50 protein-coding genes, 1 tRNA gene and 1 pseudogene (1 of these 52 only partly in view) are annotated in these 57,003 nt (G+C 72.7%); 29 read left to right on the forward strand and 23 right to left on the reverse strand.

Annotation, left to right across the window (positions count from 1 at the left end):
* A partial coding sequence (locus AB0D08_RS07895) for an aminopeptidase P family protein (protein ID WP_359886931.1) occupies positions 1-1,206 on the forward strand: 1,206 nt, incomplete at its 5' end.
* 84 nt (positions 1,207-1,290) lie between these two features.
* Here AB0D08_RS07895 and AB0D08_RS07900 read toward each other — a convergent pair.
* Positions 1,291-1,743, reverse strand: a complete 453-nt coding sequence (locus AB0D08_RS07900) for a rhodanese-like domain-containing protein (RefSeq protein WP_033823708.1) — start codon at positions 1,741-1,743, stop codon at positions 1,291-1,293.
* A gap of 133 nt (positions 1,744-1,876) precedes the next feature.
* Between AB0D08_RS07900 and AB0D08_RS07905 the strand changes: the two genes are divergently transcribed.
* A complete protein-coding gene (locus AB0D08_RS07905) occupies positions 1,877-2,914 on the forward strand; it encodes a helix-turn-helix domain-containing protein (protein WP_233289277.1) in 1,038 nt (345 codons plus the stop codon).
* 28 nt (positions 2,915-2,942) lie between these two features.
* Here AB0D08_RS07905 and AB0D08_RS07910 read toward each other — a convergent pair whose 3' ends face one another.
* Positions 2,943-3,719: a MerR family transcriptional regulator gene (locus AB0D08_RS07910; protein WP_033823709.1), complete on the reverse strand. Its 777-nt coding sequence runs from the start codon at positions 3,717-3,719 to the stop codon at positions 2,943-2,945.
* A 231-nt stretch (positions 3,720-3,950) separates the two neighbouring features.
* On the opposite strand from AB0D08_RS07910, the gene AB0D08_RS07915 reads away from it, so the two are divergent.
* Positions 3,951-4,703: an aquaporin gene (locus tag AB0D08_RS07915; protein WP_359887034.1), complete on the forward strand. Its 753-nt coding sequence runs from the start codon at positions 3,951-3,953 to the stop codon at positions 4,701-4,703.
* Between the two features lie 46 nt (positions 4,704-4,749).
* Here the strand turns inward: AB0D08_RS07915 and AB0D08_RS07920 are convergent, their stop codons facing one another.
* The 5 genes from AB0D08_RS07920 to AB0D08_RS07940 form a co-directional block, all read right to left on the reverse strand.
* A complete protein-coding gene (locus AB0D08_RS07920) occupies positions 4,750-5,166 on the reverse strand; it encodes a PPOX class F420-dependent oxidoreductase (protein WP_199520460.1) in 417 nt (138 codons plus the stop codon).
* Positions 5,167-5,241: 75 nt separating this feature from the next.
* The gene (locus AB0D08_RS07925; RefSeq protein WP_033823711.1) at positions 5,242-5,664 is read right to left on the reverse strand and encodes a MarR family transcriptional regulator; all 423 of its coding nucleotides are present in this window, start codon (positions 5,662-5,664) and stop codon (positions 5,242-5,244) included.
* 76 nt (positions 5,665-5,740) lie between these two features.
* The gene (gene trxA, locus AB0D08_RS07930; RefSeq protein WP_033823712.1) at positions 5,741-6,079 is read right to left on the reverse strand and encodes a thioredoxin; all 339 of its coding nucleotides are present in this window, start codon (positions 6,077-6,079) and stop codon (positions 5,741-5,743) included.
* A 27-nt stretch (positions 6,080-6,106) separates the two neighbouring features.
* Positions 6,107-6,547, reverse strand: a complete 441-nt coding sequence (locus AB0D08_RS07935) for a MerR family transcriptional regulator (protein WP_359886937.1) — start codon at positions 6,545-6,547, stop codon at positions 6,107-6,109.
* A 117-nt stretch (positions 6,548-6,664) separates the two neighbouring features.
* On the reverse strand, positions 6,665-7,195 hold the full coding sequence (locus AB0D08_RS07940) for a cupin domain-containing protein (RefSeq protein WP_359886940.1): 531 nt from the start codon (positions 7,193-7,195) through the stop codon (positions 6,665-6,667).
* 181 nt (positions 7,196-7,376) lie between these two features.
* On the opposite strand from AB0D08_RS07940, the gene AB0D08_RS07945 reads away from it, so the two are divergent.
* From AB0D08_RS07945 to AB0D08_RS07970, 6 genes are all read left to right on the forward strand, one after another.
* Positions 7,377-7,826, forward strand: a complete 450-nt coding sequence (locus AB0D08_RS07945; protein WP_033823714.1) for a nuclear transport factor 2 family protein — start codon at positions 7,377-7,379, stop codon at positions 7,824-7,826.
* 144 nt (positions 7,827-7,970) lie between these two features.
* Positions 7,971-8,660, forward strand: coding sequence for a hypothetical protein (locus tag AB0D08_RS07950; protein ID WP_359886942.1), 690 nt, complete (start codon positions 7,971-7,973; stop codon positions 8,658-8,660).
* Between the two features lie 224 nt (positions 8,661-8,884).
* Positions 8,885-9,778: an FAD binding domain-containing protein gene (locus AB0D08_RS07955; RefSeq protein WP_359886945.1), complete on the forward strand. Its 894-nt coding sequence runs from the start codon at positions 8,885-8,887 to the stop codon at positions 9,776-9,778.
* Positions 9,775-12,531, forward strand: a complete 2,757-nt coding sequence (locus AB0D08_RS07960; RefSeq protein WP_359886948.1) for a molybdopterin-dependent oxidoreductase — start codon at positions 9,775-9,777, stop codon at positions 12,529-12,531. Before AB0D08_RS07955 ends, AB0D08_RS07960 begins: the two co-directional genes overlap by 4 nt.
* A 763-nt stretch (positions 12,532-13,294) precedes the next feature.
* On the forward strand, positions 13,295-14,566 hold the full coding sequence (locus tag AB0D08_RS07965) for a nucleotide sugar dehydrogenase (protein WP_033817692.1): 1,272 nt from the start codon (positions 13,295-13,297) through the stop codon (positions 14,564-14,566).
* Positions 14,563-16,035: a glycosyltransferase gene (locus AB0D08_RS07970; RefSeq protein ID WP_359886951.1), complete on the forward strand. Its 1,473-nt coding sequence runs from the start codon at positions 14,563-14,565 to the stop codon at positions 16,033-16,035. Before AB0D08_RS07965 ends, AB0D08_RS07970 begins: the two co-directional genes overlap by 4 nt.
* Positions 16,036-16,118: 83 nt before the next feature.
* On the opposite strand, the gene AB0D08_RS07975 is transcribed toward AB0D08_RS07970, so the two are convergent.
* The 4 genes from AB0D08_RS07975 to AB0D08_RS07990 form a co-directional block, all read right to left on the reverse strand.
* Positions 16,119-17,651, reverse strand: a complete 1,533-nt coding sequence (locus tag AB0D08_RS07975) for a polysaccharide deacetylase family protein (RefSeq protein WP_082526142.1) — start codon at positions 17,649-17,651, stop codon at positions 16,119-16,121.
* Positions 17,652-17,856: 205 nt separating this feature from the next.
* Positions 17,857-19,278, reverse strand: coding sequence for a cellulose binding domain-containing protein (locus AB0D08_RS07980; protein WP_033817693.1), 1,422 nt, complete (start codon positions 19,276-19,278; stop codon positions 17,857-17,859).
* A 379-nt stretch (positions 19,279-19,657) separates the two neighbouring features.
* On the reverse strand, positions 19,658-20,569 hold the full coding sequence (locus tag AB0D08_RS07985) for a LamG domain-containing protein (RefSeq protein ID WP_033817694.1): 912 nt from the start codon (positions 20,567-20,569) through the stop codon (positions 19,658-19,660).
* 456 nt (positions 20,570-21,025) lie between these two features.
* Positions 21,026-21,096, reverse strand: a tRNA-Gly gene (locus AB0D08_RS07990).
* Between the two features lie 257 nt (positions 21,097-21,353).
* Here AB0D08_RS07990 and AB0D08_RS07995 point away from each other — a divergent pair.
* A complete protein-coding gene (locus AB0D08_RS07995; RefSeq protein ID WP_033817695.1) occupies positions 21,354-21,575 on the forward strand; it encodes a hypothetical protein in 222 nt (73 codons plus the stop codon).
* 48 nt (positions 21,576-21,623) lie between these two features.
* Positions 21,624-22,199 carry a dCTP deaminase gene (gene dcd / locus AB0D08_RS08000; protein ID WP_033817696.1) on the forward strand — a complete coding sequence of 192 codons (576 nt, stop codon included), beginning with the start codon at positions 21,624-21,626 and terminating at the stop codon, positions 22,197-22,199.
* Between the two features lie 123 nt (positions 22,200-22,322).
* Here dcd and AB0D08_RS08005 read toward each other — a convergent pair whose 3' ends face one another.
* The 5 genes and pseudogenes from AB0D08_RS08005 to AB0D08_RS08025 all read right to left on the reverse strand — a co-directional run bounded on the left by AB0D08_RS08005 (position 22,323) and on the right by AB0D08_RS08025 (position 29,301).
* Positions 22,323-23,225, reverse strand: a complete 903-nt coding sequence (locus AB0D08_RS08005; protein WP_359886954.1) for a metal-dependent hydrolase — start codon at positions 23,223-23,225, stop codon at positions 22,323-22,325.
* A 146-nt stretch (positions 23,226-23,371) separates the two neighbouring features.
* The gene (locus AB0D08_RS08010; protein WP_359886957.1) at positions 23,372-24,292 is read right to left on the reverse strand and encodes a YIP1 family protein; all 921 of its coding nucleotides are present in this window, start codon (positions 24,290-24,292) and stop codon (positions 23,372-23,374) included.
* 220 nt (positions 24,293-24,512) lie between these two features.
* Positions 24,513-25,586 (reverse strand): annotated as a pseudogene (locus AB0D08_RS08015) (NDP-sugar synthase); the annotation flags it as partial.
* Positions 25,587-25,788: 202 nt separating this feature from the next.
* Positions 25,789-26,940 (reverse strand): LamG domain-containing protein, encoded by a 1,152-nt coding sequence (locus tag AB0D08_RS08020; RefSeq protein WP_359886960.1) that lies wholly within the window; start codon positions 26,938-26,940, stop codon positions 25,789-25,791.
* A gap of 144 nt (positions 26,941-27,084) precedes the next feature.
* Positions 27,085-29,301 carry a (Fe-S)-binding protein gene (locus AB0D08_RS08025; protein WP_033818293.1) on the reverse strand — a complete coding sequence of 739 codons (2,217 nt, stop codon included), beginning with the start codon at positions 29,299-29,301 and terminating at the stop codon, positions 27,085-27,087.
* A 327-nt stretch (positions 29,302-29,628) separates the two neighbouring features.
* Here AB0D08_RS08025 and dnaK point away from each other — a divergent pair, with 327 nt between their 5' ends.
* The 6 genes from dnaK to AB0D08_RS08055 all read left to right on the forward strand — a co-directional run bounded on the left by dnaK (position 29,629) and on the right by AB0D08_RS08055 (position 36,170).
* Positions 29,629-31,470, forward strand: coding sequence for a molecular chaperone DnaK (gene dnaK / locus AB0D08_RS08030; protein ID WP_359886963.1), 1,842 nt, complete (start codon positions 29,629-29,631; stop codon positions 31,468-31,470).
* Positions 31,467-32,075, forward strand: a complete 609-nt coding sequence (gene grpE, locus AB0D08_RS08035) for a nucleotide exchange factor GrpE (protein WP_359886966.1) — start codon at positions 31,467-31,469, stop codon at positions 32,073-32,075. Before dnaK ends, grpE begins: the two co-directional genes overlap by 4 nt.
* Before the next feature lie 90 nt (positions 32,076-32,165).
* Positions 32,166-33,314, forward strand: a complete 1,149-nt coding sequence (gene dnaJ, locus AB0D08_RS08040) for a molecular chaperone DnaJ (protein WP_033818290.1) — start codon at positions 32,166-32,168, stop codon at positions 33,312-33,314.
* 4 nt (positions 33,315-33,318) lie between these two features.
* Entirely contained in the window at positions 33,319-33,819 is a 501-nt protein-coding gene (locus AB0D08_RS08045; RefSeq protein WP_233288916.1) for a helix-turn-helix domain-containing protein, read from the forward strand.
* A gap of 204 nt (positions 33,820-34,023) precedes the next feature.
* The gene (locus AB0D08_RS08050) at positions 34,024-35,046 is read left to right on the forward strand and encodes a helix-turn-helix domain-containing protein (protein ID WP_051811777.1); all 1,023 of its coding nucleotides are present in this window, start codon (positions 34,024-34,026) and stop codon (positions 35,044-35,046) included.
* 497 nt (positions 35,047-35,543) lie between these two features.
* Entirely contained in the window at positions 35,544-36,170 is a 627-nt protein-coding gene (locus AB0D08_RS08055; RefSeq protein WP_051811775.1) for a hypothetical protein, read from the forward strand.
* A 16-nt stretch (positions 36,171-36,186) separates the two neighbouring features.
* Here the strand turns inward: AB0D08_RS08055 and AB0D08_RS08060 are convergent, their stop codons facing one another.
* The 3 genes from AB0D08_RS08060 to AB0D08_RS08070 form a co-directional block, all read right to left on the reverse strand.
* Positions 36,187-37,164, reverse strand: coding sequence for a LuxR C-terminal-related transcriptional regulator (locus AB0D08_RS08060; protein WP_051811773.1), 978 nt, complete (start codon positions 37,162-37,164; stop codon positions 36,187-36,189).
* A 178-nt stretch (positions 37,165-37,342) separates the two neighbouring features.
* Positions 37,343-38,335: a LuxR family transcriptional regulator gene (locus AB0D08_RS08065; RefSeq protein WP_149037920.1), complete on the reverse strand. Its 993-nt coding sequence runs from the start codon at positions 38,333-38,335 to the stop codon at positions 37,343-37,345.
* 975 nt (positions 38,336-39,310) lie between these two features.
* Positions 39,311-40,453, reverse strand: a complete 1,143-nt coding sequence (locus AB0D08_RS08070) for a C4-dicarboxylate ABC transporter (RefSeq protein ID WP_359886971.1) — start codon at positions 40,451-40,453, stop codon at positions 39,311-39,313.
* A gap of 70 nt (positions 40,454-40,523) precedes the next feature.
* On the opposite strand from AB0D08_RS08070, the gene AB0D08_RS08075 reads away from it, so the two are divergent.
* Both AB0D08_RS08075 and clpB read left to right on the forward strand, forming a co-directional pair.
* A complete protein-coding gene (locus AB0D08_RS08075) occupies positions 40,524-41,483 on the forward strand; it encodes a LysR family transcriptional regulator (protein ID WP_359886974.1) in 960 nt (319 codons plus the stop codon).
* Between the two features lie 105 nt (positions 41,484-41,588).
* Complete coding sequence (gene clpB / locus AB0D08_RS08080) at positions 41,589-44,192, forward strand: ATP-dependent chaperone ClpB (RefSeq protein WP_033818287.1); 2,604 nt, start codon at positions 41,589-41,591, stop codon at positions 44,190-44,192.
* A 43-nt stretch (positions 44,193-44,235) separates the two neighbouring features.
* Here the strand turns inward: clpB and AB0D08_RS08085 are convergent, their stop codons facing one another.
* Both AB0D08_RS08085 and AB0D08_RS08090 read right to left on the reverse strand, forming a co-directional pair.
* A complete protein-coding gene (locus tag AB0D08_RS08085) occupies positions 44,236-45,129 on the reverse strand; it encodes a hypothetical protein (protein ID WP_033818286.1) in 894 nt (297 codons plus the stop codon).
* On the reverse strand, positions 45,126-45,434 hold the full coding sequence (locus AB0D08_RS08090; RefSeq protein WP_033818285.1) for a helix-turn-helix transcriptional regulator: 309 nt from the start codon (positions 45,432-45,434) through the stop codon (positions 45,126-45,128). Before AB0D08_RS08090 ends, AB0D08_RS08085 begins: the two co-directional genes overlap by 4 nt.
* Positions 45,435-45,748: 314 nt before the next feature.
* Between AB0D08_RS08090 and AB0D08_RS08095 the strand changes: the two genes are divergently transcribed.
* From AB0D08_RS08095 to pyrE, 7 genes are all read left to right on the forward strand, one after another.
* Positions 45,749-46,099, forward strand: coding sequence for a beta/gamma crystallin domain-containing protein (locus AB0D08_RS08095; RefSeq protein ID WP_033818284.1), 351 nt, complete (start codon positions 45,749-45,751; stop codon positions 46,097-46,099).
* Positions 46,100-46,262: 163 nt separating this feature from the next.
* On the forward strand, positions 46,263-46,814 hold the full coding sequence (locus AB0D08_RS08100; RefSeq protein WP_359886977.1) for a YbjN domain-containing protein: 552 nt from the start codon (positions 46,263-46,265) through the stop codon (positions 46,812-46,814).
* A 142-nt stretch (positions 46,815-46,956) separates the two neighbouring features.
* Positions 46,957-48,117, forward strand: coding sequence for a pyridoxal phosphate-dependent aminotransferase (locus tag AB0D08_RS08105; RefSeq protein ID WP_033818282.1), 1,161 nt, complete (start codon positions 46,957-46,959; stop codon positions 48,115-48,117).
* 657 nt (positions 48,118-48,774) lie between these two features.
* On the forward strand, positions 48,775-49,308 hold the full coding sequence (locus tag AB0D08_RS08110; RefSeq protein ID WP_033818281.1) for a DUF2617 family protein: 534 nt from the start codon (positions 48,775-48,777) through the stop codon (positions 49,306-49,308).
* Positions 49,309-49,477: 169 nt separating this feature from the next.
* A complete protein-coding gene (locus AB0D08_RS08115; protein ID WP_359886980.1) occupies positions 49,478-51,154 on the forward strand; it encodes a spermidine synthase in 1,677 nt (558 codons plus the stop codon).
* Between the two features lie 141 nt (positions 51,155-51,295).
* On the forward strand, positions 51,296-52,222 hold the full coding sequence (locus AB0D08_RS08120; protein WP_359886983.1) for a hypothetical protein: 927 nt from the start codon (positions 51,296-51,298) through the stop codon (positions 52,220-52,222).
* 33 nt (positions 52,223-52,255) lie between these two features.
* Positions 52,256-52,807: an orotate phosphoribosyltransferase gene (gene pyrE / locus AB0D08_RS08125; protein ID WP_359886986.1), complete on the forward strand. Its 552-nt coding sequence runs from the start codon at positions 52,256-52,258 to the stop codon at positions 52,805-52,807.
* 107 nt (positions 52,808-52,914) lie between these two features.
* On the opposite strand, the gene AB0D08_RS08130 is transcribed toward pyrE, so the two are convergent.
* Positions 52,915-53,631 carry a VTT domain-containing protein gene (locus AB0D08_RS08130; protein ID WP_033817880.1) on the reverse strand — a complete coding sequence of 239 codons (717 nt, stop codon included), beginning with the start codon at positions 53,629-53,631 and terminating at the stop codon, positions 52,915-52,917.
* A gap of 317 nt (positions 53,632-53,948) precedes the next feature.
* On the opposite strand from AB0D08_RS08130, the gene fbaA reads away from it, so the two are divergent.
* From fbaA to AB0D08_RS08145, 3 genes are all read left to right on the forward strand, one after another.
* Positions 53,949-54,971 (forward strand): class II fructose-bisphosphate aldolase, encoded by a 1,023-nt coding sequence (gene fbaA, locus AB0D08_RS08135; protein WP_033817881.1) that lies wholly within the window; start codon positions 53,949-53,951, stop codon positions 54,969-54,971.
* A gap of 87 nt (positions 54,972-55,058) precedes the next feature.
* Positions 55,059-55,472, forward strand: a complete 414-nt coding sequence (locus AB0D08_RS08140; RefSeq protein ID WP_033817882.1) for a DUF3151 domain-containing protein — start codon at positions 55,059-55,061, stop codon at positions 55,470-55,472.
* A 335-nt stretch (positions 55,473-55,807) separates the two neighbouring features.
* On the forward strand, positions 55,808-56,572 hold the full coding sequence (locus tag AB0D08_RS08145) for a DUF3152 domain-containing protein (RefSeq protein WP_149037888.1): 765 nt from the start codon (positions 55,808-55,810) through the stop codon (positions 56,570-56,572).
* A gap of 27 nt (positions 56,573-56,599) precedes the next feature.
* Here AB0D08_RS08145 and AB0D08_RS08150 read toward each other — a convergent pair whose 3' ends face one another.
* A protein-coding gene (locus AB0D08_RS08150; protein ID WP_359886990.1) for a hypothetical protein crosses the window boundary here: on the reverse strand, positions 56,600-57,003 show its 3' end. 1,234 nt of this gene lie beyond the right edge of the window; 404 of the gene's 1,638 nt are visible here — the last part of the coding sequence; its start codon lies off the right edge, out of view — the gene reads right to left on this strand; its stop codon occupies positions 56,600-56,602.

A 57,003-nucleotide genomic window follows, 5' to 3' on the forward strand; every position in this document is an offset into this window, starting at 1 on the left:
GAGTACGCGTTCCGGGCGGCCAGCGAGTACGTCCACCTCACCGGCGACCGCACCGAGGACGCCGTGCTGGTCGGCGACCCGGCCGGCGACGGCCACGAGTTCCGGCTGTACCTGCGGCCGCGGTCGAACCGCGAGAACGGCGAGTTCTGGCTGGACGGCTACGGCGAGCTGTGGGTCGGCCGCCGGCACAGCCTGGCCGAGGCCGAGCTGCTGTACGGCCTGCCCTGCCGGGACGTCCGGAAGGCCGCCGAGGAGCTGGCCGCCGACGCCCGCCCGACCCGGATCGTGCGCGGCTACGACGCCGAGCTGGAGAGCGCCCTCGGCGAGCTGCTCGACGCCGGCCGGGACGAGGAGCTCAAGGTCTTCCTGAGCGGCCTGCGGCTGGTCAAGGACGAGTGGGAGGTCGCCGAACTGCGCGCCGCCTGCACCGCGACGGTCAAGGGCTTCACCGACGTGGTCCGGGAGCTGGACCAGGCCGTGGCCACCTCGGAGCGCTGGATCGAGGGAACCTTCTGGCGCCGCGCCCGGGTCGAGGGCAACGACGTCGGCTACGGCTCGATCGCCGCCGCCGGCCCGCACGCCACCACCCTGCACTGGGTCCGCAACGACGGCGACGTGCGTCCCGGCGAGCTGCTGCTGCTGGACGCCGGCGTGGAGACCGAGCACCTCTACACCGCGGACGTCACCCGCACGCTGCCGATCAACGGCCGCTTCGACGACCTCCAGCGCAAGATCTACGACGCGGTGTACGACGCCCAGGAGGCCGGTATCGCGGCGGTCCGCCCCGGCGGCCGGTTCCGTGACTTCCACGACGCCGCGCAGCGGGTGCTCGCCGAGCGCCTGCTGGCCTGGGGTCTGCTCGACGCCTCGGTGTACGACGTGGAGAAGGTGCTGGAGCTGGGCCTGCAGCGCCGCTGGACCCTGCACGGCACCGGGCACATGCTCGGCCTGGACGTGCACGACTGCGCGCACGCCCGCCGCGAGTCCTACGTCGACGCCGAGCTGGTGCCCGGCATGGTGCTGACCGTGGAGCCCGGCCTGTACTTCCAGCTGGACGACCTGACCGTGCCCGAGGAGTACCGCGGCATCGGCGTCCGGATCGAGGACGACATCCTGGTCACCGCCGACGGCAACGAGAACCTCTCGGCCGGGCTGCCGCGCCGCGCCGAGGAGGTCGAGGCCTGGATGGCCGCGCTGAAGGGCTGATCCCCTGATTCGCTGATCCGCTGATCGCACCAGCACGGCAGCCCCCGGCCGGTCGGCCGGGGGCTGCCGCGCGCGGGAGCGGCCTCAGCAGACCAGGCCGAGGTCGGCCGGCGTCGCGGTCGCCGGGTCGACCGGGCGGCGGCCCTCGGTCGGCCAGCCCTCGCGGATCCAGTACTCCAGGCCGCCGATCATCTCCTTGACCTCGCGGCCGAGTGCCGCGAGCCGCATCGCGCCCTTGGTGGAGCCGTTGCAGGCGGGCCCCCAGCAGTAGACGACCAGCAGGCCGGACGGCAGCGCGGCGACCCGCTCCGGGGTGATCGTGTCGAGCGGCAGGCCGACCGCGCCCGGCAGGTGGGTCTTGCGGTGCGCCCCCTCGGCGCGGACGTCGACCACGGTGAAGTCCTGGAGGCCGTCGCGCATGGCGTACCAGACATCGGCCGGGTCGGCCTGGCAGCCGAGCCGGTCGGCGAAGTGGGCGAAGGCGCGCTCGGGCGCGAGGGCGGGGATCTCGGTCACTGGGGAGACAGTGGCGCTCATCTGCGGACTCCTGGCGGTCTGTTGCGGGTGCGTTCCGACAGGTCGATCCTCCGGTTCGGGCACCGGAGGCCGACAGTGGCGTGGACGACTACACTCGCCAAGATCCCGCCAGCCTTCATCCCCGGGGAGCACAGTGGCCGAGCAGCGGACCGGCGGCCCGGTGGCCGTCTCCATCGGACGGCGCCCGGAACCGGTGCACACCGTCGCCGTGTACGCCTTCCACGGCATGGCGCCGTTCGAACTGGGCGTGGTGGTCGAGGTGTTCGCACTGGCCAGGCCGGAGGTGACCGGCCTGCTGGCGGCGCCCTGGTACGACGTCAGGGTCTGCGCCGACCGGCCCGGTACGGCGCTCGACGCGGTCGGCGGCTTCACCCTGACCGCGCCACACGGGCTGGACGAACTGGCCGCCGCCGACACCGTCATCGTGCCGGGCGTCGCCAACCCGTTCGGCGGCGAGCCCTCCCCGGGCCTGGTCACCGCGCTGCGCACGGCCCACGAACGGGGCGCCCGGATCGTCTCGATCTGCTCCGGCGCGTTCGCCCTGGCCGCCGCCGGGCTGCTGGACGGCCTGTCCGCGACCACCCACTGGCGGTACGCGGAACTGCTCCAGCAGCGCTACCCGGCCGTCCGGGTCGACCCCGACGTGCTGTACGTGGACAACGGCACCATCCTGACCAGCGCGGGCAGCGCCGCCGGCATCGACCTGTGCCTGCACCTGGTGCGGCGCGACCACGGTGCGCGGGTCGCCAACACGGTGGCCCGCCGGTTCGTCGTCCCGCCGCACCGGGACGGCGGCCAGGCGCAGTTCATCGAGGCGGCGGTCAAGCCGGTCGAGGAGCAGGACGACGGCATCGCCCGCTCCATGCGGTGGGCCCTGGACCACCTCGCGGCACCGCTCACCGTGCCGCTGCTGGCCCGGGCCGCCCGGATGTCGGACCGCTCCTACCTGCGCCACTTCACCGCCCGCAACGGCACCAGCCCGATGCGCTGGGTGGTCACCCAGCGCATCGCGGCCAGCCTGCCACTGCTGGAGGCGCCGGACGGCACGGTCGAGGAGATCGCCGGTGCGGTCGGCTTCGAGAGTGCGGCGACCTTCCGGCACCACTTCGGCCGCACCATGCACACCTCCCCCACCGCCTACCGGCGCACCTTCGGACGCGGGGTCGCCTGACGCCGGTCGGCGTCCGCTCGGCCGCCGGTCAGCCGCCGGTGTGGCGGTCGGCGTTGGCGATGATGGCGTCGTGCGTCCACTGCGCGAGGCCCACCGCCACCTTCTCGTAGGTGGCGGTGAAGCGCGGATCGGCGAGGTACATCGCAGCGAGCCCGCGGTGGATCTCGTAACTGCAGTCGTAGAACCGCGCCGTGATCTGCCGTCGGTGCTCCTCGGCCAGGTCCATGGCCCGGACCGAGCCCGCCGGCACCCCCGCCCGGAAGGCCTCCGCCTGGCGCGCCATCAGCGCGTCCGTCTCCGCCTTGACGGCCTCCCAGTCGGACTTGCCGTACCCGGACGTGCGCCGCTGGGACTGCGCCCAGGCCTCGGAGCCGCCGTACTGCTGCTCGGCCTCGGCCTCCCAGCTCTCGTCGTAGTCCGGGCCGAACACCTCGAACTTCTCCTCCGGGGTCAGTCGGATTCCCATCGTCCTCGCCTCCATCGCTCGTTCGACCGCCGCGGCCAGTTCCTGGAGGTGTCCGATCCGCTCACCGATCAGCCGGTGCTGCCGGCGCAGGTGCTCGGCCGGACCGACCGAGTGGTCGTCCAGGATGGCGGCGATCTGCTCCAGGGGGAACCCGAGCTCGCGGTAGAACAGGATCTGCTGCAGCCGGTCCAGGTCCGCCTCGCCGTAGCGCCGGTACCCGGCCGGGGTGCGGCCGCCGGGGGACAGCAGGCCGATCTCGTCGTAGTGGTGCAGGGTCCGCACCGTCACCTTGGCGATCTCGGCGAGCCGTCCCACGGTGTAGCTGTCCGTCGGGGGCATCGGGGTTCCTCCCTCCTCGTGTGGCTCCAGCCTGGATCCTCACGTCGCGTGAGGGTCAAGCGGCAGCGGCGGACCCGGCGGACCCGGCGGTCCCGGCGGTCCCGGCCGGGGCACGGGTGCCGGGGCGCACGCCGTACGAGTCTCCTAGCGGAACGCGCGGAGAGTGCCCCGCTCTTCGGTGCACCGGCCAATTGTCCCCGCACACCGCCGCTGACCACGATGAACGCCATGATGACGACTCCGCTGTCCCGGCGCCTGGCCGCCGAGGCCGTCGGCACCGCGGTGCTGGCCACCGTCCTGGTCGGCTCCGGTTTCCGGGCCGTCGGCCTGAGCCGGGACGGCGGGGTGCAACTGCTCGCCAACGTGTCGGCCTCGGTGCTGGCACTGGCCCTGCTGATCGCCCTGTTCGCGCCGGTGTCCGGCGGGCACTTCAACCCGCTGGTGTCGGCCGCCGCCTGGTGGACCGGGCGGCGCAGCGGTACCGGGCCGACCGCCCGCGAGCTGGGCGCGTACGTGCTGGCGCAGCTGGCGGGCGCGGTGGCGGGGAGCGGGCTGGCGAACGTGATGTTCGGGCGGCCGTTCCTGGAGCTGTCGGGGCAGCGGCGGTCGGCCGGGCACCTGTGGCTGGCGGAGTCGGCGGCGACCGGGGTGCTGATCCTGCTGGTGTCGGGGCTGGTGCGCAGCGGGCGGGCGCGGCTGCTCCCGGTGGCGGTGGCGGCCTGGATCGGGGCGGCGTGCTGGGGGACGTCCTCGGGGAGCTTCGCCAATCCGGCGCTGACCTTCGGGCGGGCGCTGAGCGACGGGTTCACGGGGATCGCGCCGGGCTCGGTCCCGGGCTTCGTGGTGGCGCAGTCGGTGGGTGCGGTGGCCGGGCTGGCGCTGGCGGCGGCGGTGTTCGGGCGAGGACGGGAACGGGAGCAGGACCGTGAGCAGGAGCGGGAGCGGGAGCGGGACGGTGCCCGGGAGCCCGCCGTCCCGCGCTGACGGCGGGCCCGCCCGTGGCACCGGCCCGGCGGGCCGACGGCCCGGGTCAGTCCGCGACGCCGCTCTCGGCGATCACCCGGTCGATCCTCAGCCTGACCAGCAGTTCGCCCGGGACGCCGTTGCGGGCGGCGTACTGCTCGGCCAGGTGCTCGCCCATGTAGCGGGCGGCGATCCGGCCGGCCCAGGCCCGGACCTCGGCCAGGTCCTCGCTGACCGTGGCGGTGCCGCGCACCAGCACGTACGCGAACGGCGGCCGGTCGTCGTCGACGCAGATCATCGCCCGGCCGTCGCGGGTCAGGTTGCGGCCCTTGACGGTGGTGCCGCCGGTGTTGAAGACCAGCTCGTCGCCGTCCAGCAGGAACCAGACCGGGGCGAGGTGCGGGCTGCCGTCGGCGCGGGTGGTGGCGAGTTTTCCGGTGCGGGTGCCGTGGGCGAGGAACTCGCGCCACTCGGGCTCGGTCATTCGGGTCATGCGCCCCATCCTGGCCGAGCCGGCCGCCCCGGGTGGGGCAACGCTCCGGGGCGGGCGGCCGCGGGCTCAGTCGGCCTCGCCGTAGCGGACCAGGTAGCCGGCGAACATCGCCATGTCCTCGTCCGACCAGGACTCGAAGCGCTTGGTGAAGGAGCGGCGGCGCTGCTGGTACGCCTCGGCGAGCAGCTCGGTACCGGCCTCGGTGAGCCGCAGCAGCTGGCCGCGCTGGTCGTCCGGGTCCGCCTCCCGGGCCAGCAGGCCGAGCCGTTCCAGGGCGCCGACCTGGCGGCTGACGGTGGACTTGTCGAGCATGAAGTGCGAGGCCAGGTCGGCGCCCCGGCAGGTGCCCCGCTCGTTCACCAGGTCGAGCATGCTGTAGGTGACCAGCGAGAGATCGGGGTGCAGCTGGGCGGCCTTGTGGCGGGCCCGGCGGGCGAACGCGGTGAGCTCCCGCTGGATGGTCTCCAGCGCGGCGTCGCGGTCGGGCATGAGGGGTGACTCCTTCGGATCCGGATGGTGCCCACCACGGTAGGCGCCAGCCGGGGATCCGGGGAAAAACGCCGGCTCAGACCAGGTCGGCGAGGTCGCGCAGCAGCCTGGCCTTGGAGCGGGCGCCGACCAGGGTCCGGACCGGTTCGCCGGCCTTGAACAGCATCAGCGTCGGCATCGACATGACCGCGTACGCGGCCTGGGTCTGCGGGTTGGTGTCGACGTCGAGCTGGACCACCGCGAAGCGGTCGGACTCCTCCCTGGCGACCTCGGCCAGCACCGGCGCGAGCATCCGGCAGGGCGGGCACCAGTCGGCGGTGAACTCCACCAGCACCGGCCGGTCGGCCGCCAGGACCTCCTGCTCGAAGTCGCCGTCGGTGACGGTCCGCAGTTCCGTTCCCAGGTCCGTTCGCATCTCCTGATCCCCTCTCGTCTGCCGTGCTCAGTTCCGGTGCGGCCCACGCGGCGTGGACAGCTCGCACTGCGGTTCGGGCCCGCCCGGGCGGACGGCCTCCCGTTCCAGTTCGGCCCGCTCCTGTTCGGCCCGGGCGAGTTGGGCGGCGACCTGGTCGCGGACGGCCTGCAGGCGGGCGAGGCAGTCGTCCAGCTCGGCCAGCTTGCTGCGGTAGACCTCCAGCGAGGCCGGGCAGGCGTCGCCCGCGGGGTGCCCGGCCTGCAGGCACTCCACGAACGGCCGGGTCTCCTCCAGCTCGAAGCCGAAGTCCTGGAGGGTGCGGATCTGCCGCAGCAGCCGCAGGTCCTCCTCGTCGTAGGCCCGGTAGCCGTTGACCGACCGCCGCGCGGGCAGCAGTCCGCGCGACTCGTAGTACCGCAGAGTGCGCGTGGTCGTACCCGCCCGCGCCGCCAGCTCGCCGATCCGCATGCCCCCGACGGTAGACCTTGACCCGGACGTCAACGCCAGCGACCGGTCGGAGGCTCCTGGGCCGGGGGCGGGCGCCGGGGCCGCGGGGATCCGGGCGCGGGGGCCGGGTCGCGGGGGTCAGGTGCGGCGGTCCGGGCCGCCGGCGGCGGGGTCGGCGGCTTCCACGGCGAGCGGGCTGCCGGCGGGCAGGACGTAGGTCACGTACAGCACGACCGGCTCGGTGCCGAGGTTGCGGGCGTTGTGCACCTGGCGGGGTCCCGCGGGTTCGACGAAGGACTGACCGGCGGTGGTGGTCTGCACGGTGCGGTCGGCCAGGGTGCGGGTGAGCGTGCCGGACTGCACCACCGCGATCAGCTGGCCGTGGTGGTAGTGCCAGCCGGTCGAGCCGCCGGGCTGGATGGTGATCTCGCGCATCACCACATCGGTGCGGCCGGTGCTGCGGACCGCGACGGCGCCGTCGGTGGTGCCCTGGGCGAGCAGCCGCGCGGTGACCCCGGGGGCGGGGACGGCAGGTCCGGTGGAGACGGCGGGGACGGCGGGGACGGCGGCGGGAGCGGGGCCGGCGGCGGTCCTCGGCACCGCGGTGGGCCGGGCGACCGGGCCGGGCCGGTGTCCCCTGCGTGTCGCCGCGATCCTGCCGACTCCCATGGCCGTCCTCAACTGCCTCTCCGGAGAAGCCGGTTCGGCTCGACGCCGCTTCGGCCGGACACGATAGCCGACCTGACGCCGGATCGGACGTGCCCGGGAGGCAAGACACTTGCCCGAGCCTAACCGTTGCTGGATTATTCAAGGGTTAGGTGATCGCAGTCCGCCGAGGTCAGGAGCCTCCGTGTCCGAACCCGTCCGTCCCCCGCTGCCGCCGTTCACGGCGCAGACCGCCCGCGCCAAGGTCCAGGCCGCCGAGGACGCCTGGAACACCCGCGACCCGCGCCGGGTCGCACTCGCGTACACACCGGATTCCGTCTGGCGCAACCGCGACCGGTTCATCACCGGCCGGGCCGAGATCGAGTCCTTCCTCACCCACAAGTGGGAGACCGAACTCGACTACGCCCTCCGCAAGGACCTGTGGTCCTTCACCGACAACCGGATCGCCGTCCGGTTCCGCTACGAGTGGCGGGACGCCGACGGCCGGTGGTGGCGCAGCCACGGCAACGAGCTGTGGGAGTTCGCGGCGGACGGCCTGATGAGCCGCCGGGAGGCCTCGATCAACGACCTCGCCATCACCGAGGCCCAGCGCACCCTGCACGGCCCGCGCGCCGCCGGCGAGCCGTACGCCTGACCGGCCCCGGCCCGGCACCGGTACCGGCACAGGTACCGGGCGGCCGGTACCTGGCAGCCGGGGCCGTGTCCCGGTCCGCCGCGAACCGCCGGACGGGCCCGAGGCCCTCTCCCGGATGTCGGCGCCGGATGCCAGGATGGCCCCGTGCTGATCCCTGGAGAGGTCGACGGGCTGCCCGAGCCGGACGAGGGGCCGCAGGCGCTGCCCGGCTTCTGGGCCTCCTACCTGCCCCGGTACGCACTGCGGCCGGCCACAGCCGGCGGAGGCGCCCTGCCCGCGGACGCCCGCGGCGGGGGCGGGGCCGACGCCGGGCCGGAGGCCTTCGGGGTCACCCCGGCGCAGGCCGCCGAGGCCGGGGCGGCTCTCGCGGCCGCGGCGGGTCGGCCGGTCGCCCGGCTGCCGCTGGAGCACGACCACACCGTGCTGGCCGTTCCCGGCCGTGCCGGGCTCGATCTGCTCCTGGTCCATCCGGGCTGGGCCGGGCCGCGGCTGCTGGCCCGTACCGGCGCGGAGCCGGCCGGCCCCGGTCTGAGCTGGCCGGAGCTGCTGCACGCCGCCCGGCACCCGGGCGGCCAGGGCGGGGTCACCGCCCGGCACCCGCGGCTGCTGCTCCTGCTGCCCGCGCTGCGGGCCGCCGCCCTGCCGTCCGATGCCGCCGTGACGGTCGCCGCCGCGCTCGCGGCCGTCGGCACCCCCCGCGGGCTCCGGCCGGCCCTGGCCGGCCGGCTCACCGTCCCCGGCTCCGCCGTTCCCGGCGCGCCCTGCGCCGACGGCCGGGGCATCGGCACCCACCGGGGCCGCCTGCTGGCCCGGGCGCTGGGCGCAGCCGCCTGATCCGTCCCCCGCCCTCTCGGTCCCGCAGCGCCGTCCCGTACGGCGTCGGCCGTCCGGCCCGTTCCCGGGCCTCCCACCTGCCCGTTCGGTAGTCCGGGCGGCCCGGTCCCGACTGGTCGATCCTCCAGGCGAGGACCGGTGCGGCGGTGTGCGGCACCACTCGTCCGGGCAGGTGACGCGTTGCTTCAATCGCCGTATCGAGCTGTCGAGAACGGTGGGACGACGTGGATCTGAACACGGTGCAGGAGGTACGTGACGCCCGCCGTCACTACGTGTGGTTGCCGGGCGACGCCTGGCTCGGCGGCGGCACGTACCTGTTCTCCGAGCCGCAGCCCCACATCCGCCGGCTGATCGACCTGAGCCGGACCGGCTGGGAGCCACTGCGGATCACCGCCGACGACTCCCTGGAGATCGCCGCCACCTGCACGATCGCCCAGCTCTCCCGCTTCCCGAAGCCCGCCCGCTGGGCGGCGGCGCCGCTGTTCGAGCAGTGCTGCCGGGCGTTCCTGGCCTCGTGGAAGATCTGGAACATGGCCACCTTCGGCGGCAACCTGTGCAACTCGCTGCCCGCCGGGCCGATGATCTCGCTGGCCGCCGCCCTGGACGGCACCTGTCTGCTGCGCGACCAGGCCGGGTCGATGCGCACCGTCCGGGTCGCCGACTTCGTCGTCGGCGCGGGCCGCAATGTCCTGCAGCGGGGCGAGCTGCTGCGTTCGGTCACCCTGCCGGCCCGGGTGCTGGCCGGCCGGACCGCCTTCCGGCAGGCGTCGCTGTACGGGCTGGGCCGCTCGGGGGCGCTGGTGATCGGCACCCTCGACCCTGTCGACGGCTCGCTGACCATCACCGTCAGCGCCTCGACCGTGCGGCCGGTGCGGGTCTGGTTCCCGCCGTCGCCGAACGCGGCGGCCGTCCGTGAGGCGGTCGACCACGCGGTGGCACCGGACGAGTGGTTCGACGACATCCACGGGCTGCCCGCGTGGCGGCGCCACATGACGCTCCGCTACGCGGAGGAGATCCGCCGCGAACTGGCCGCGCCCGCCGGGTGCGCCCCCGCCAGCTGTGCCCACCCCCACTGTGCCCACCCCGACTCCGCACCGACCGAGGAGGCCGGACGATGAGCTACGCGATCCGCGTCAACGAGCAGGACTTCGACGCCGAGCCCCGCCCCGGCCAGTGCCTGCGCACCTATCTGCGCGAACGCGGCTGGTTCGGGGTGAAGAAGGGCTGCGACGCCGGCGACTGCGGCGCCTGCACCGTGCAGGTCGACGGCGAGCCGGTGCACAGCTGCCTGTACCCGGCCGTCCGGGCCGAGGGCCGTTCGGTGACCACCGTCGAGGGGCTGGCCAAGGACGGCGAACTGCACCCGATGCAGCAGCGGTTCCTGGACGCGCAGGGCTTCCAGTGCGGGTTCTGCACGGCCGGCTTCCTGATGACCGCCTCCGCCCTGGACGCCGAGCAGCTCACCGACCTGCCCCGGTCGCTGAAGGGCAACCTGTGCCGCTGCACCGGCTACCGCGCGATCGAGGACTCGATCCGCGGGGTCAAGCACGCCGAGGAGCCGTGCGCGGGCCAGGCGGTGGGCCGCAGCCCGGGGGCGCCGGCCGGGCCGCTGGTGGTCACCGGGACCGCCCGGTACACCTTCGACCTCGAGGTCGAGGGGCTGCTGAACATGAAGCTGCTGCGTTCGCCGCACCCGCACGCCCGGATCCTGTCCATCGACACCTCCGCCGCGCTGCGGGTGCCCGGGGTGCACGCCGTGTTCACCCACCACGACGCCCCGGACAAGCTGTACTCCTCGGCCCGGCACGAGCACCCCACCGAGGACCCGGACGACACCCGGGTGCTGGACGACGTGGTGCGCTTCGTCGGCCAGCGGGTGGCGGCCGTGGTCGCGGACAGCGAGGGCGCCGCCGAGGAGGGGTGCCGGCGGATCGTCGTCGAGTACGAGGAGCTCCCGTACGTCGTCGACCCGGAGCTGGCGATGCTGCCCGGCGCGCCGGTGATCCACCCGAAGGGCCCGGAGTCCCGGATCTTCCGCGCCGAGAACAACGTCTGCGGCGAGGTGCACGGCGAGCTGGGCAGCGTCGAGCAGGGCTTCGCCGAGGCCGACGTGGTCTACGAGGAGACCTTCCGGACGCAGCGGGTGCAGCACGCCAGCCTGGAGACGCACGGCTGCGTCGTCTACTTCGAGGAGAACGAGGAGAGCGGCGAGGAGCGGATCGTGGTGCGCTCCAGCACCCAGGTGCCGTTCCTGACCCGGCGGGCGCTGTGCGACCTGTACGACCTGCCGCCGGAGAGGGTCCGGGTGGTCGCGGGCCGGGTCGGCGGGGGCTTCGGCGGCAAGCAGGAGATGCTCACCGAGGACATCGCGGTGCTGGCGGCGCTGAAGCTGCACCGGCCGGTGAAGCTGGAGTTCACCCGTCCCGAGCAGTTCTACGGCGCGACCACCCGGCACCCGTTCACGGTCACGGTGAAGGTCGGGGCCACCAGGGACGGCATCCTGACGGCGCTGCAGTTCCGGGTGGTCGCCAACACCGGGGCGTACGGCAACCACGGGCCCGCGGTGATGTTCCACAGCGTCGGCGAGTCGATGGGCGTGTACCGGGCGCCCCACAAGAAGGTCAACGCGTACTCCGTCTACACCAACGCCGTGCCCGCCGGGGCGTTCCGCGGCTACGGGCTCGGCCAGGTCACCTTCGCCGTGGAATCGGCGATGGACGAGCTCGCCCGGCGCCTGGGCATCGATCCGCTGGTCCTGCGCGAGAAGAACGTCATCGGCCCGGGCGAGCACATGGAGGGCCCGGCGGGCGAGGAGGAGGACCTGCACATCGCCAGCTACGGCCTCGACCAGTGCCTGCAGGTGGTGCGCGACGCCCTGGCCGACGACCGCAGCGCCGAACTGGCGCCCGAGGGCTGGCTGGTGGGCCAGGGGTTCGCGATGTCCGCGATCGCCACCGGGCCGCCCGGCGGCCACTTCGCCGACGCCACGGTGAAGCTGATGGAGGACGGCACCTACGACATCGCCGTCGGCACGGCCGAGTTCGGCAACGGCACCACCACCGTGCACCAGCAGATCACCGCCGGGGCGCTCGGCACCACGGTCGACCGGATCGCCGTCCGCCAGTCCGACACCGACGTGGTCGGGCACGACACCGGCGCGTTCGGCTCGGCGGGCACGGTGGTGGCGGGCAAGGCCGTGATGAAGGCCGCCAACGCGCTCGCCGAGCAGATCCTGTCCTTCACCGCCGAGTACGCCCGCACCCAGCGCAGCCTGGTGCGGCTGCTGGCCGACGCCGTGGAGTGCGACGGCCGGACGGTATCGCTCAAGGAGATCTTCGAGGCCGCCCATAGCAAGGGCGTGCTGCTCGCCGCGGACGGGCACTGGGGCGGCACCCCGAGGTCGGTGGCGTTCAACTCGCAGTGGTTCCGGCTCGCCGTGGACCCGGACACCGGGGAGATCAGGATCCTGCGCAGCGTCCACGGCGCCGACGCCGGCCGGGTGATGAACCCGCTGCAGTGCCGCGGCCAGGTCGAGGGCGGCGTCGCCCAGGCACTCGGCGCCACCCTGTTCGAACAGGTCCTGGTGGACGGACGCGGTGAGGTCACCACGGCCGCCTTCCGCCGCTACCGGCTGCCCGCGTACGCCGACATCCCGCGCACCGAGGTGCACTTCAGCCGGACCTCGGACGCGATCGGCCCGCTGGGCGCCAAGTCGATGAGCGAGAGCCCCTTCAACCCCGTCCCGCCCGCCTTCGCCAACGCGCTGCGCGACGCGACCGGCATCCGCTTCACCGAGGCGCCGTTCCTGCGGGACAAGGTGTGGCAGGCGCTCGCCGACCACCGCGCCCGGGGCGCGTCGGACGCCGCCTGAGCCGCCTGCGGCCCGGGGAATTCCCGTGAGGTGATCCCGGCCTCCGGCCCGACCGGCGGAATTGTCCCCGGCACACCCGTGGCGCGGCTTTCGGTGAACGATCACCCGGCATCGGGAACAGCTCGCCGAGAGGGTTGGCCGGTGATCTTCCGGCCCCCGCGCCCGCGGTATTCGATCTCCCCTACCGGCCCGCGTTCCTCACCCCGGCGCGGGCCGGCCGGCTGCCCGGCCGCCGGTACCGTGGGCGGCGGTCGGTCCGCCGCGCAGCGGGAGCGGACCGGACCGCTTCCCCCCGGACGGGCCTGCCGCGGGCCTGAACGCCGGGAACCGACGGCGCCTTCGGGGCGTCCGCCTCACCGCCCTCGCCCCATCGATGCATTTCCGGCTAAATGCGGACAATAAACCCCGAGCTTTCGGTTTATGCATCAACTGCCCGCTTGGAGGACATAGCGGGCCGACCCCCAGGGGCGTGTGATGTGCATCACCATCCTCCCCACCCCCCTGCCCCGACCACCCCCACAGCACTGTGCGAACATCTTCACGGAAGTCAGGCAGTTCTCCTGGCGACCGTCTCGGGGGTGGGAAGGATCGCACCGCTGCCCGGTCCGGGAGAATGATCCACAGCCGGAGCCGGGACTTCGAGCGTGAACATCCGACATATTCCGGGGGGCGACGAAAGGCGCCGTGAGCGGAAATTCCTCCGGCGAACCGGGCAGAGCACCGTTTTATGTCTCTTGACCAGACCTTTGGAGTAGCAGGCGTCATGAAGTCCCGCAGAGAAGCCGATCTCGTGGTGATCGGCCTGGGATACGTCGGACTTCCGCTGGCCCGGGGGGCCGCGCGGGCCGGACTGCGGGTGATCGGTCTCGACCGCAGCGCCGCCGTGGTGGACGGCCTCAACACCGGGTGCTCGCACGTCGACGACATCTCCGACACCGATCTCGCGGCCATGCGCGAGCAGGGCTTCCGGGCGACCACCGACGGCTCGGTGATCGCCTCCGCCGAGACCGTGGTGATCTGCGTCCCCACCCCCCTCACCGAGCACGGCGCGCCGGACCTGCGCGCGGTGGACAGCGCCGTCGCCACGGTGGCCGGGCACCTGCAGCCCGGCACGCTGGTCGTCCTGGAGTCGACCACCTACCCCGGGACCACCGACGACGTGGTGCGCCCGGCCCTGGAGGCCGCCGGCCTGCGGGCCGGCACCGACTTCCACCTCGCCTTCTCCCCCGAGCGCATCGACCCCGGGAACCCGTCCTTCGGCCTGGAGAACACCCCGAAGGTGGTCGGCGGCTGCACCCCCGAGTGCACCAAGGCGGCCCGCGGGTTCTACGAGCGGTTCGTCAACGAGGTCGTGGAGGCCAGGAGTCCGCGCGAGGCGGAGATGGCCAAGCTCCTGGAGAACACCTACCGGCACGTCAACATCGCCCTCGTCAACGAGATGGCGATGTTCTGCCGGGAGATCGACGTCGACCTGTGGGACGCCATCCGCTGCGCGGCCACCAAGCCCTTCGGCTTCGCCCCGTTCTACCCGGGGCCCGGGGTCGGCGGCCACTGCATCCCGATCGACCCGAACTACCTCTCCTACAAGGTCAAGTCGCTGGGCATCCCGTTCAGGTTCGTCGAACTGGCCCAGGAGATCAACCAGCGGATGCCCGTCCACGTCGTGCACCGGGCCGCCGACCTGCTCAACGAGCGGGCCAAGGCGGTGCGAGGCGCCCGGGTGCTGCTGCTGGGCGTCACCTACAAGCCGGACATATCGGACCAGCGGGAGACGCCGGCCACCGCCGTCGCGCTCGAACTGCGGCGCCGCGGCGCCGACATCCGCTACTACGACCCCAACGTGGCCGACTGGGCGGTGGCCGGCGAACCGGTCGCCCGGGTGACGGACTATCTGGCGGCCTCGGCCGAGGCCGACCTGACCATCCTGCTGCAACCGCACAGCACCATCGACCTCGCCGCCCTCGCCGACCGCGCCGAGCTGCTCTTCGACACCCGCGGCAGGACCAGCGGGCACCCGAAGGCGGTACAGCTGTGAGCCGCAACCGCAACGACGACGACCGCGAGCTGCCCGCCTCCGCCGCGGCCCCGGCCCGGCGCCGCGGCGGCCGGCAGGGGCACCGCAAGAAACGGCACCTGAAGGTTTCGTACGTGGTGTTCGTGGCGCTGGCCGCGTTCATCGCCACCAAGATGGACGCCTCCTCCGTCCACCTGTACTCGCTGGCCGCGGTCGGGCTGCTGTCGGTCAAGATGTTCCTGGCACTCTTCTACCGGCCGCGGCGGGCGACGACGCCCGAGCTCCAGCGCCTGGACGAGATGTGGGTGACGGCGGTCCTGCCGATCTACAACGAGGACCCGTCCATGTTCGAGCAGGGCCTGCGCAGCCTGCTCGCCCAGAGCCGGCTGCCCAACGAGGTCCACATCATCGACGACTCCAGCGCCGACCCCGGCGGCCTCACCGTGGCCCGGCGGATGGCCCGCGAGTTCGAACTCGCCGGGGTGATCTTCAAGGTGAGCGCGCAGCCCGAGAACCGGGGCAAGCGCGAGGCCTTGGCGCGCGGGTTCCTGGACGCCCCGTACTCGGACGTCTTCCTGTGCGTCGACTCGGACACCGTGCTGACCAGGGACACCGTCCGCGAGCTGATCGTCCCGCTGGTCGACGACCGGGTGATGGCCTCGACCGGGATGGTCCTGGCGCTCAACCACGACGCCAACATCTTCACCCGCCTGCAGGACCTGCGGTACGGCAACTCGTTCCTCTTCGAGCGGGCCGCCTACTCCCAGCTGAAGTCCGTGCTGTGCTGCTGCGGCGCGCTCTCCGCCTACCGCGGCGACCTGGTCCGCAAGTACCTCCCGGACTTCCTGAACCAGCAGTTCCTGGGTAAGCCGGCGGTGTTCGGCGACGACCGGCGGATGACCAACTACTGCCTCACCGAGGGGCAGGTGGTCTTCCAGGAGACCGCCGTCGGCTACACCGCCGTCCCGGAGAAGCTCCCGCACTTCCTGCGCCAGCAGGTCCGGTGGAACAAGTCGTTCTTCCGGGAGTCGCTGTGGGCGCTGCGCAACCAGCGGATCACCCGGCCGGCGTTCTGGCTCACCGTGATGGAGATGGGCCTGTGGCTCGTCTTCGGCACCGCGATGCTCTACTCCCTGGTCATCAGTCCGGTCCTCGACCCGGTCGGGTTCATGCGCCACATCGGCGACTACCTGATGTTCATGGTCCTGATGGGCTACCTGCGCAACGTCCGCTACCTCGACTTCCCCCGGCGCAACATGGGGCTGATCAAGCGGTTCGGGATGTTCATGCTGGCGCCGGTCTACGGCGTGATCCAGCTGACGCTGCTGACGCCGCTGCGGATGTACGCCCTGGTCACCCTCAACAAGGGCAAGTGGGGCACCCGCGAGGCCGGCGTGGAGGTCACCGTGCAGTCCGGCCAGGGCGGCGACTACTCGGCCATGTGGAACGAGGACGAGGCCGAGCCGGCCATGAGCGGCAGCCGGGCCTGACCGCCCCCCGGGCGCGGTACCGGGAACGACGCGACGAGGGGCTCCCGGGCACACGCCCGGGAGCCCCTCGTTCCGTACCGGGGTCAGGAGTAGTGCTTCATCGCCTCGGAGATGGTGACCACCGGCATGCCGCGGGCGGCGATCGCCTCCATCACCTTGGTGACGCCGGCCTGGCTGATCTGGGTGCTGGCCACCGGGCTGCCGGCCACGATGTCGTGGAAGCAGAGGATCAGCCAGTCCCCGCTCTTCGCGCAGCGGTCCAGCTTGCCGCCCGGGCCGATCACCTCGGCGAGCGTCGAACCGCCCACGTTGTCACCGTCGTTGAGCCCGGTCAGAGCCTTGAGCCGGTACGGCATGGCCGGGGCGAACGACTCGATCGTCTCGTAGATGATCGACCTGGCCGTGCTGAAGTGCCGGCTGGCGATCCGGTCGACGCCGACCCCGTCCGAGGTCTCCTGGAACGCGCCGTGCGGATAGGCGAAGTTCTCGGTGCTGAAGCGGTTGGAGGTGAGCCAGTCCCGCAGCTTGCCCATGTCCTCGTCCACCTGCTGCGAGGTGAGCTGGTTGTAGCCGGAGTTGTGGGCGGCGGTGGAGTAGGCGTGCCCGGCCATCTCCCAGCCCGAGGACTCCTGCATCGTCCGCATCTGGTCGATGGTCAGGTAGTTGGCGGTGCCCGCCGCCTGCGCGATGTTGTACATCGTGCCGGGGAAGCCGTGACTGTTCATCACCGGCCGGGCGAGGTCGAAGACCGAGCTGTAGGAGTCGTCGAAGGTGATGGACACCGCGCCGCGGGGGAAGATGGTGCGGGTGTCCGGGAGGATCTCCACGGACTGCAGGTGGTAGGTGACCCGGCTGTTCGCGTCGTCGTAGGCCACGAACGACATGTCGGTGAAGCCCGAGGTGGCGGACGGCACTCCGACCGGGGAGAGGCTGAAGGACCCGGCCGTGTTGGTGACGTCGGCCCACTGCAGGTGCACCACCACCCACTCACCGGACTGGACGTAGTTCGCCGCCTTGGTGGAGTGGGTGTGGAACTGCCACTGGAAGTTGTTGGCCAGCGAGCCGGTGCCCAGGTAGAAGCCCAGCTTGTGCAGGTGGGTGGTGTCGTCGACGCGCAGCGTCAGCCTGATCATCTTGTTGGTGAGGTCCAGCTTCGGCATCCCGGTCCGGCGGACGTAGGACTGCCGGCCCGACCCGTCGGTGGTGACCCGCACCGACTGGGTGCCCTGCAGGAACAGCGAGGCGTCGTTCAGCTCGTAGCCCGCGGTGCCCGCACCGCCGGCCGACCAGCCGTGTCCGGTCTGGAACTGCTGGGACCAGGTGGCCCGGCGGCTGCTGGGGTTGTACCCGGCCGGGGTGAGGATCGGCAGGTCGGAACCGGCCTCCTTGGGCTTGCCGGTGGCCGACGCCGACGCCGCGGCGGTGCTCGCCGCCGTCGCGGGGGAGCCGGCCGCGGGGTCGTCCCCGCAGCCGGTGAGCAGGGTGCCGCCGGCCGCGAGGAGCCCGCCGGCGCCGGCCAGCCGCAGAGCCGAGCGCCTGCTCACACCGCTACCGCTCAGGAGCCCGGCGGGGGGCGTCCGGAGTCCGAACGGGCTCTGGGTCGGCTCGTGGCTCATGGTTGGCTCCTGTGTGCGATCGGACCGGCGGAAGGCGCGCGCACTCAGGCGTCCTGACCGCAGCGTTCCACCCACCCCAGCCGAGGAGCGTAGCGGAACGATTCTCCACGGCCCCTGGCGGTCCTTCTGTGTACGGTCCCCGGGTTCGAGGACCGGGTCCCCGGGTCGCGGTCCGGCCGCGGCCCGGGGACCGGGGAGTTTCGGGTCAGGACTTGGGGACGGTGTTGATGTAATTGGTGCCGCTGCTGTAGTAGTCCGCGACCGTCTTCTCGACGTCCGCCTGGGACATCGCCTGGTTGGCGTTGTAGTAGAACCAGTTGATCTTCATGTCCCAGCTGCGCTGGCCCTTGAAGGGCAGGTCCACGAACCAGGTGTTGAAGTTGACGCCCATCGTCTGGCGCGGGAAGTACTTCCCGTTGCTGCTGAACAGCTCCTTGCCGTCCAGCGAGTAGGTCGCGACGCCCTTGACGGCGGTGATCACGATGGTGTGCCAGCCCTGCAGGCTCGCGTTGTGCCGACGGGTCACCCGGTCGCCGTTCTTGGCGCTGTACCAGCTGGTGGTGTCCAGCACCGGGCCGGGCGAACCCCAGCCGCCGTTCGGCATGTACTCGTTGTCCAGCTCGCTGTAGAGCGAGTCGTTCGAGGAGATCGTGTAGAACGACTGGTTGATGTGGTCGCCGGGCTGACCGCTGCTGGGCTGGTCGCTGAAGAAGATCCGGGCGGCGTAGGTGCCCGTCAGGAAGTCGGTGTCGGCGTTGTCGACCTGGGCCTGGGTGGTGCCCTGCTTGGTCCCGTCGGTGCTGGCCCTCAGCTGCAGCGTCTGCCCGCCCTGCGCGGTGGGCTCGGCCGGGAAGCTGACGCCCGCCGCCGACCAGGTGTCGGCCACGCCCGGACCGCCCTTGCTGGTCCGGATCCGCCAGCCGTGCTTGACCAGGGCCGGGTCGGTCGCGCCGCTGTAGTGGAAGTTGTCGAACGCGATCCCGGCCGGCGCGGCCGGCTTCGGGTTCGCCGCGGCGGCCGGCTGGCCCGACGCCGCGGTGGAGTCGGCGGGCTGGTCGCCCCAGGCGAGCTTGCCGGCTATGTACGCGGTGACCAGCTTCGCGGGCTTGAAGCTGGTGTTGGCGGGCTCGAACGAGCGGTCGTCGGCCTGGTTCAGGTCCTGGTGGTCGAGACGGTAGAGCTGGAGCTGGATGCCCTTGCTGTTGACCCCGGGCTGCAGGCTGCCGGCGCCCGCCGTGAAGCTGAGCTCCAGGTAGTGGTCTGCCTTGTCCGACGGGTTGGCAAGCGCGACGATGGTGCCGTCGATGTTCGCGCAGCCGACCGCGGCCTCCACGCAGTTGAAGCCGTACGGGACGCCCCCGTCCGCGGTGAAGTAGTACCGGAGCGTCACCTCGTTGAGCGGGATCGCCTTCTTGGAGCTGTTGATGACCTCCAGCCACGGCTTGGCCACCGGGACCACGGCCGTCGGCTCGGTCCTGTGCCGGATGGTCAGATCGCTCGGATCGGGATGCGCGGCGCGCCAGGCCGGGTAGAGCGCGTTGCCGGCCGCAACGAGCACGATCACCAGGAACAGCAATTTGAGCACGTTCCAGACGCGCCGACGCGACGCGCTGCGGGCAGATCCCACGGGAGCTCCTAGCACAGGTGCGACGCGTTACCGAGGGCGCGCCTTCAAATGATGTTCAGAATTGACCGGATTCGCCTGCCATCCTAGCCAGTGCGGGCGCTGCCCCCGGGGCCGGACCGGAAATTCCGGTGTGACGTGCTCAACAGCGCACCGCGGCCAATTCCGTGACACACCGACAGTCACCGGCCCACCGCTCCCCGACCGCCTCCGTCCCGAGAATTCCGGGAACCCATGTCCTCCGGCGACGGAAATGCGCGAGGGAATCCCATCTCTCGTCAGATATCCCCGTGCAGGGAGATTCCGAGGTCAGGACCGGTATCGGCCGGACCGCCGAATCGGCGGCGTTCCGGGCGGCCGGAAGGCCGCCCGGAACGGGAGGTCAGAACCGGAACCAGGTCGCGCGCGCGGCGACGTCCGTCGAGCGGTCCTTGGCGACCTGGGCGATCCCCTCCGGGGTGAGCGCCTGGTCCCAGATCTGGACGTCCGCGATCGAACCGTCCCAGGCGTCGGCCCAGTGGGACTTGAAACGCGCCCGGCCGATCTCGATCGGGCCGTTGGTGGACAGGATCCCGGACACCGGGGTGGTCATCGCGAGGGCGCCGTTGACGTAGAGCGCGATGCTGCCGGCCTTGGCGTCGTACACACCGGTCAGCGTGGTCCACTCGCCGATCGGGACCGAGCCGGGGGCCTCCGCCAGAACGGCCTTGCCACTCTCCGCGGCGGTCTGGACCTTGAACACCCACTGGTTGTGGCCGGGCCGGAAGTCGCGTCCCAGATAGAAGGAGAAGAATCCGTCGCTGCCCTGGGACAGGATGGCCCGGGGCTGCTCCGGCGCGTTGTTGCGCACCACGGCGGAGACGGTGAAGCTCGTGCAGGTGTTGACCACGACCGAGTCCGCCTCGGCGTAGCCGTCGGCGCTGCCGCGCAGGGTCAGCGCCAGGCCGCTGTGGCCGTCGATGGTGCCGACGTGGGTGCCCGCACCGAGGCGGACGTCGTTGGCGCCCTTCGAACCCGCGGGGGAGGGCGCGATGCAGTTCGGCGCCGACGCGACGGGCTGGTCGTCGGCCGACGGCTTCTTGTCACCGGTGCCGCGCAGGACCACCGCGGTCGCCACCATGCCGGCGACCACCAGCACACCGACCACGCTCAGCACGATGCGCATCCGGCGCTTCCTGCGGGCCTCGCGCTCGGTGGCCTCGGCCATCGCCGCCCAGTCCGGAGTGCTGTCGTTCATCGCCGGCTGGAAACCCGGCGCGCCCCAGCCGTCGTTGCCGCCCTGGCCGCCGCTCACGTTTCCCCCACTTCCCCCAGCACTATCCATGGGTCGAAACTTTAGGCCACCCGGGAGGATCCGCAAGCACCGGGGGGCCGCAGATCCCGGGCCCACTCCGGCCGTCCCGCCGCAGGCGGGGGCCGCCCCGTCCCGCCTACCGGACACTGCCCAGGTCGCCGGGTGACAAAACGGCCGAAAGGGGCGCCGGTCCGCCGGTTTGCGATGACGTTCACGACGCAATCGTCCCCACGCAGACAATTCGCATTCCCGGCGCCGCCGACGTAATCGCCGCCCCCCGCCCGGAAATGGCCGCGGGAACGGATTCCCCACCCGCCGCCGGAGGCTTCCGGCCCGCACCGGAATGCCGCCGCACCGTGGTTCCGGCGGCCCGCACGCCCGCCCCGTCGGCCCCGACTCCGGCCGGCCCCGGACAACGCGAAAGCCCCAGGCCGTTGACCTGGGGCTCTCACTCCGAGCGGGCGACGAGAATCGAACTCGCGCTATAAGCTTGGGAAGCTCATGTTCTACCATTAAACTACGCCCGCATTGACGAGCCGTCAGTGACCGCTCGATCGATCACCACTGTACCCCATCCGCGGAGCCATCCGGGCGTCCGGCATGAACGCGGCGCCGGGCCGGTGCGGCGGGCCCTGCCGGGGCGTAGCGTGTGGGCCGCCCGGTCGAGGTGGAGGGCGGCGAGCCGCTGTGCGTGATGTCCGGAACATCCCCTAATGTGACGCTGTCGCCGGGGCGCACGCAGCGCCGGGCGCAGGGTGTCCGGGCAAGACTGGGAAGGGGACCGATGGATCAGCGCACCGTCGTTCGTTGTGCCGAGGGGCATCTGTTCAGCACCACCACGTTCCCGATGCAGAACCTCGGTGCCGGCCGGCTCGGCCCGGGGAGACTGATCCGCTGTCCGCAGTGCGGGCGGCTGCGCAGCTCGGTACCGGCCGATCCGGGTGAGCTGTCGGCGCCGCAGCTGGCGCGGGCGCTGCGGCTGGAGGCGGCCGAGTTCCTGGCCTGAGCGGGCGCGATTGGTCGGGCGCCCGCAGGTGCACGTAACCTCGGTGGCGTGCTGCTCTCTGACAAGGACATTCGTACCGAGATCGACAAGGGTCGGGTCGTGATCGACCCCTTCGACCCCTCGATGGTCCAGCCGTCGAGTATCGACGTCCGGCTCGACCGCTTCTTCCGGGTGTTCGAGAACCACCGGTACCCCCACATCGACCCCTCGGAGGAGCAGCCGGACCTGACCCGGCTGGTCGAGCCGGAGGGGGACGAGGCGTTCATCCTGCACCCGGGCGAGTTCGTGCTGGCGGCGACGTACGAGCGCCTCACGCTGCCGGACGACGTGGCCTCCCGGCTGGAGGGCAAGTCCAGCCTGGGCCGGCTCGGTCTGCTGACGCACTCCACGGCCGGGTTCATCGACCCCGGCTTCAACGGGCACGTCACCCTGGAGCTGTCGAACGTCGCGACGCTGCCGATCAAGCTCTACCCGGGTATGAAGATCGGGCAGCTCTGCCTGTTCCGGCTGTCCTCGCCGGCCGAGTTCCCGTACGGCTCCGAGCGGTACGGCTCGCGCTACCAGGGTCAGCGCGGCCCGACGGCCTCGCGTTCGCACCTGAACTTCCACCGCACCGACATCTGAGCGGCGCGGACCGGCCGCGCGGACGCGGCGACGACGACGAGGGGCGGCCGGGTGACCGGCCGCCCCTCGTCGTGTTCCCCCCGTCGTGCTCCCCCGCCCCTGTCGGCCCCTGCCGTACGGGGTTCAGGCGCGCTTGGGGCGGGTCACCGCGACCAGTTCACTGCCGTCCTCGGACAGGGTCAACTCGGTGCGCAGCTCGGCGAGTTCGCCGAGGTGGTGGAGGTGGGTACCGCCGCAGAAGATCTCGGCGGTGCCGGCCGGGAGTTCGCACTGCCAGCGGCGGCGGGCGGTCAGCTCGGGCCCGGGGACCTCGATGCGGACCTGCGCGTCGGCCGCGACCCAGGCGGCGAGCCGCTGGTTGACGGCTTCGGTGACGGCCGGCAGGGCGTCGGCGAGGGCGGGGAGGTCGTCGGCCGCCTCGGTGGTGAAGCCCTTCTTGCGCAGCGACTTGCCCAGCCGGTAGGTGTCGGTGCTGGCTTCGGTGTCCATCACCGAGCTCGCCATGGCGAGGCTGTCGAAGTCGGGGTTGCCGAAGGCGTCGCTGCGGCCCGGGTCCTTGCGCCAGCGGGCGGCGAGGGCCTCGTTGAGGGCGAGGGCGAGCAGGTGGCAGCCGCTGTGCGCGGCGGACAGCAGGCCGCGGCGGTGGGCGTCGACGCTCAGCTGGGCGGTGCGGCCGGCCGCGGCGGCGAGGGCGTCGGCCGAGGACTGCGGCAGCACGTGCAGGACCAGCCAGGACCAGTCCTCGTCGCCGCGGCGCACCGGGATGTCGGCGCCCACCAGGACCTCGCCGCCGTCCGGGCCGACGGCGCCGGTCAGGCAGTCCACCACCGGGTGCTCGACGCCGTCCACGGTCAGCGAGCCGTAGTCGGCGGGCTGGTCGGGCCAGGTGTGGTCGAGCGGGTGGAAGGGCGTGGCCGCGGTGATCACGGCGGTGCGCCCGTCGGGGAGCCGGTGCACGGCGAGGATCTCCGACTCGCCGTGCACCGTCCCGGCCGGGAAGCTGACGTGCGTGGTGGGGAGGGTCATTCGATGGCTCCGGTCGCGGTGGGGCCGGCGGTCGCGGACGTGACGGCACGGGCGGAAGCGGGCAAAGCCAACAGCCTATAGCCCGCGGTGCGCGGGGCCCGGTCACCGTCCGACCGCCGGGGTGCCCGGGCGTCGGTCGGTACGGCTCAGCCCAGGGTGGGCAGCTTGATCAGGACCAGCAGCGCGAGCAACTGGAGGGCCGCCGCCCCGGCGGCCTTGCCCCAGGGCAGGTCGTGGACCCGCCGGACCATCGTGGTCAGCAGGACCGCGCAGAGCAGCCAGGTGGCCCAGCCCACGGCCTGGACCACCATGTTGTCGGCGGGCAGGAACAGGGCCAGCAGCAGCCTCGGCGCGTCCGTGGTCCAGCCGATCAGCACGGCCAGGCCCACGGTGGACTGCCAGGGCCCGTCGCCGCCGAACTGGCGGGCGAGGGCGTAGGTGACCGCGCCGAGCACGGCGCCGGCCAGGGTGAAGCCGACGGCCGCGCCGGCGATGGCCCACACCGCGACGGAGAAGGTCGAGTTGACCACCTCGTTGTGGGTGGAGCCCATGCCGAGGACGGCGAGCACGCCGTAGATCAGCGAGACGCACAGCGCGGGCAGCCAGACCTGGTGGTCGCGCATCCGGGCGAAGGTGCGGGCGGGCTCGCGGTAGATCCCGGCGAGCAGGGGCCGCCAGGCGAGCCTGGGTCCGGTCGGCGGCGGGGTGCTGCGGCCGCCGGCCCGGTAGACCGCGACGTTGTCCTGGCCGCCGTAGCCGTCGGGCCCGGTGCCGTAGCCGTCCGGCCCGGCCGGGTACCCGGCGGGGGCGCCGTACGGGTCGTAGGGGCCGTAGGGGTCGTCGCCGACCGCGAAGGCGCGGGTGTGTCCGGGCTGGTCCGCCGCGTACGGGTCGCCCGTGCCGGCCGGGTGGGCGTCGGGCTGCGGGTAGGCCTCCTGGGCCGCGGTGAAGTACTCCGGCTGCCCGGTCGGGCCGCTCCCCTGGTGCGGGGACGCCGGGCCGCCCGGTGCGGGCCAGCCCTGCCGGGGGTCCCCGCCCTGCCCACTGTCGTATCGATTACCTGCCACGGGATCGACGGTACCCGTTCGTGCTGACCGGCCGTCGGGTGATCATGGCCCTGTGGGGAGATTGGGGCCGTCCTGTGACGACCCGCCGGACCGCCCGGCCCGGGCGCGGTGGCCCGGGCACGGTGCGGCGCGGTCAGCGGCTGGCGACCTCGGAGCGGGTCTGGCCGCTCCCGTGCACGGCGGCGGCCGAGACCTGGCCGGCCGGGCACCCGCCGGGGCCGGCCGTGGTGCGCACCGCGCCGACCGGCAGCAGCGTGCCGCAGGCGACCCGCAGGCCGCTGGGCAGCTCGTTGTCGGCCTCGACGATGGCGCCGTCACCGATCACGGCGCCGTCCAGCGAGGTCCGGGCGCCGACGGTGGCGTACGCGCCGACGATCGAGTCCTTGACGTACGCGTCCGGGCCGATCACTGCGCCGGCCAGGATCACGCTGCCCTCGATGATGGCGCCGGCGGCGACGCTCGCGCCCTCGGCGACCACGGTGCCGGAGCTGAGCACCGCGCCCAGGTCCACCTCCGCGCCGGGCAGCAGCAGCGCCTCGCCGGTCGGGCCGGGCACGGCCGGGGAGTCCACCTTGCCGAGCACCAGGTCGGCGGAGCCGCGGACGAAGGCGCCGGGGGTGCCGAGGTCGAGCCAGTACGAGGTGTCGACCACGCCGCGCAGCAGGGCGCCGCTCTCAAGCAGCTCGGGGAAGGTCTCGCGCTCGACGGAGACCTCCCGACCGGCGGGGATGCGGTCGATGACCGAGCGGGTGAAGACGTAGCACCCGGCGTTGATCTGGTCGGTGACGATCTGCTCGGGCGTCTCGGGCTTCTCGAGGAACTCGAGCACCCGGCCGGCCGCGTCGGTGGGGACCAGGCCGAAGGCGCGCGGGTCCTCGACCCGGGTGAGGTGCAGGGTGACGTCGGCGCCGGCGGCCAGGTGGCTGTCGCGCAGGGCGGCGATGTCGACGCCGGAGAGGATGTCACCGTTGAAGATCAGCACCGGCTCGTCCGGGCCGCAGGTCAGCCCGGAGGCGGCGTTGCGGATCGCACCGCCGGTGCCGAGCGGCTCCTTCTCGGTGAGGTAGACCAGCTCGATGCCGTACGGGCTGCCGTCCTGGAAGTGGTCCTCGAACACCTCGGCCAGGTAGGACGTGGCGAGCACGACCCGGGTGACCCCGGCGGCCGCGGCGCGGGCCAGCTGGTGCGCGATGAACGGGACGCCGGCGACGGGGAGCATCGGCTTCGGCGTGTGGGTGGTCAGCGGGCGCAAGCGAGTGCCCTTGCCACCGACCAGCATGATGGCCTCGGTCATGGACTGCGCTTCTCCAAGTTCCGGCGTGTCCGCGGCCGGGGCCCCAGGGCCGACGGCTCGCGACTGACGTGCGCTGCGCCGACCGTCCGGGGACGTTCGGCAACCCGCATGTCACGGGTCTGGCGATTACTATATTTGGCTTCTCGGTGCACCCCGCCCGCACCCCCGGAGGAGGGCTCCGGCCCCGGCCGGGCGAGCCGGGTCAGGGGAGCAGCCAGGCAGCGGTGGCTGGGACGCCGGCCGAGGTGCCGCCGGTTCCCTTCAGCTGGGCGACGGCCCCGGCGGGAAGGGCCCGGTCCCAGACCTGGACGTCGCCGATCGCCCCGTCCCAGAAGTCCGTCCAGGCGGACTTGTAGCGGACCCGGCCGATCTGGAGCGGGCCGCCGGCCTGCCAGATCCCGGTGACCGGGGTGGTGTTGGCCAGCTGGCCGTCGACGTACAGCTGGATCTTCTTGGTGGCCGCGTCGTAGACGCCGGTCAGCAGCGTCCACTGGCCGGTGGTGGCACTGCCTCGGGAGAACGCCTGGTAGGTGGTGTTGTCCTGGGCACCGGCGGCGGTCTGGACCTTGAACACCCACTGGTTGTGGCTGTCCCAGTAGTCGCGGCCGAGGTAGAAGGAGTAGTAGCTGTCGCTGCCCTGGGTGACGACGGCCCGGCCGCCGGTCGGGGCGTTGTTTCGGACCATGGCGGAGACGGTGAAGCTGCGGCCGGTGTCGACCACCGGGCCCGCGCTCTGGCCGTAGCCGTCGGCGCTGCCGTGCAGCACCAGGGTCGACCCGCTGTGGCCGTCGGTCGGCCCGACGGCGGCCGCCGGGGCGAGGGCGATGCCGTGGCCGCCAATGCGGTCGTCGAGCTGGGCGGGGGCGGCGGGCCCGCCGGGTGCCGCGGGTCCCGTGGACGGCTTCGTGGTGGCGCCCGGTGTCCGGCCGCCCGGGGTCGGTGCGGCGCCGGACGGGCCGGCCTGGTCGCCGGGGGACGCGGCGGGTGCGGCGCTCGCGGAGCCGGACGCGGAGGCGCCGGGCGGGGCGCTGCCGGTGCCGCTGCCGCCGTCCGGGGTGAGCGCGGGTGCGGAGGCCGGGGCGGCCGCGGGGTGCCGGTCCCCGCCGGGCCGGGCGGCCAGGACGGCGGTGGCCACCAGGGCGCCGACGAGCACCACGCCGAGGGCCGCACCGCCGGTCCTCAGCAGGCGGCGCCGCCGGTGTTCGCGTTCGTTGTCCTCGGCCAGCGCCGCCCAGTCGGGCGTCGCGCTGGTCACCGGCGGCAGGTAGGCCGCCTGGGCGCCGCCCGGCGCCGTGCTCCCGCCGGGGAAGCCCCCGGTACCGCCGCCATCCGGTATGCCCCCGCCATCAGTCATGGCCGAAATGCTAGGGCACCGGTCCTGCCGGGCCGCGGCCCGCCCGCCGGCGCCGGCCCAGGACGCACCGCGGCCCCGCTGCCGGACGGGGCAGGCGGGGCCGTGGTGTGACGCGGGATCAGTCTCCCGTACGGGCGGGGCGGATCACGCCTCGACGGGCTCGGGCTCGGCCGGGACGGGCTCGGCCTTGACCGACTCCAGCAGCAGCTGGGCGACGTCGACGACCTTGAGGTGCTCCTTGGCGGCGCCCTCGTTCTTCTTGCCGTTGACCGAGTCGGAGAGCATCACCAGGCAGAACGGGCAGGCGGTGGAGACGATGTCGGGGTTGAGCGACAGGGCCTCGTCCACGCGCTCGTTGTTGATGCGCTTGCCGATCCGCTCCTCCATCCACATCCGCGCGCCGCCGGCGCCGCAGCAGAAGCCGCGCTCCTTGTGGCGGTGCATCTCCTGCTGGCGCAGGCCCGGGACCTTGTCCATGATCTCGCGCGGCGGACTGTAGACCTTGTTGTGGCGGCCCAGGTAGCAGGGGTCGTGGTAGGTGATCAGGCCCTCGACCGGGTTGACCGGGACGAGCTTGCCCTCGTCGATCAGGTGCTGCAGCAGCTGGGTGTGGTGGATGACCTCGAAGTGGCCGCCCAGCTGGGGGTACTCGTTGGCGATGGTGTTGAAGCAGTGCGGGCAGGTGGCGACGATCCGCTTGACCGGGGCGTCCTCCAGCGCTGCGTTCAGCGTCTCGACGTTCTGCGCGCCGAGCATCTGGAACAGGAACTCGTTGCCCAGGCGGCGGGCGGAGTCACCGGTGCAGGACTCCTCCTTGCCGAGGATCGCGAAGTTCACGCCCGCGGTGTGCAGCAGTTCGGCGAAGGCCTTGGTGGTCTTCTTGGCCCGGTCCTCCAGCGCGCCGGCGCAGCCGACCCAGTAGAGGTACTCGACCTCGGCGGGGTCGATGTCCTCGCCGATCACCGGCACCTCGATGCCGGTCTCCTTCTTGAGCTCCTTGACCCAGTCCAGGCGGGCCTTGGTGGCCATGCCCCACGGGTTGCCCTTGTTCTCCAGGTTCTTGAGCATGGTCCCGGCCTCGGTCGGGAAGGAGCTCTCGATCATCACCTGGTAGCGGCGCATGTCGACGATGTGGTCGATGTGCTCGATGTCCACCGGGCACTGCTCGACGCAGGCGCCGCAGGTGGTGCAGGACCACAGCACGTCGGGGTCGATGACCCCGCCCTCCTCGGCGGTGCCGATGAGCGGGCGCTCGGCCTCGGCGAGGGCGGCGGCGGGCACGCCGGCCAGCTGCTCGGCGGTGGCCTTCTCCTCGCCCTCCATGTCCTTGCCGCCGCCGGCGAGCAGGTACGGCGCCTTGGCGAAGGCGTGCTCGCGCAGGCTCATGATCAGCAGCTTGGGCGAGAGCGGCTTGCCGGTGTTCCAGGCGGGGCACTGCGACTGGCAGCGGCCGCACTCGGTGCAGGTGGAGAAGTCGAGGATGCCCTTCCAGGCGAAGTGCTCGACCTGGGAGACGCCGAAGACGGCGTCGTCGGCCGGGTCCTCGAAGTCGATCGGGGCGCCGCCGCTGGTCATCGGCCGCAGCGCGCCGAGGGCGGTGGAACCGTCCTCCTCGCGCTTGAAGTAGATGTTGAAGAAGGCGAGGAAGCGGTGCCAGGCCACGCCCATCGACGGGTTGATGCCGATGGTGGTCGCCCACGCGAACGAGATCGAGATCTTCAGCATCGCGAACAGGTAGATCAGGTTCTCCAGCGTCCCGTGCGACAGGCCGCGGAAGGCCGCCACCAGCGGGTAGGAGACCAGGTACGCGGCCTCGTAGGAGTCGACGCCGGCCAGCGCCCCCTCCAGGCCGCGCAGGATCATGATGCACAGGCCGATGCCGAGGATCGTGTACTCGACGTAGAAGGCCTGCCAGGCGATCGAGCCGGCGAACCGGGACTTGCGGCCGGACCGGGACGGCAGGCTGAGCAGCCGGATCACGATCAGGACGGCGATGCCCAGGGTGGTGAAGGTGCCGACCAGCTCGGTGAAGACCTCGAACGGCAGCCAGTGGCCGATCAGCGGGATCGCCCACTCGGCGTCGAAGAGCTGGCCGAAGGCGGTGACCAGGGTGCTGACCAGGGTGAAGAAGCCGACCGCGACGAACCAGTGCGCGACGCCGACGACGCCCCAGCGGTTCATCCTGGTGTGGCCGAGGAACTCGACCGCCACAGTCTTCACGCGCTGGACGGGCTGCCCGGTGCGGGTGGCGTCCGGCTGGCCGGTCTTCACCACCTTGTAGATGTACGCGGCCGCCCTGGCGGCGAGCGCGATGCCGATCACAGTCGTGACCAGCGAGATGACGATCGCTGCTAGCTGCATCGGCTCTCCGTCTCCAGCGGCTGGTGTCCCACAGGTCTGAAACAGGGGGACGGGTAAAGGGGTCCCCCCGATTGTACTGATCGGTAACTTACCGATCCAACGGGCCGGACACTACCGCTCCTTACCACTGATCCATAAGACGCTCAAGGTATGGCGGCAGTCACTAAGGACAGGCTCACCCGTACGGCTCAGTCCCGGTCACGCCGGGCCGGTGACATAAGGGCGCAGTAAAGTTGAGCGACACGGACTCATAGCTGTTGACGCTCGAGGGGTCGTCGTGCATCCTTGAGTCCGTACAGCTCAACTTCTTCCATGGAGGTATTTACGATGGCACGCGCGGTCGGCATCGACCTCGGTACGACGAACTCCGTCGTCAGTGTTCTTGAGGGCGGTGAGCCCACGGTCATCACCAACGCCGAGGGCGCTCGGACCACGCCGTCCGTCGTCGCCTTCGCCAAGAACGGCGAGGTTCTGGTCGGCGAGGTCGCCAAGCGCCAGGCGGTCACCAACGTGGACCGCACCATCCGCTCGGTGAAGCGCCACATGGGCACCGGCTGGAAGATCAACCTGGACGGGAAGGACTTCAACCCCCAGCAGATCTCCGCCTTCATCCTGCAGAAGCTCAAGCGGGACGCCGAGGCGTACCTGGGCGAGACGGTCACCGACGCGGTGATCACCGTCCCGGCGTACTTCTCCGACTCCGAGCGCCAGGCCACCAAGGAGGCCGGTGAGATCGCGGGCCTCAACGTCCTGCGCATCGTCAACGAGCCCACCGCGGCCGCGCTCGCCTACGGCCTCGACAAGGACGACCAGACCATCCTGGTCTTCGACCTCGGCGGCGGCACCTTCGACGTCTCGCTGCTGGAGATCGGCGACGGCGTGGTCGAGGTGAAGGCCACCAACGGTGACAACCACCTCGGCGGTGACGACTGGGACCAGAAGGTCGTCGACCACCTGGTGAAGGTCTTCCACGCCGGCCACGGCGTCGACCTGTCCAAGGACAAGATGGCCCTGCAGCGTCTGCGCGAGGCCGCCGAGAAGGCCAAGATCGAGCTGTCCTCGTCCTCCGAGACCTCGATCAACCTGCCCTACATCACGGCCTCCGCCGAGGGCCCGCTGCACCTGGACGAGAAGCTCACCCGGGCCCAGTTCCAGCAGCTGACGGCCGACCTGCTGGAGCGCTGCAAGCACCCGTTCCACAACGTCATCAAGGACGCCGGCATCCAGCTGTCCGAGATCGACCACGTGGTCCTGGTCGGCGGCTCCACCCGCATGCCCGCCGTCGCCGAGCTCGTCCGCGAGCTGACCGGCGGCAAGGACGCCAACAAGGGCGTCAACCCGGACGAGGTCGTCGCCATCGGCGCGTCCCTGCAGGCCGGTGTGCTCAAGGGCGAGGTCAAGGACGTCCTGCTGCTCGACGTCACCCCGCTGTCCCTCGGCATCGAGACCAAGGGCGGCATCATGACCAAGCTGATCGAGCGCAACACCACGATCCCGACCAAGCGCTCGGAGATCTTCACCACGGCCGAGGACAACCAGCCGTCCGTGCAGATCCAGGTCTACCAGGGCGAGCGCGAGATCGCGGCGTACAACAAGAAGCTCGGCATGTTCGAGCTGACCGGCCTGCCGCCGGCGCCGCGCGGCCTGCCGCAGATCGAGGTCACCTTCGACATCGACGCCAACGGCATCATGCACGTGGCCGCGAAGGACCTCGGCACCGGCAAGGAGCAGAAGATGACCGTCACCGGCGGCTCCGCGCTGCCGAAGGACGACATCGAGCGCATGATGCGCGAGGCCGAGCAGTACGCGGAGGAGGACCACAAGCGCCGCGAGGCCGTGGAGACCCGCAACCAGGGCGAGCAGCTGGTCTACTCGACCGAGAAGTTCATCGCGGACAACACCGACAAGCTCCCGGCCGACGTCAAGACCGAGGTCGAGACCGCGATCGGCGAGCTCAAGGAAGCCCTCAAGGGCGAGGACATCACCGCGATCCGCGAGGCCACCGAGAAGGTCTCCACCACCGCGCAGAAGCTCGGCGCCGCGCTCTACGCGAACGCCGACGCCGCGGGCGGCGCCGCCGAGGCCGGCGAGGGTGCGGCCAAGGCCGATGACGACGTGGTCGACGCCGAGATCGTCGACGACGAGAAGCCCAAGGGTGGTGCCGCATGACGGAGAAGCCGCAGGGCGAGCAGCCCGGCGACGACTCCGCCGCCGCCGAGGAGGCCGTGATCAAGGCCGCCGAGGAGGCCGCCGCCGGCGGCACCTCGGAGGAACTGGCCACCGCCAAGCGGGAGCTCGCCGAGCGCACCGCCGACCTGCAGCGCCTTCAGGCCGAGTACCAGAACTACCGCAAGCGGGTCGAGCGCGACCGGCTGACGGTCCGCGAGATCGCGGTCTCCAACATCCTGGAGGCCCTGATCCCGGTCCTGGACGACATCGGCCGGGCCCGCGAGCACGGCGAGGTCACCGGCGGCTTCAAGTCGGTCTCCGACAACCTGGAGACCGTCGTGGCCAAGCTGGGCCTGCAGCAGTTCGGCAAGGAGGGCGAGGCCTTCGACCCGACGCTGCACGAGGCGCTGATGCACAGCTACTCCTCGGACGTCACCGAGGACACCTGTGTGCAGATCCTGCAGCCGGGTTACCGGATCGGCGAGCGGGTCATCCGCCCGGCGATGGTCGCGGTGGCCGAGCCCCAGCCGGGCACGCAGACCACGGCCACGCCGGATTCCGAGGACTCGGAGTCCGACAAGGCTGACGGTGCGGGCGACAACTGACAATCTGTGCGCTGCGGAGTCGTACGTCGTCGAGTACGACGGACGGCTCCGCAGCGCCGTATGGACGCACTTCGGGAGGTGGCGGCAGCCATGAGCACCAAGGACTACGTGGAGAAGGACTACTACAAGGTCCTCGGCGTGCCCAAGGACGCCAGCTCCGCGGAGATCAAGAAGACCTACCGCAAGCTCGCCCGGGAGTTCCACCCGGACGCCAACAAGGGCGACACCAAGGCGGAGGACCGCTTCAAGGACATCTCCGAGGCGTATGACGTCCTGTCGGACGACAAGCGCCGCAAGGAGTACGACGAGGCGCGGTCGCTGTTCGGCGCGGGCGGCTTCCGGGCCGGCCCGGGCGGCAACGGCAGCCAGGGCTTCGACTTCGGCGACCTGTTCACCGGCGCCGGCCAGGCGGGCGGCGGCGGGCTCGGCGACGTGTTCGGCGGGCTGTTCAACCGCGGCGGGCGGCAGGCCCAGCCGCGCCGCGGCGCCGACGTGGAGACCGAGGTCACGCTCGGCTTCGACGAGGCGGTGGACGGCGCGACCGTCCCGCTGCGGATGACCAGCCAGGCCGCCTGCCGCACCTGCAGCGGCACCGGCGCCAAGGCCGGCACCACCCCGCGGGTCTGTCCGACCTGCGTCGGCGCGGGCACCGTCAGCCGGGGCCAGGGCGCTTTCGCGCTCTCCGAGCCGTGCCGGGACTGCAAGGGCCGCGGCATGATCGTCGACGACCCGTGCACCGTCTGCCACGGCAGCGGCCGGGCCAGCTCGGCCCGCACCATGCAGGTCCGGATCCCGGCCGGGGTCCAGGACAACCAGCGGATCAGGCTCAAGGGCAAGGGCGCCCAAGGCGAGCGCGGCGGCCAGCCCGGTGACCTCTACGTCACCGTGCACGTCGACGCCCACCCGGTCTTCGGGCGCAAGGGCGACAACCTGACGGTCAGCGTGCCGGTCACCTTCCCCGAGGCGGCGCTGGGGGGCACCATCGAGGTGCCGACCCTCAAGGGCCCCTCGGTGAAGCTCAAGCTGCCCGCCGGCAGCGCCAACGGCCTCACCCTGAGGGCCCGGGGCAAGGGCGCCACCCGCAAGGACGGCACCCGCGGCGACCTGCTGGTCACCGTGGAGGTCGTGGTACCCAAGCACGTCGAGGGCGACGCGCTGACCGCACTGGAGCAGTACCGCGAGGCCACGGCCTCCGACGACCCGCGAGCCGCCCTGTTCCGGGCGGCGGAGGGAGCGTGACCGGATGATCACTCCTGACGGCCCGATCGGCCCGGGACTCGGCGAGGGCCTGCCCGGCGGCGCCCCCCGCCGGGCCCCCGGCCCCACCCACTACGTGCTGACCGAGGACACCCCGGTCTACGTGATCTCGGTGGCGGCCGAGCTCTCGGGCCTGCACCCGCAGACCCTGCGCCAGTACGACCGGCTCGGCCTGGTCTGCCCCGACCGCACGGCCGGGCGCGGCCGGCGCTACTCGGCGCGGGACATCCAGCAGCTGCGCGAGGTGCAGCGGCTGTCCCAGGACGAGGGCATCAACCTGGCGGGCATCAAGCGGATCATCGAGCTGGAGAACCAGGTCACCGCCCTGCAGTCGCGGGTCGCCGAGCTGGCCGACGCGCTGGACGGCGCCGCCAGCGCGCTCCAGCAGCGGGAGGCCGCGGTGCACGCCTCCTACCGCCGCGACCTGGTCCCGTACCAGCAGGTCCAGCAGTCCAGCGCGCTGGTGGTGTGGCGGCCCAAGCGGTAGTTCCCTGTTCCCCGCCCATCGCCGGTACCCTCCGCATGGGGGGTGCCGGCGTTCGGGCCGTGCTGGGAGAGTTGGGTCCACCGCTCGACCGGCAGGGAACTAGCGAAGTGCAAGTCCCCGACCGGCCGGTTCTGCCTATGATCCGTACTGATCCGCAGAGCTCGCCAAGCACAGGTCAGGGAACAGAGCGGAGGGGAGCTGCACATGAAGGCATTCGGGGACTCCGCCTCGATGGATCCGGCGTCGCTGCTCTCCGCCCCCGCACGCGCGCTCTACCTCTCCGCGATCCGCACCGGTGGCCGGCTGACCGCCGCCGAGCAGAGCACCGTGCAGGCGGAGGTCCAGGAGCTGCTCGACTTCGGCCTGCTGGTCCGGGACCTGGACGACCCGCCGGCGGTGATCGCCGTGGACCCCAAGCGGCTGTCGACCTCGCTCAGTGCGGCCTGGCAGCGGGAGGCTGCCCAACTCCTCGCCCGCTCGGTCGCCCTGACCGACGAGCTGCGGGAGCTCGGCGACGCGTTCAGCGAGCTGAGCGGCCAGGTCGAATCCAGCGGAAAGATCGAGTACGTCCAGGGAAAAGTCCCGATCAATCAGCGGCTGGCGATACTGGTCGACGGCTGCTCACAGGAACTCCTCACCGCGCAGCCCGGCGGAGGCCGGCGCCCGGATACCGTACGCACGGCTATCAACCGTGATCTCGGCGTACTGCGCCGAGGCGGTACCACCAGAACGATCTATCAGCCGAGCGCCCGATACTCCAGTCCCACGCTCGAGTACGTCGAGACCATGACGCAGGCCGGCAGCCACATCCGCACGCTGGACGAGCCGTTCAACATCCTGATCGTGGTGGACCGCAAGGTGGCGATCATTCCCGGCAGCAAGGACATGACACAGGCCTGCTTCGTCACCGACGAAGCAGTGATCAGCTATCTGATACAGACCTTCGACTCGCTGTGGGAACGCGCGATCCCGTTCCAGGGGAACCGCGAGGTGCCACCGCAGGTGCTCTCCAGCCTGCGCCGCCAGATCATCCGCTCGATGCTCCAGGGTGTCGGGCACCGGGTCATCGCCCGCAACCTGGGGTTGAGCGAACGTACGCTGGCCCGTCATATCGCCGAGATGCGCGAGGAATACGGCGTGGACACGCTGTTCCAGCTGGGCTGGAAGCTCGCGCAGGAGACGGACGACCCGGAAGCCGACGACGAGTCGGCCCCGGCCCTCGACTGACGGGTACTACTCCCAGACGCTGTCCTGCTCCGCCGTGACCACGGTCGGACGGTTCTTCAACTGCCAGACGCTGTCGGCGCTGGCGCTGCCCGCTCCGATGAAGAGCGCAGCGCTCACAAGGATGGCTGAGGCGATGAGGCGACGCGCGTTACGCACGAGAGCACTCCCTTCGGTACGGAGCATGAGTTACAGGAAGTATGACTATCGGAACAGGATAAATCCTGCCACCCTCCTGACCGATAGAACGACCGGGGGGTGTGTCATCTCTCTGCCAGGCAGCGAGATGACATCGAGTGCCAGTGGACGACGGACCGTAACGACAGAGACGATCAGTGCACTCTCCACATAGGTCGGCGAGGGGGAAGCACGGGGGCGCCGCCGAGTGACATGAACTCGGCAAATAATTTCCACCTCACCGATATTGATCGCGTTTTCCCGCGTCAACCACACTTCCTTATGGGGGTGCGGTCTCCGCCCCTCCTTCTCCCGGAGTCGACATGAGTGAGCCCTACCTGCGTCATCGCGCCGCCCAGACCCCCGAGGGCCGGCGCGCACGGGTCTTCCTGGCCGCGCCGCTGATGCGGCTCACCGGCCCGGCCGACAGCGTGGTGACCCTGGCCAGCCGCACCCGGCTGACGACCCTTCGGACCACGCTGCTGCGCAGCGGCGCCGCCGTGTACAGCGGGCACCACAGCGACGCCTGGACGGTGGCGGGCCGCGCGCCCGAGCCGCGGGTGCCGTCCGACTTCCGCGCGATGCAGACCGCCGACCTGATCTTCGCCTACGTCGGAGCGCCGCTGTCGGCCGGTGTCAGCCTGGAACTGGGCTGGGCGTCCGCGCTGCGCAAGCCGATCGTGCTGCTGGTCGACGAGGCGATCACCCACAACCCGCTGATCGCCACCATCGAGCAGGTCTCCCCCGTGCTGCCGCTGGTCTTCGACGACACCTGGTCGCAGGAGGCCCTGCACCACACCGTCGAGACCGCCCTCGACTGGGCCGGCATGGCGCTCTCGCTGCGCGAGGGCTTCTGGACGGCGCCCGGCGAGCAGTTCCCGATCCCGCGCCAGCCCGCGCCGAGCACCCGCCCGCACGGCTACTGGTCCCCGGAGATCGCGACCGGCTGACACCGGGCCGCCGCCGTCACTCACCTGACGCCGCCTCCGTCCCGCGCATCTGCCAGCCCAGCTGGAAGAGCGTCTCGGCGTCGTACAGCTCCCGCAGCCGGGAGATGTGCCCCGCCACGGTGCGCTCGCTCAGGCCCATCCGGCCCGCGATGCTGCGCTGCGTCAACCCCTGTGCGAGCAGCCTCCCGACCTGCTCGTGCACCGGCAGACCGTCCGCCTCCTGGTGGACGGAGCGCCACTGGACCCGCTCGGCCCGCGCCCAGTCCCGTTCGAAGACCCCGACCAGGAAACTGACCACCGCCGGATCCTCGATGAACGCGGCGCTGCGGTTGTCCGCGGCGGCCGGCAGTACCGCCACCCGGCGGTCGAAGACGATCAGCCGGGTGAACGGCTCGCTGAGCACCCGGATCCGCTCGCCCAGCTCGGTCACCCGGGCCGCGTACCGGACCGTCGCCTCGTCGAGCCGCGCACCGGGCTGGTAGATCGTCCGGCTGGAGCCGCCGTTCTCCAGGAACCCGCGGGTGCGCTCCAGCGACTGCTCCAGGTGCTCGGCCGGCCTGGCCCCGCCCGGCTGCGCAGCCAGCGTCTCCTCCCGGCACTCCGCCTCGATCTGCAGGATCCGGTGCCGGATCTGCCGGAAGTCGTCGACATGCTGCACCTCGCTGGATCGGTCCACCCGCCGCGGCGTCGCGTCGTAGGCCCGGGTCAGCTCCTCGAGGAGGGTCGGCATCTCCTCGGCCTGGACCAGCATCCGGGTACCGGCCGAGCGCAGGTCCGCGCTGATCCGCTCGCTGACCGCGCGCGGGTTGACGGCGGTGAGCGAGGCGTCGGCGTCATGGTGGATCAGCAGGCCCAGCTCCATCAGCCGCAGCACCGCGGCCGCGTGCCCGTCCGCCACGTCCCGGAACATCACCCGGCCGCCCTGCGCCAGGATCTCCTGGTAGAGCGCCCGTTCCGTCTCGGTCGGCAGCGAACCCGCCACCAGCTCGTTCACTTCGCACCACTCCGCATCCGCCGTACGGGCTGGAAGAGCGTCCGTCCGCGGCCCGGACCGGCCTCCCGGGCGGTCCGCCCGGCCACCGTCCGCCCGCGCGACCCCAGCCGACCCGCCACCGTACGCTGCACCCGTCGACGGCCGAACGGCCGCCCCACCGGTTCGTGCACGTCCCGGGTCACGGCCGGCCGCCCCCGCCCCGCATCAGCCAGCCGAGCTGGAACAGGGTCTGCGCGCCGTAGCGCTCGCGCAGCCGGGAGATGTGGCCCGCCACCGTGCGCTCGCTCAGCCCCAGCCGGGTGGCCACCGCGCGCTGGGTGAGGCCCTTGGTCAGCAGCCGGCCGACCCGGTCGGTCGCGGTCCGGGTGACCCGCTGGGCGTCGCTCTCCCGCCAGCGGACGATGTCGGCACGTTCCCAGTCCCGCTCGAAGACGGCGGCGAGGAAGCAGATCGACGCCGGGTCGGTGACGAACACGGCCCGGCTGTGGTCGTCGGACGCGGGCAGGACCGCCACCAGGCGGTCGACGATCAGCATCCGCCGGAACGGCTCGTCCAGGACGCGCACCCCGGCGCCGTGCTCGGTCACCCTGGCCGCGTAGTCGATCGCGTGGTGCGCGGCGAGGTTGACCGGCTGGTAGATCACCCGCAGCTCGCCGCCCCGGCCGAGCAGCAGCAGGTCCTGCGGCAGCGCGAGCGCCAGTGCGGACGCCGGGCGGAACCCGGGCTGGGCGCTGAGCAGTTCCTTGCGGCACTCCGAGACCAGCTGGGCGATCCGGTGCCGGATCGCGTCGTGGCCCTCCACGTAGGTGGCCCCGCCCGGCTCGGGCTGCTGGAGGGCGCCGTGGCCCGGTAACGCGTCGTAGGCCCGCGCCAGGCTGTCCAGGGCGCCGGGCAGCCGTTCGGCGCGCAGCAGCAGGCGGGTGGCCTCGCCGCGCATCTCGGTGCTGAGGCGCTCGGTGACCGTGCGCGGGCTGACGGCGGTGTAGAGGCAGTCGAGCGGGTTGGGCACCACCAGGCCGATCTGCACCAGCTGCTCGACGGCGGCCTGCCGGTCGGCGGTCACCCGGTGGAACGGGATCCGGCCGCCCTCGGCCAGGATGTCCAGGTAGCAGCGGCGGGCCGCCTCGTCGAACACGGCGTCGCCGGGGTCGGCGTTCGGATCGGCAACCATGTCGAGCACTCCCCGCCGGACATCCGGACCTGTTCGCGGTCTGCAAGGCCCGGTCCTGGGAATGCCTGGAGCCCTCGGTACCTGCGTGCCTCCCGGGGCCAGTGCGCAGTTGCGCTCTGAAGCCCCGGGAGACCCGCTGGTGTCACACCACGGCCACGGCAGACTTCCGGTGAGGCGGAGCAGCAACGCCTCGCCGACTCCGGGTCCGGGGGTCATCACCACACATGACGTCCCGGCCGGCGCTCCCGCTCCGGTACGCAGGTGCAGCAACACCTGTCCGTACCAGCGAGGAGCAAGTCACCTTCATCGGGCTGCGGCTGCCCGGCGACCTGGCGTGGCTCCACTTTCACAGTGTGACGCGCGGGGAACAAGTGCTCTCCTGTTGCAGGTTCCCGCAAGTGCAGAAACCTGCAGCCGCGGGCGGCATTGGCGGGTTTCTCAGGGGGGCGGTTTTCACGCCCTCCGCACATTTCCGGGGCGGCGCCCGCGAGTGCGGCGAAGTGGAACCGTACCCTCCCGGACTGCGCCCGCGGAGGCGTCCGACCGGAAATTCGGCGCCCGCGGGCCGGGTCTACGCGCGTATCTTCCGGATCGGCCCGGGGTGGCCGATTCCAACAGAACCACGCAGGGCGACCCGCACCGGCAGGGCGTCCGGCCAGCACGCGATGTTCGATCGTGGTCGGTTCTGATGGGTCGGCCGGGGTCCGCCCTTTCCAGCATGAGCATGACATGAGGTCGGGTGCCACCGGCGCCGGGATCCGGAATTGGGAGCACAAAACCACGGACAGCGGGGGGCCACGGCGCGTCCGGGCGGCGTCGCGCCCGGCGGCGGAAGGGGCGCGGAATTCGAATCCGGCCGTCCGCATCCGGACCATCCCGAAATAGGCGGCCGGCAGTTCCGGATTCCGCCGGGCGGAGCCGGGAATTCCGCCGTTCACAGCGCCCGCCCCGGCCCGGCGGTACGCGCCGGCCGGTTCAGCCGGCCAGCAGCCGCCCGCCCGCCAGGGCACCGACCGTGCGTACACCGGTGACCGCCCACGCGGCCACCAGCAGGGCGAACAGGCCCGCGGCGAGAGCCGTGAAGCCGGCGAATCCGGTGTGCCGGGCCAGGCCCGCCGCGCCGGTGACCATGGTGCCGACCGGGAAGGTGAAGGCCCACCAGGTCATCCCGAACGGCATGCCGGCCCGCCAGGCGCGCAGGTTCAGCCCGGCCGCGAGCAGCAGCCACAGCACCCCGAAGCCCAGCACCGGCGCGCCGAACAGCACCGCCAGGTGCAGCGCGGACGGCCCGAGGCCGGGCACGGCCGGCCGGGCCGCGTCGGCGAGCTGGTTGACCGCGGTGGCGGACTGGCCGAGCGGCCCCAGCACCAGGAACAGGGTCGGGGTCAGCACCAGGGCCGGCAGCTTGCTGTGCACCAGGCCGGCGAACACCACCGGCAGCACCGCGAGGACGCCGAGCAGCCCGGCACCGAACAGCGCGTAACAGCCGTAGAGCATCGCGGCCCGCGGGGTGCCGGCCGGCAGGTGCGGGACCAGGGCCGGACCGAGCGCCCCGGCCACCAGCGGGGCGACCACCGGGAGCAGCCAGGTCGGGTCGGCGCGCAGCACGGAGACCCGGTGCCGGGTGATCATCAGCGCCGGGATGCCGGCCGCCACCGCGAGGGCGTACAGGGTGCCGGCGCTCCACAGCACCAGGTCGGCGGCGACCGCCGGGCCGGTGCCGATCAGCGGCGCGCCGACCGTGAGGGTGCCGAAGCCGACGGCCAGCAGGGCCATCGGCGGGCAGCCGTAGAAGACCGCGGTGGCGGGCTGTTCGAGCAGCTGCGCCCGGGCGGCGGCGCGGTGGCGGGTGAGGTGCACGGCGCGGGCCGCCATCAGGACCACCAGCAGGACGCAGGACAGCACCCAGACCGCCCGGGCGAAGACGGTCAGACCCGGGAGGGCCACCGGCAGTGCGGCGGCGCCGTTGGCGACGATCCCGGTGCCCATCACCGCGGCGTAGAAGTTGGGGCCGAGGCCGCCGAGGTGGATCCGGCGGGGCCGGGCGGCGGCGGGTACCGGGTGGGATGCGGGTGCGAGGGGTGCGGGGCTGGGCTGGGTGAGGACGGGACTGGCCATGGGACCACCGTGCCGGGCGGGCCCGGCCGCCGGTAGCCGTCCGCGGGCTATGAGGACATAACCTGGCTCTATGGCTCTCTCCTCGCACGTTCCCGAGATCGGCGCCCTGGAACTGCTGCTCACCGTGGTGCGACTGGGCAGTGTCGGACGGGCGGCGGCCGAGCTGGGGATCAGCCAGCCCGCCGCCAGCGCCAGGATCAAGGGCATGGAGCGGCAGATCGGGGTGGCCCTGCTGGAGCGTTCGCCGCGCGGCTCCCGGCCGACCGAGGCCGGCCGGCTGGTGGTCGAGTGGGCCCGCGGGGTGGTCGAGGCGGCGCAGGCGCTGGACGCGGGGATCGACGCGCTGCGCGGGCGCCGGGACGCCCGGCTGCGGGTGGTGGCCAGCCTCACGGTGGCCGAGTACCTGATGCCGGGCTGGCTGCTGGCGCTGCACGAGAGCAGCCCGGGGACCGCGGTGACGCTGCGGACCGCCAACTCCGCCGACGTCGCGGCGCACGTGCTGGCGGGCGAGGCGGACCTGGGCTTCGTGGAGGGCCCGCACACCCCGCCGGGGCTGGCGGGCGCGGTGGTGGCGGCCGACCGGCTGGTGGTGGTGGTCTCGCCCGGGCACCCGTGGGCGCGGCGGCGCGCGCCGCTCACCGGGGCGGAGCTGGCGGCGACCGCGCTGGTGCTGCGCGAGCCCGGCTCGGGCACCCGGGAGGTGCTGGACCAGGCCCTCGCCCCGTTCGGCGGCGGCTCGGCGCCGCGGCTGGAGCTGGCCTCCTCGACCGCGCTCAAGGCGGCGGCGATGACCGGGGCCGGCCCGGTGTGCCTGAGCGAGCTGGCGGTGATGGAGGAGCTGGCCACCCGGCGGCTGGTCGAGGTGCCGCTGTCCGGGATCGACCTGCACCGGCCGCTGCGGGCGGTCTGGCCCGCGGGCCAGCGCCCGGCCGGCCCGGCCAGGGAGCTGCTCGGGCTGACCAGGAAGCTGCCCCGCGACCGTTCCGTCCCGTCCGGTCCGGTCCGGCGAAAGAGTTCATCCGAAAGTTGAGCGGAATAGACTCAACTTAGTGCATGCTGTATGTAGCAGATGACAAGGGCCTCGGGTGCGGCTGCGCCGGCGGGCCCGTACGCCACAGAGAGGGGCACGACAGCAGTGGATGCCAGCAAGTTCACCAGCAGGACGCAGGACGCCCTGTCCGCCGCGATCCGGCAGGCCGGCGCCGCAGGTAACCCGGACGTCAGGCCGGTGCACATCCTGCTGGCGCTGCTGGAGCAGCCCGAGGGCCTCGCCCGGCCGCTGCTGGAGGCGGTCGGGGCCGACGTCCCCGCGGTGCTGGCCGGCGCCCGGCGCAGGCTCGCCGAGCTGCCCAGCGCGCAGGGTTCGACCGTGGCCGCGCCGCAGCTGGCCCGCGACACCATGGCCGTGCTGGAGGAGGCCGGCCGGCGCGCCGCCGACCTGGACGACCAGTACCTGTCCACCGAGCACCTGCTGGTGGGCCTCGCCGCCGAGGGCGGCACGGTGGCGGACCTGCTGAAGCAGCACGGCGCCACCGCCAAGGCGCTGCTGGCCGCGTTCAAGGAGGTCCGGGGCAGCGCCCGGGTGACCTCCGCCGACCCGGAGGGCACCTACAAGGCGCTGGAGAAGTACGGCACCGACCTGACCCAGGCGGCCCGGGACGGCAAGCTCGACCCGGTGATCGGCCGGGACCAGGAGATCCGCCGGGTGGTCCAGGTGCTCTCCCGCCGGACCAAGAACAACCCGGTGCTGATCGGTGACCCGGGCGTCGGCAAGACCGCCGTCGTCGAGGGCCTGGCGCAGCGGATCGTGGCCGGTGACGTGCCGGAGTCGCTGCGCGGCAAGCGGCTGGTCGCGCTGGACCTGAGCGCCATGGTGGCCGGCGCCAAGTACCGGGGTGAGTTCGAGGAGCGGCTGAAGGCGGTCCTGAACGACATCAAGGCCAGCGACGGCCAGGTGGTGACGTTCATCGACGAGCTGCACACCATGGTCGGCGCGGGCGCCGGCGGTGACTCGGCGATGGACGCGGGCAACATGCTCAAGCCGATGCTGGCCCGCGGCGAGCTGCGGATGGTCGGCGCCACCACGCTGGACGAGTACCGCGAGCGGATCGAGAAGGACCCGGCGCTGGAGCGCCGCTTCCAGCAGGTGCTGGTGGGCGAGCCGAGCGTCGAGGACACCATCGCGATCCTGCGCGGTCTCAAAAGCCGTTACGAGGCGCACCACAAGGTGGAGATCTCGGACGCGGCGCTGGTCGCCGCGGCCACCCTGTCCAACCGGTACATCACCTCGCGCTTCCTGCCCGACAAGGCGATCGACCTGGTCGACGAGTCGGCCTCGCGGCTGCGGATGGAGATCGACTCCTCGCCGGTCGAGATCGACGAGCTGCAGCGCTCGGTCGACCGGCTGCGGATGGAGGAGCTGGCCCTGGAGAAGGAGTCGGACCCGGCCTCGGTCGACCGGCTGGCGCGGCTGCGGCGCGATCTCGCGGACAAGCAGGAGCACCTGAGCACCCTGGGTGCCCGCTGGGAGCAGGAGAAGAAGTCGCTCAACCGGGTCGGTGCGCTCAAGGAGCGCCTCGACGACCTGCACGGTGCCCTGGAGCGGGCCCAGCGGGACGGTGACTTCGAGCGGGCGTCCAAGCTGATGTACGCCGAGATCCCCTCCGCCGAGCAGGAGCTGACCGAGGCGCAGGACCGGGCGGCGGACGGCGCGAGCGCCACCATGGTCAAGGAGCAGGTCGGCCCGGACGACGTCGCGGACGTGGTCGCGTCCTGGACCGGCATCCCGGCCGGGCGGCTGCTGGAGGGCGAGAGCGCCAAGCTGCTGCGGATGGAGGAGGAGCTGGGACGGCGGCTGATCGGCCAGCGCGAGGCGGTGCAGGCGGTCTCGGACGCGGTGCGGCGCACCCGTTCGGGCATCGCCGACCCGGACCGGCCGACCGGTTCCTTCCTGTTCCTCGGCCCGACCGGGGTCGGCAAGACCGAGCTCGCGAAGGCGCTGGCGGACTTCCTGTTCGACGACGAGCGGGCGATGGTCCGGATCGACATGAGCGAGTACGGCGAGAAGCACTCGGTCTCCCGGCTGGTCGGCGCCCCGCCCGGCTACGTCGGGTACGAGGAGGGCGGCCAGCTCACCGAGGCCGTGCGGCGGCGCCCGTACAGCGTGGTGCTGCTGGACGAGGTGGAGAAGGCCCACCCGGAGGTCTTCGACGTGCTGCTCCAGGTGCTGGACGACGGCCGGCTCACCGACGGCCAGGGCCGGACGGTGGACTTCCGCAACGCCATCCTGATCCTCACCTCCAACCTGGGCAGCCAGTACCTGGTGGATGCCGGGACGCCGCAGGAGCGGAAGAAGGAGCTGGTGCTGGAGACCGTCCGGGCGGCGTTCAAGCCGGAGTTCCTGAACCGGCTGGACGACATCGTGGTCTTCGAGCCGCTGGGCACCGCCGAGCTGAGCCGGATCGTCGATCTGCAGGTGGCCCGGCTGTCCCAGCGGCTGCGGGACCGCCGGCTCACCCTGGAGGTCACCGGGGCGGCCCGCGAGTGGCTGGCGCTCACCGGGTACGACCCGGCGTACGGCGCCCGCCCGCTGCGGCGGCTGGTGCAGTCCGCGATCGGCGACCGGCTGGCGAAGGCGATCCTGTCCGGGCAGGTGCACGACGGTGACACCGTGGTGGTCGACCTGGACCAGGAGGGCGACCGGCTGACGGTCGAGCCCGGCCCTTCGCCGGTGAAGTGACGTCCGGCAGCGGCGGCGGGCGGCCGGCGGCCGGTGGGGCGACCTACCGGCCGTCGGCCGCGATCACGTCGGCGACCTTCCGGGCCTCGGCGCGGACCGACTGCTTCACGCTCTCCAGCTCGGCGCCGTGCTGCTCGACCTGCTGCCGCTGGTAGCCGGTGAGGACGGCGAAGTAGATCCCTGCGAGGTTGCTGCCCGCGGTGCACTCCGCGTCGGCGCGAGCGGTGGGGAGCTCGTCCGGGCCGCCGGGCGGGACGGCCTGGTAGCGGGTGACCAGCGCCTGCGGATCGGTGACCGGGAAGCCCGCCCGGCCCATGCACGCGCGCCAGGCGGCGGTGGCGGCGGCCACCCTGGCGTCGGCGGCGGCGGCCCGCATCGAGGCGTCGTAGAGCTCGCCGAGCAGCCGGGTGCCGGCGGTGGCGGGCACGCCGAGCTGCTGGACGCTCTTCTTGGAGCACTCCTCGGCGGCCGCCCGTTCGGCCTCGGTGCCGTGCTGCTCCGGGCCGCCGGCGGCCGGGGCCGGCCGCGGCCTGCTGTGGAAGCCCTGCGCGGCGGCCACCTCGGCGCCGAGGTAGCCGAAGGGGCCGGCGGGGTAGGCGCCCGCGTCGTCGTCCGGCGGTTCCGCGGCGGGGTCGCCGAAAACGGTCTGCCGGGCGACAGAGGTGAAGCCGCCCTCGCGCAGGCAGCGCATGGTGAGGATCTGGACGGCCTGGAAGTGCCGGGCCCCCTGCCGGTCGTCGGCGCTGTAGGCGGCCAGCGGCAGACCGGTCATCCCGGCCCGGCCGCTGGCGGGCGGAGCCGGGGAGGCGCCGATCGGCGGCGGGGTCAGGGCGGGTCGCGCGGCGTCGTGGCCGCCCGGTCCGCCCGCGCAGGCCGCGAGCAGCAGGGCGGCCGGGACAGCCAGGGCGGCGCGGGCGGGGCGGACGGCGGGCCTCACGCGTACGCCTCCGTCCGGGGGCCGGGTACGGGGTAGGGGTAGGGGCGGCGGGCGGTCCGGTCGCGCTGGATCCGGGCCAGCCGGTTGAACTCCTGGCGCTGGTCCTCGGTGAGCCGCAGCGCCTGGGCGAGCAGCCGGATGGTGGAGATCCTCGGGCAGCTCACCCCGCGTTCGAGGTCGCTGATGGTGCGCACGCTGATGCTGGTGGCGGCGCCGAGGTCCTCCTGGGTCATCCCGCGGTCGAGCCTGAGGCGCCGAAGCCGCTCGCCCAGCCGCGGGCCGTCCGGTATGCGGTCCTGTGACACGTCTCCCCCCAAGGTGGCGTGCTACCGATGCTCCGTCCCGCGCCGGCGGCGCCCGGGTACCGCCTTCGGCGCTTCGGGTCGGACGCTAACTGTCATGCTCCCCACACGCAACACCCGTACCGGCAAAGCCCGGTGACGAGAGTCACCGGGCTTTCGGGTTTCCCCGCGCGCACCGGCAGTTCCGCCGGACAGGCGCCGGTGAACTTCCTGGTTGCGACTTCGCCGGGCCGCTCAGCATGAGACCTCCCGGCCGGCACGTCCCGGCCACCGATCTCCGGTCCCCGCCCTCGGGGAACCAAGAAGGGGAAGCCCTGATGGGACGCACCCACCGGCGCGCCGCGCTCGCCCTCGCCGGCGCCGCCGCCCTCACCCTGGCCCTGCCGGCCGCCGACGCCGCCGCGATCAACCGGGTGAACTGCGCGGGCCGCACCGACTTCGTCACCGTCTGGAACGAGGGCGAGGTGTGCTTCGCCAACCTGGGCTACACCGACACCGCGATCTACAACGTGCGCGACGTGGGCGCGGGCAACAACGACCTCACCTACGGCTACTCCGTCGAGCCGTGGACCCGCCACCTGTACGCCTGGCACTGGCAGACCGGCGAGTACTTCGACCACGGCGCCCGGGGCACCGTGCAGTGGCTGGAGACGCACCAGGCGACCTGACCCCCTCCGGCCCCGGCGCACCGGCCCGCGGTACGGGCGTCCGACGTGATCACGATGCCCGGCGTTCCCTGTGCCGCAGGCCACCGATGAGGCAGGATGGAGAGGTAAGCAGGGCGGCCCCACGTCGACAGCCACCCTCGTGCACCCCCTGAAGGGACCCCCCGTGAGCATTGACCCGTCCTCGATCCCGTCGTTCGGCGCGCCCCAGCCCCCGCAGGGTGGCGGCCAGGGGGGTCCGGCCGGTCCGCCGCCGGTGGTCGTCCCGGACCAGGCGCTGGTGACCCAGCTCCTCGACCAGATGCAGCTCAAGCACGTGGTGGACGAGGAGGGTGACCTCACCGCGCCGTGGGAGGGCTTCCGCGTCTACTACATGTTCCGCGGTGAGCAGAAGGAGCTGTTCGCGGTCCGCGCGTTCTACGACCGCTCGTACCCGCTGGAGCAGAAGGCCGAGATCCTCGACCTGATCGACGAGTGGAACCGCGAGACCCTCTGGCCCAAGGTGTACACCCACACCCACGAGGACGGCGTGGTCCGCCTGATCGGCGAGTCCCAGATGATCGTCGGCACCGGCGTCAACCTGGACTACTTCGTCACCACCACCGCCAACTGGACCCAGGCCTCGGTCGGGTTCGAGCAGTGGATCGTCGAGCGCCTCGGCCTCCAGAAGGAGATCGAGGAGGGCGGCGAGGACGACGCCTCCTCCGACGAGGACTGAGTCCACCGCGACGACGGGCCCTCCCCGGCAGGGGACGGGCCCGTCGTCGCGTCCGGGCCCGGCCGCGGGGCAGGGGGTGCTTGCCCCCGGCCGGGCGGGGCGCCCAGGATGGGCGACAACGACGAGGCGTGAGGAGCCCGGTATGAGCGAGCGGCCGCTGCTGAACCGACGGTTGGCAGGACTCGGCACGACGATCTTCGCGGAGATGTCGGCGCTGGCCACCGCGACCGGTTCGATCAACCTCGGCCAGGGCTTCCCCGACACCGACGGCCCGCGCGAGATCGCCGAGGCCGCCGCCCGCGCCGTGCTCACCGGCCACGGCAACCAGTACCCGCCCGGCCCCGGCATCCCGGAGCTGCGGCAGGCCGTCGCCGAGCACCAGCAGCGCTTCCACGGCCTCACGTACGACCCCGACACCGAGGTGCTGGTCACCGCCGGCGCCACCGAGGCGATCGCCGCCACCCTGCTCGCCCTGCTGGAGCCCGGCGACGAGGTGATCGCCCTCGAGCCGTTCTACGACTCCTACGCCGCCTGCATCGCGATGGCCGGCGCGGTGCGCGTGCCGCTCACCCTGCGGGCCCCGTCCTTCCGGCCCGACCTGGACGAGCTGCGCGCGCTCGTCACCCCGCGCACCCGGCTGCTGCTGCTCAACACCCCGCACAATCCGACCGGCACCGTCCTGCACCCCGACGAGCTGCGCGCCATCGCCGAACTCGCCGTCGAGCGGGACCTGCTGGTGGTCACCGACGAGGTCTACGAGCACCTGGTGTTCAGCGGCGCCCACCACCCGATCGCCGCCCTGCCCGGGATGCGCGAGCGCACCGTCACCATCTCCTCGGCCGGCAAGACCTTCTCCTTCACCGGCTGGAAGGTCGGCTGGGTGACCGCCGTCCCGGCGCTGGTCTCCGCCGTCCGGACGGCCAAGCAGTACCTGACGTACGTCAGCGCCGGCCCCTTCCAGTACGCCGTCGCCGAGGCGCTGCGCCTGCCCGACGCGTACTTCGACTCCTTCCGCGCCGACCTGCGGCGCAAGCGCGACCTGCTCTGCGACGGCCTGTCGGCCGCGGGCTTCACCGTCTTCCGCCCCGAGGGCACGTACTTCATCACCACCGACATCACCCCGCTCGGTGAGAAGGACGGCCTGGAGTTCTGCCGCGCCCTGCCCGGACGCTGCGGCGTGGTCGCCATCCCCAACGTGGTCTTCTACGACGACACCGAGGCCGGCCGGAGCCTGGTGCGGTTCACCTTCTGCAAGCGGGACGACGTCCTCGAGGAGGCGGTCGCCCGGCTCAGCCGGCTCTGACCCGCGCGGGCGCTCCCGGACGGGCACGGGCGCTCCCGCACGGGCGCGGGGGATCGGGCAAGTGCCCGCGGTCCGGGTGCAGTTGGACCGGGCCGGGCGGCCCGGTCGGCCGTCCGCCCGGTCGGCCGTCCGCCACCCGGTTGGCGGAGCGCACCCGTCGCCGGACGGACCCGCCGTTCGGGGCCGTCCCGCCGAACCGGACCTCCGGCTTCTTCGTAGGAAGACCTGACCGTCGTTTATTTCCAGGTGGCCGGGTACAAGACTCGTCATCCCCTCCATCCGCCCTGGTCGGCGCGGGGGCCCCGGAGAAACGCGCGCCACCCTTTCGCCCACCTCCACGCCACGGCGCGCGGGGCGCACGACCGGCGCACGCGGCGCACGCGCGTAGGTATGGGGCGCACGGAGAACAGAGTCAGCCCTAGGAGTGATCAGGGCCCGGCCGAGGCTGCGCCCAGAACGGTGAATGCTTGGCAAAGATGGGTAAATCCCTGACGGACCCGGAGAATTCGTGCTTCTCTGCTGCTGAATCTCCAGCCGGAATCCTTCCTTCCACGGTCGGCCGCGTCCTGGACCGCACAGCACCGAACCGCCCCCGCCACCGCCCGGGCCCGGTGCCGCTCGGCCGGCGCGCACGGAGCTGAAACGCGGAGCCCCAGCATGCTCACCACACTGCAGACCTCCTACACGGACACCCGCGCCGGCGACCTCGCCTGGTGCCTGGGCGGCGAACCGCTGCCAGCCCTGGCCGTCCGGGATCTGACCCTCGATCACCTGGAGGGCCCCGCCGAGGGCCGCGCCTGCGGCACCCTGCAGCTGCGCCTGCTCGGCGCCTCGCACCAGGTGATCCTGGCCGCGGGCCCCGGCGAGTGCCTGGAGACGGTCGCCTGCCTGCCCGGCCGGCGCACCCCGCTGCCGGCCCGGGTGGCCGAGCGGGTCGCCGGCTGGGAGTACGAGTTCGCGGCGCGGATCGAGGAGCTGCCGCCGCACGTGTTCGCCGCCCGCGCGCAGGAGCTGCTGGCCCTGGTCGAGGGCCATCCGCACGCGCTGGCCGGGGTGTTCCCCGGCGACCCGAGCGCGTTCACCGCCCTGGTCGCGCACAGCGAGGAGCGCCGGGTGCTCTGGCGCACCTGGCACGCCTACCCGCAGGAGGGGCGGCTGGTGTGCACCCGGTCCTCCCTGGTGGTGCGCTGACGGCGGCCCGGCCGGCGGGGCACCGCAGCGGCCTCCGGGACTCCCGCCGGCCCGAACACCGCCCAACGAGCCAGTGATTGGCACAGCCGACCGATTCGTCAACCAAGTGTCCGAACCATCCCCCGAATGGGTGCAGCTAACGGTGTCGGTTCTCGCCTAGCGTTTGTTCATGATCAGCCATTCGACCGGGAAACCCGCCGAGCCGGACCTCGACGCCCCGCAGGACACCGCCCCGGCCGGGGGGCCGGGTGCCCGGGCGATCCGCGCACGGACCGGCCCGCGACCGCGCCCGCGGTCGGCCCGGCCGATAGTCCTGCTGGCCGCCTTCGTCTGCGCGGCCTGCGGGCTGGTCTACGAACTCGAACTGGTCGCGCTGGGCGGCTACCTGCTGGGCGACTCGGTGGCCCAGACGTCGGTGGTGCTCTCGGTGATGGTGTTCGCGATGGGCATCGGCTCGATCCTCGCCAAGCGGCTCACCTACCGCCCGGCGACCTCCTTCGCCCTGGTCGAGTGCGCGCTGGCGCTGGTCGGCGGGCTCTCGGTGCTGGCGCTCTACTCCTGCTGGGCCTGGCTGGACCGCTACCGGGCCACCACCGCCGGCCTGGTCGGCACCACCCTGGCGATCGGTGTGCTGATCGGCGCCGAGATCCCGCTGCTGATGACGCTGATCCAGCGGATCCGCCGGGAGGAGGCCGGCCGGGCCGCCGCCGACCTGTTCGCCGCCGACTACGTCGGCGCCCTGGTCGGCGGGCTGACCTTCCCGTTCCTGCTGCTGCCCGCGTTCGGCCAGGCCACCGGCGCCCTGGTGACCGGCGCGGTCAACGCGGTGGCGGGCGCCGCCGTGGTGCTCTGGCTGTTCCGGGACGAGCCCTCGCGCCGTACCCGGGTCCTGCTGTGGACCGGCTGCGGCCTGGTCCTGGCGGTCCTCGCGGCGGCCGCCGCCTGCACCGGCGCGATCGAACGGGCCGCCCGGCAGGCCCTGTACGGCGCCCAGGTGCGCCTGGCCACCCAGAGCCGCTACCAGGAGATCGTGCTGACCGGCCAGCTCCGGCCTTCCGGCGAACGGGTGCCGGAGCAGCGCCCGGCCCCGGCCGGCTCCACCCCGCTGGAGCTGTTTCTGGACGGCCGGCCGGTGGTCTGCGGACCGGAGGAGTACCGGGACCACGAGGCGCTGGTGCACCCCGCGCTCGGGGCCGGGCCGAACGCCCGGGTCCTGCTGCTCGGCGGCGACGGGCTGGCGCTGCGCGAGGTGCTGCGGCACCCGTCGGTGCGCTCGGTGCTGGTGGTCGAGCGCGACCCGGTGCTGACCGAGCTGGCCCGGCACGATCCGGCGCTCTCCGCGCTGAACGAACACGCGCTGGACGACCCGCGGGTGCGGCTGGTCAACGCCGAGCCGCTGAACTGGCTGCGCGGCGGGCCGGAGCCGTTCGACGTGATCGTCTCCGACCTGGCCGAGCAGGGGCCGGACGGCCGGTACAGCTCGCTGGAGTTCTTCGGCCTGGCGCTGCGACGGCTGGCCCCCGGGGGCCGGATCGCGGTCCGCACCGGCGGGCGGGAGGCCGATCTGTGGTCCGCGGAGGCCGCGCTCCGGGCGGCCGGCCTGGCGACCGTGCCGTACCGGGGCGGCGGAGCACCGGGCGGCGGGTCCGACGGCGGCTGCCGCGGCGGGCGCCGGCCGCCGCCGGCCGCCTTCGTGCTGGCCGGGCGGACCGAGCCGGTGCTGACCCTGGCGGCGGACGGCCCGGCGCCGCGGTCGCTGACCACGGCGGGCCTGCGGGCCGCCGCGGACGCCCTGGCGGCCCGCCGCCCGGCGCGCGGGCCGGGCCCGCACCACCTGCTGGGCTGACCGGCCGGCCACCCGGCACGGCGGGGACCGGCACAGGGACCGGCACGGGGACGGGTCCGTACGTGTACTGCGGGATCGCCCGGCCGGTCCAACCTCGACGCAACTCTCCGCAGCGGCCGGTGAGGTCGGTAGGCTCGCAGCATGGAGCATGAGTTCGTCGTCCCACAGCCCGTCGAGGCCGTCCGGCGGGCGCTGGCCGACCAGGCGTCCGTGGCCGGGTGCGTCCCCGGCCTGACGATCGTGCCGGAGGAGTCCTCGGAGTACGAGCTGTCGGCCCGGCTGAGGCTGCGGATCGGCGGCTCCACGATCACCTACGGCGGGTACTGCGGGACCAGCGAGCGGCCCGAGGGTTACCACCCCGACGAGGAGCCGCCCGGGGCCGAGGAGGACACCGGGCCGGTCTTCCGGGCGCTGCTGTCGGCCGAGGAGGTACGCGGCGAGGGCCTGCTGACGGCGAGGGTCCGGATCTCGGTGCACGAGGCACCCGGCGGGACGCTGGTGCGGCTGTCCGGCTCGGTGGAGATCCAGGGCGGCCGGCTGGCCGACATCCACCCGGGGGTCCGCGACGCCACCGGCCGCCGGCTGCTGCAGCGGAGCGCGGCGGCGTTCGCCGCTCTGCTGGCCGAGCCGCCGGCGCCGGCCGGTGACGGGGACGAGGAGCTGCAGGAGCCCACGGCCACCGTGGTCTACCTGGAGGACCACGCCGCCGAGCGCGACCTGGACGACGACCTCTCCGACCTGATCTCGTTCTCCGACGCCGAGCCGCCGACGGGCCCCGGCCCCGGGCAGCCGTACGAGCCGGAGCCGGTGCTGGCGGGTCCGGTGCGGCGCAGCATCGTCGGGCGGTCGGCGGAGGAGGTCGACCACGCGCCGCCGCGCGGCCGGTACGCCCCGGCGGCGCCGGCCCACAGTGCGCGGGCCCGGGCGGCGTCGCGCTGGGGCGGGGTGGAACCGACCCTGCTGTCCGGTTCGGCCGGCGAGCGCAGTGCGATCCCGTGGGTGATCGGCGGCGGGGTGGCGCTGCTCGGCGGCGCGGTGGTGCTGGTCCGGGCGCTGCGTCGGCGTTAGCCCGCGGCGGGGCACGGCCTAGACTGGCTGCTCATGAGCATCGACCGCAGCAACGACCGCGACGCCCTGCTGGCGCAGATCAAGGACAAGGCCGTCGTGCACGGCAAGGTCACCCTCTCCTCCGGGCTGGAGGCCGACTACTACGTCGACCTGCGCCGCATCACGCTGGACGCCGAGGCGGCGCCGCTGGTCGGCAAGGTCATGCTGGACGCGACCGCGGAGCTGGAGTACGACGCGGTGGGCGGTCTGACGCTGGGTGCCGACCCGGTGGCGGCCGCGATGCTGCACGCCGCCGCCGCGCGCGGCCGCAAGCTGGACGCGTTCGTGGTCCGCAAGGCGGGCAAGGCGCACGGTCTGCAGCGGCGGATCGAGGGTCCGGACGTGAAGGGCCGCCGGGTGCTGGCGGTCGAGGACACCTCCACCACCGGTGGTTCGGTGCTGACGGCGGTCGAGGCGCTGCGCGAGGCGGGCGCCGAGGTGGTGGGTGTCGCGGTGATCGTGGAGCGCGGTGCGGCGCCGGCGATCGAGAAGGCCAGTCTGCCGTACGTCACGGCGTACACCCTGGACGACCTCGACCTGGGCTGATCCGGGTCGGCGGCCGCGCGAGCGGGCCGCGGACGAACGGCCGGTTCCCGCACTGTTTCACGTGAAACAGTGCGGGCACCGGCCGTTCCGGGTGTCCATGGGGGTGGTCAGCCCCGGCGGTGGCGGCCGCCCGCCACCGGGTGCTGCTCCTCGGCCTCGACCCCGGCGGCCTTCTTCTTCCTGCGCTCGCGGAGCACCTCGACGATGACCGGCGAGACCGAGATCAGGATGATCAGCGCCATCGCGGGGATCAGGTACTTGTCGATCACGGGGGCGAGCGAGTCGCCGGTGAAGTATCCGATCAGCAGCATCGACTCGGTCCACAGCACGCCGCCGACCACGTTCCAGACGAAGAACGTCCGGGCGGGCATCTCCAGGGTGCCGGCGACCGGGTTGAGGAAGGTGCGGACGACCGGGATGAAGCGGGCCAGGACGACGGCCTTGGCGGGGCCGAACTTGTCGAAGTACTCCTCGGCCTTCACCACGAACTCGCGTCGGAAGATCTTCGAATCGGGCTTGTCGAACAGGCGTGGGCCGACCTTGGCGCCGAACAGGTGCCCGAGCTGCGCGCCGGCCACGGCGCAGATCGGCGCGCCGATCAGGAGCAGCGCGATCGGCAGCCGGGCGCCCTCGCCGAGGACCGAGGAGGCCGCGCTCGAGGCGGCCACGCCGGCCAGGATCAGCAGCGAGTCACCGGGCAGGAAGAACCCGATCAGCAGGCCGGTCTCGGCGAAGATGATCGCGAGCAGGCCGATCGCGCCCAGGGAGGAGATCAGCGACTTCGCGTCGAGCACGTTGACGGCGAGCTGGTTGTAGGTGTCCACGCGCGCAGGATAGCGCCCCCGGATTACCGGGGCCCTTACGGCGGCCTCCGGGGCCCCTTCGGTCCCCCGTACACCGTCCGTCCCAAGTGGCGGGCCGCCGGGTGTCCCGGGGGCGGAGTCTGGGAAGATGACAGCGGTGTCCGCCCCGCGGTCGTGGACCACCCTCTCCCCGTGCCGCGTCGGACCCGTCGATCCTGGTACCACCAAGCCGCACCGCCTTGAGTCGCGTCGGCCCGGTGCCACAACGTCGTACCACTGGCGTACTGAGCATCGGACAGCGTCGTCCGATCGCCCCACACCGACAGGAGCGGATTCGCATGCCCATCGCAACTCCCGAGGTCTACAACGAGATGCTCGACCGGGCCAAGGCGGGCAAGTTCGCCTACCCGGCCATCAACGTCACCTCCTCGCAGACGCTGCACGCCGCGCTGCGCGGCTTCGCCGAGGCCGAGAGCGACGGCATCATCCAGATCTCCACGGGTGGCGCGGAGTTCCTGGGCGGCCAGCACAACAAGGACATGGTGACCGGCGCCGTCGCGCTCGCCGAGTTCGCGCACATCGTGGCCGCCAAGTACGACGTCACCGTCGCGCTGCACACCGACCACTGCCCGAAGGACAAGCTGGACGGCTACGTCCGCCCGCTGCTGGCGATCTCCGCCGAGCGCGTGGCCAAGGGCCTGAACCCGCTGTTCCAGTCGCACATGTGGGACGGCTCCGCCGAGACGCTGGCCGACAACCTGGCCATCGGCGAGGAGCTGCTGGCCCAGGCCGTCGCCGCCAAGATCATCCTCGAGGTCGAGATCACCCCGACCGGCGGCGAGGAGGACGGTGTCTCGCACGAGATCAACGACGAGCTGTACACCACCGTCAACGACGCCGTCCGCACCGCCGAGGCGCTCGGCCTGGGCGAGCGGGGCCGCTACCTGCTGGCCGCCTCGTTCGGCAACGTGCACGGCGTCTACAAGCCGGGCAACGTCGTGCTGAAGCCGGAGCTGCTGCGCGAGCTGCAGGACGCGATCGGCAAGCAGTACGGCAAGACCGACCCGTTCGACTTCGTCTTCCACGGCGGCTCGGGCTCGACCGCCCAGGAGATCGCCACCGCGCTGGAGAACGGCGTCGTGAAGATGAACCTCGACACCGACACCCAGTACGCCTTCACCCGCCCGGTCGTGGACCACATGTTCCGCAACTACGACGGCGTGCTGAAGGTCGACGGCGAGGTCGGCAAGAAGAACACCTACGACCCCCGCACCTGGGGCAAGCTGGCCGAGGCCGGCATGGCCGCGCGCGTGCTGGAGGCGGCCCAGCAGCTGCGCTCGGCGGGCAACCGCATCAAGTAGCACCTGCCGCCGGTGCCCCCGTACGGTCCGCCGCGCGGGGGCACCGGCGTCTTCGTTCCCCACCCGGTCAGTGGTTGACTGGGCCCCATGAGCATTCACGAGAACCTGCTCGGCGGACCGCCGCCGACCCACCTGCCGGCCGAGACCGGCCCGCTGGAGCTGCTGGCCTCGGGTGCCACACCCGCCGAGGTCGCGGCCAAGTTCCCGACCTCCTCGCTCGCCTGGGCGCAGCTGGCCGACGACGCCTTCGTGGCCGGCCGGACCATCGAGTCGTACGCCTACGCCCGCACCGGCTACCACCGCGGCCTGGACGCGCTGCGCCGGTCCGGTTGGAAGGGCCACGGCCCGGTGCCGTGGGAGCACGAGCCGAACCGCGGCTTCCTGCGCGCGCTGCACGCCCTCGCCCGGGCGGCCGGCGCGATCGAGGAGAAGGACGAGTACGAGCGCTGCACGCAGTTCCTGCGCGACTCCTCGCCGACCGCCGCCGACACGCTGGGCTGAGCCGGTCCCCCGATCCGAACCGCCGATGCCCGGGGCCCGCGCCCCGGGCATCGCCGTCGGCCGGGGGCGGGCGGGAACCGGTGGCGGCGCCGGCGCGTCGAGGAAGTGTCGAGGACGCACGGAGGGTCGGGACCCTCGGCGTGCATACCGAGTATGTAGACAAAGTCGGCACGCCGTGCGAGGCTGACCCGGATGGCCCTCGTCGCACCGCAGTTGACCGGTCATCACGTCCCGTCGTCGAAGAGAGAGGGCCCGTAGTGCCCGACTCCCGCTCCTCCAGGCGTGCCCCGGCCCGTGGGCGCAGGCGCGCCAGGCCGAAGCGCCGCCGGCTCGGGATGGGCATCGCGCTGGCGGGTTCACTGGCGGTGCTGGGCGGCACGGTGGTGGCCCTCGGACTGCCGCAGGGCACGCCGGGCAGCAGCGGGCCGAGCCGGCAGGCCCGGGCGGTGCCGAGCGAGAGCGGGGAGCAGTCGCCGTCCGCGGCCGCGCCCGTGCAGCCGGCCAGCACCCCGCCGCCGGCCCCGGCCCCCGCGCCCGCCGGGACCCCGACCGGCACCTTCGTGACCGCCGCGGCCAACGGCCCGGCCGTCGGCAAGGGCAAGATCCGGCGCTACCGGGTCGAGGTGGAGAACGGGATCGGCATCGACCCGCAGGCCGCCGCCGGCGAGGTGCAGGCCATCCTGGCCGACAAGCGCGGCTGGACCACGGACGGGCGCACCGGCTTCCAGCTGGTCGCCGACGGTGCGTACGACTTCACCATCAAGATTGCTTCACCGGGGACCACCGACAGGATCTGCGCCACCGCGGGCCTGAACACCCAGGGTGAGGTGAACTGCGACGTCGGCGATCAGGTGATGGTCAACTCCAAGCGCTGGGAGACCGGTTCGCCGCAGTTCACGGGCCCGATCGAGGAGTACCGGGCGCTGATCGTCAACCACGAGGTCGGCCACCGGATAGGCCACGGCCACGAGGGCTGCCCCGGCCCGGGCAAGCCCGCGCCCGCGATGATGCAGCAGATCTACGGCCTGAACGGCTGCACCCCCAACGCCTGGCCGTACTCCGCGGACGGCAAGTACCTCAGCGGCCCCAAGGTGGCCTGAGACCGGGCCCACGGCCCGCTACGGCCGCTACGGCGCGGCGGCCCCGGCCCGTACCGCGGCGATGCCGTCCGCCGTCCCGAGCACCAGCAGCTCCCCCGCGAGCGCCAGCGCCCACACCGGCGAGCCCAGCCGCAGGTCCAGCGGCGGCGCTCCGGGCCGCCACAGCCGCACCAGGCCGTCCGCCCAGGCGGCGGCCACCGTCAGCCCCTCCCCCGTGGCGTCGGCGGCGACGGCCGCGACCTCCCTGGCCCGCCGCTCCAGCACCTCGGCCGGATCCCCGGAACCGGGCCGCCACAGCCGCACCGCACCGTCGAACCCGCCGCTCACCAGTACCGGCCGCCCGTCCGCGAAGGCACCGGCCAGCGCGGTCACCGGCCCCTGGTGCAGCGCGGCGGCCGACACCCGGCCGTCCGGGTCCCGCCAGTGCAGCG

Source organism: Kitasatospora sp. NPDC048540, from assembly GCF_040651175.1.
Lineage (GTDB): Bacteria > Actinomycetota > Actinomycetes > Streptomycetales > Streptomycetaceae > Kitasatospora.

Coding starts and splice junctions, on each gene's coding strand:
- AB0D08_RS07900 (WP_033823708.1), bottom strand. CDS start 1,743: ATGAGCGCCACTGTCTCCCCAGTGACCGAGATCCCCGCCCTCGCGCCC.
- AB0D08_RS07910 (WP_033823709.1), bottom strand. CDS start 3,719: ATGCCCCCGACGGACAGCTACACCGTGGGACGGCTCGCCGAGATCGCC.
- AB0D08_RS07915 (WP_359887034.1), top strand. CDS start 3,951: ATGACGACTCCGCTGTCCCGGCGCCTGGCCGCCGAGGCCGTCGGCACC.
- AB0D08_RS07920 (WP_199520460.1), bottom strand. CDS start 5,166: ATGACCGAGCCCGAGTGGCGCGAGTTCCTCGCCCACGGCACCCGCACC.
- AB0D08_RS07925 (WP_033823711.1), bottom strand. CDS start 5,664: ATGCCCGACCGCGACGCCGCGCTGGAGACCATCCAGCGGGAGCTCACC.
- trxA (WP_033823712.1), bottom strand. CDS start 6,079: ATGCGAACGGACCTGGGAACGGAACTGCGGACCGTCACCGACGGCGAC.
- AB0D08_RS07935 (WP_359886937.1), bottom strand. CDS start 6,547: ATGCGGATCGGCGAGCTGGCGGCGCGGGCGGGTACGACCACGCGCACT.
- AB0D08_RS07940 (WP_359886940.1), bottom strand. CDS start 7,195: ATGGGAGTCGGCAGGATCGCGGCGACACGCAGGGGACACCGGCCCGGC.
- AB0D08_RS07960 (WP_359886948.1), top strand. CDS start 9,775: ATGAGCTACGCGATCCGCGTCAACGAGCAGGACTTCGACGCCGAGCCC.
- AB0D08_RS07965 (WP_033817692.1), top strand. CDS start 13,295: ATGAAGTCCCGCAGAGAAGCCGATCTCGTGGTGATCGGCCTGGGATAC.
- AB0D08_RS07975 (WP_082526142.1), bottom strand. CDS start 17,651: ATGAGCCACGAGCCGACCCAGAGCCCGTTCGGACTCCGGACGCCCCCC.
- AB0D08_RS07995 (WP_033817695.1), top strand. CDS start 21,354: ATGGATCAGCGCACCGTCGTTCGTTGTGCCGAGGGGCATCTGTTCAGC.
- AB0D08_RS08005 (WP_359886954.1), bottom strand. CDS start 23,225: ATGACCCTCCCCACCACGCACGTCAGCTTCCCGGCCGGGACGGTGCAC.
- AB0D08_RS08020 (WP_359886960.1), bottom strand. CDS start 26,940: ATGACTGATGGCGGGGGCATACCGGATGGCGGCGGTACCGGGGGCTTC.
- AB0D08_RS08025 (WP_033818293.1), bottom strand. CDS start 29,301: ATGCAGCTAGCAGCGATCGTCATCTCGCTGGTCACGACTGTGATCGGC.
- dnaK (WP_359886963.1), top strand. CDS start 29,629: ATGGCACGCGCGGTCGGCATCGACCTCGGTACGACGAACTCCGTCGTC.
- grpE (WP_359886966.1), top strand. CDS start 31,467: ATGACGGAGAAGCCGCAGGGCGAGCAGCCCGGCGACGACTCCGCCGCC.
- dnaJ (WP_033818290.1), top strand. CDS start 32,166: ATGAGCACCAAGGACTACGTGGAGAAGGACTACTACAAGGTCCTCGGC.
- AB0D08_RS08045 (WP_233288916.1), top strand. CDS start 33,319: ATGATCACTCCTGACGGCCCGATCGGCCCGGGACTCGGCGAGGGCCTG.
- AB0D08_RS08050 (WP_051811777.1), top strand. CDS start 34,024: ATGAAGGCATTCGGGGACTCCGCCTCGATGGATCCGGCGTCGCTGCTC.
- AB0D08_RS08055 (WP_051811775.1), top strand. CDS start 35,544: ATGAGTGAGCCCTACCTGCGTCATCGCGCCGCCCAGACCCCCGAGGGC.
- AB0D08_RS08065 (WP_149037920.1), bottom strand. CDS start 38,335: ATGGTTGCCGATCCGAACGCCGACCCCGGCGACGCCGTGTTCGACGAG.
- AB0D08_RS08070 (WP_359886971.1), bottom strand. CDS start 40,453: ATGGCCAGTCCCGTCCTCACCCAGCCCAGCCCCGCACCCCTCGCACCC.
- AB0D08_RS08075 (WP_359886974.1), top strand. CDS start 40,524: ATGGCTCTCTCCTCGCACGTTCCCGAGATCGGCGCCCTGGAACTGCTG.
- AB0D08_RS08095 (WP_033818284.1), top strand. CDS start 45,749: ATGGGACGCACCCACCGGCGCGCCGCGCTCGCCCTCGCCGGCGCCGCC.
- AB0D08_RS08105 (WP_033818282.1), top strand. CDS start 46,957: ATGAGCGAGCGGCCGCTGCTGAACCGACGGTTGGCAGGACTCGGCACG.
- AB0D08_RS08110 (WP_033818281.1), top strand. CDS start 48,775: ATGCTCACCACACTGCAGACCTCCTACACGGACACCCGCGCCGGCGAC.
- AB0D08_RS08115 (WP_359886980.1), top strand. CDS start 49,478: ATGATCAGCCATTCGACCGGGAAACCCGCCGAGCCGGACCTCGACGCC.
- AB0D08_RS08120 (WP_359886983.1), top strand. CDS start 51,296: ATGGAGCATGAGTTCGTCGTCCCACAGCCCGTCGAGGCCGTCCGGCGG.
- pyrE (WP_359886986.1), top strand. CDS start 52,256: ATGAGCATCGACCGCAGCAACGACCGCGACGCCCTGCTGGCGCAGATC.
- fbaA (WP_033817881.1), top strand. CDS start 53,949: ATGCCCATCGCAACTCCCGAGGTCTACAACGAGATGCTCGACCGGGCC.
- AB0D08_RS08140 (WP_033817882.1), top strand. CDS start 55,059: ATGAGCATTCACGAGAACCTGCTCGGCGGACCGCCGCCGACCCACCTG.
- AB0D08_RS08145 (WP_149037888.1), top strand. CDS start 55,808: ATGGGCATCGCGCTGGCGGGTTCACTGGCGGTGCTGGGCGGCACGGTG.